Below are 57,671 nucleotides of genomic sequence, written 5' to 3'. Positions count from 1 at the left end.
TCGTCTCAGCAATTTCCTTCGCCTTGTTTATTGCGCCAGGCATTTTCTCTAAAGATGGTGTGAGAACGACTTTTGCTCCGTATGCTTTAAGGAGTTTAATTCTTTCTTCGGTTGCATTATCCGGCATCACAATGATAGCAGGATATCCTTTTGCCGCAGCGTTCATTGCAAGACCGATTCCAGTGTTGCCTGAAGTTGGCTCAATAATGGTTGAACCTTCTTTCAGAAGGCCATTTTCTTCAGCCTTTACAATCATATTGTAAGCTGCGCGATCTTTCACGCTTCGGCTAGGGTTAAAGTATTCTAGCTTGGCATAAATTTTTGCACCTTCGGGATTAGGGACGCGGTTTAATTTAAGTAGTGGGGTGTCGCCAATGAGATCGGCCATATTTTCATAGATCATTTAAGCACATCCTTTTCATATAAGTTAAGGTTAAGTTTCATTACCAATTGGTTAAAGTAAAGAAAGGAGTTACTTTCACTTGTGGTAGTTCGTCTCCCGATTTGAAACATACTCCCATTACTGTTCCCCATTATAGCAAAACATGAGCAAAGTGAATAAAATGACGCTTATGAATAAAAAAGTGAAAGAGAATTCAGATTTTTGATAGAATAGAACTAGGATAGAAGGAGTGAACGTTCTTGGGTACTCATTATTTCATTGCGCTCCCCATCCAACCTCACCTTAGACAAGTGTTAGAGCAAGTTAGCTATAGCATTGATTTAGATTTATTTAAGCATATAGTTTATCCTGAAGACTATCATGTCACTGTAGCATTTCTAGGGGATGCTTCTGAAGAGCAACTCTCTTCTCTGCACGATCAGTTGAGCGATGTAGTAGCCACATTTACACCGTTTGAACTAAAACCTGAACGAATAGCTACCTTTGGGCGAGAGAAGCAGCCACGTGTTCTTTATGCAAGTGTTGAAATGAATAAATGGTTGGACAAACTTCAACAAGCAGTCGTTTATGCTTGTTCAAATTCGGGATTTACTCTTGATCAGAGAGAGTATCGACCACATATTACATTAGCGAAAAAATGGCGGGATTCTAACAAAGAGATAGCACCTGATTGGCCAACACTTATTTGTGATAGTCAGGAAGTATCTTGTTTGAAACTCTACAGGGTAGCCCCCATGGAGAAACCAAGGTATCAAGTCGTAAGCACTTATGCGTTTAATAAGCTATAACGTTCTCATTACGACCATTCAGACCGGCCTTCTGTTTGGCTTTTATCTGGTAGGAGTTTACCTCCAAAATGTTTTTGCTCTTCCGGTTCCTGGAAGTGTCGTTGGGATGCTTCTCCTGCTCATCATGCTTTACTTGAAATGGATGCCGATTAGCTGGATCTCAAAGGGAGCTTCGACCCTTTTAAATCATCTGCCTTTACTTTTTATACCGGTTACTGTTGGCATTATGCAACATCTCGACTTCTTTAGCGGGAAAAGTCTACTATTGATTCCGATTGTTCTACTAAGTACATGGGTAGTAATGGGAATAACGGGATTGCTTGGACAGTTTCTTGCGAATCGAAGGGAGTAGAGAATGTTGGTTGTTTTTCATATGTTATTCTGGTTTTTATTAACGCTTGTTTTGTACGTAGTTTTCCGAAGACTATATCAATTAATACCATATCCATTTATGATCCCAGTGCTCACTTGTACGGTTTTCCTTATTTTTATCTTAACAACTTTCGATATATCTTATGATGCTTATTTCAGTGGCGGTCAGTGGATTGATGCTTTGCTTGGCCCAGCTATAGTTGCCCTAGCTTATCCACTTTATCAGCAACGCAAGTTAATGAGTAAATACAAGGTTGAGATTCTGGCAACTGTCTTGACCGCAAGCATGCTTGGTATTCTAACAGGGTATTGGCTTGCTTTTATGAGTGGATTTAATTCTTTAATTACATCAACAATTATTTCGAAAAATGTCACCACACCGGTTGCGATGGAGGTTGCAACTATGACGGGTGGAGAACCAGCCATCGCTGTTATTTTTGTTATGATTGCGGGAATAGGGGGCGCTGTAACTGGCCCGTGGTTGTTTAATATTCTTGGAATTTCTAATTTCCTTGGTATTGGAATGGCGTTAGGTGGAGCATCACATGCGATTGGTACAGCTAAAGCCCTTGAATACGGTGAGGAAGAAGCTGCTGTAAGTTCCATTGGATTAGGATTATGCGCACTTTGTGTATCTGTCTTCGGACCCATCATATTAAAATGGATTTCTTAATTTTACTTATAAGACAAGATGTCAAAATTGGCTTTATTAAATAAAATAGATACTGATAAAGGTTGTAAGCACCTCAGCAAAGGATGGGATTTATTTGATACGAGATTATTCTGCATTTAAAAAAGTAAGCCAGGCTTTTACAGCATATTGGGATGATTTTCGCACAATTACGGTTATGGCCGATATCTCGTTAGATGTTCACGATGCCTACACCCTTACTGATGGTCATTTAGATCTTCCGGTTGAAGTGAAAGAGAATTCTAAAATGGGAAAGAAAAGACTTGTTACATTATACGTAAGCGACGAGTACGTTCCTGGTAATGACTACTTTCTAATTCATACAAGTGGCGAGTCAAGCCTTGTTTTTACAGGGAAAGTTGTTCGAACAGAGGCTTTTGATGATCGCTATCATTATGATGGTGATTTAGGAGCTTTATTAACAGAAAAGGGAACGATATTCAGAGTATGGGCGCCAACTGCAACTGAAGTAATCGTAAATATTTATAATCAAAGCTTTCAGAAACGAATAGAGCTTCCAATGTTAAAACAAGATCGCGGGGTATTCGAATGCTCATCAACTGAAGGGGAAGGGACTCTTTACACATATAGTGTGTATGTGAATGGTGAATGGAGAGAGACAGTTGATCCCTACGCCAAAGCGGCTACTTCAAATTGTAAATTTGGTATGATTGTTAATACAGCTAATACGAATCCCGAAAACTGGGATCCAATGGCGAAACCCGCGTTAGAAAAGCCTTCGGATACAATTATTTATGAGCTTCATGTGCGAGATTTCAGCTCTCAAGCTAAGAGTGGCTTGCAAAATAAAGGAAAGTATAAAGCCTTTACGGAAGAACCACCTGAAAAGGATGGGATCCCATCTGGATTAAATTACATGAAATGGCTTGGCGTTACACATGTTGAATTGCTGCCAATCCAGGATTTTGGCAGTGTAGATGAAATGAAGCCTGAGCCTTCATATAACTGGGGTTATGATCCGATTCATTATTTTGTTCCAGAAGGAAGCTATTCGTTGAACTCACATGAACCTTATACTAGAATTCGAGAAGTGAAAGAAATGATAGCAAGCTTCCATCGTAAAGGGCTGAGAGTAATAATGGATGTGGTTTTCAATCATGTTTATCAGCTTCATGCATCGAATCTAGAAAAAATAGTACCAGGGTATTTCTTTCGATTCGATCAAGGAGGTAAACCTTCAAATGGAACGGGCGTAGGAAATGATACTGCTTCTGAACGAAAGATGATGAGAAAATTAATCATCGATTCCGTTGTTTACTGGGCAAAGGAGTTCGGTATAGATGGTTTTCGTTTCGATTTAATGGGGATCCATGATAAAGAAACGATGAATGACGTGCGCTATGCTCTTGATTGTATTGACCCAACGATTCTTCTATTTGGTGAAGGATGGCACATGAACACGATTTTACCTGATCACCGTAAAGCGATGATTTCTCATGCAAGTGAAATGCCTCGTATCGGATTCTTTAACGATCATTACCGTGATTCTGTAAAAGGAAAATTATTCGATACACGTTCAAATGGTTTTGCAACTGGAAACTTTTCAGTTAAAGAAGATGTAAAGAAGTGTATAATGGGGAGTGTTGACAATCATTTCATTACAGCTTCTCAGTCAATTAATTATGTCGAGTGCCATGATAACCATACATTATGGGATCGCCTGAACCGAAGTCATCCCGATGTAAGTGAAGAAGTTAAGAAACAAATGCACAGGCTTGCTACGGCGATCACACTCCTCTCACAAGGAATTCCTTTTCTTCATGCTGGACAGGAGTTTTTCAGAACAAAAAACGGTGTAGAAGACAGTTATAAATCACCAGATAAAATTAACCGCTTTGATTGGCAGAGAATGAGAGCAGTTCAGGAGAACGTGAAGTACGTAAAAGGTCTTATCGCCATTCGAAAGCACTTCAAAGCATTTAGAATGGCTGAAGTACATGACCTAAAAAGAATTACATTCCTTGATTCACCTGGTCCGTTAATTGCTTACAGAATTAATCAAGCAGAAACAAATGAAACGATGATTGTGATTCATAACGGAGGATTCCACTCTGATGTGATTGATATTGGTGATGGGGAGAAATGGATTCTTGCAGACGGTGTTCAATCAGGTGTTGAACCTATCAGAAAAACGAGTGAAAAAGTCCTAAACATTGCTCCGTTTAATACGATTGTTTTAATGACGAATGATTAAGACATGAAGATTTCGTCAACCTATGTTATAATTTTTTATTCGTAGGCGGTTTTTAGCTAAGTCCGGAGAACGTACCGCTAAAGACAAAAGCAAAACTTCCAGAATCTACAAACTAACGGGAATCGAAGGTGAATTTGTTGGAGAACATTTTAGGCGAAGGTTGGCAGGTGACACCTGCTGGCGGAGCGACAGGCGAAGCATACTTAGCTCAATATGGAGACGAGAAATTATTCCTTAAGCGGAACTCCTCGCCTTTTCTGGCTGTTTTGTCGGCGGAAGGAATTGTCCCGAAACTTCTCTGGACCAAGCGACTTGAGAATGGAGACGTCATTACAGCCCAGAAGTGGCTGCCGGGGAGGGAACTGAAGTCACATGAGATGAAGCAGCCGCGAGTGGCGCAAATGCTTTATAAAATTCATCGGTCTTCAGAACTTCTCAGGATGCTTAATCGTCTCGGAAAAAAGCCTCTATCACCAGACGTGATTTATCTTGATCTTATGCAGAAGTTCGAGAATCATCATCGGACGGATGTTGAGGTAATAAGAGCTCTTTCTTATCTAGCAGCAAATAAAAACGACCTTGAACATGTGCAAAAGGTCGTTTGCCATTGTGATGTTAATCATAATAATTGGATGTTTAGTGAGGAAGGAAATTTGTATTTGATTGATTGGGACGGAGCAGTCGTTGCCGATCCAGCATTAGATATTGGCATGCTCCTTTACTGGTATGTTCCAAAAGAGGAATGGGGAGATTGGCTTACTCATTATGGTCTTACAAATACAGAAGGTCTTCGCCAACGCATGTATTGGTACGTGTTAGCTCAGACCTTACTGTCGATTTACTGGTATGACCATAAAGGGTTGAACGGAGAAGTTGAATTCTGGAAGAAAGACCTTGAGAACTTAAATCATTATCGACTTATTGATACTGATTAATTGTATCTACCCACTGGCTAAGATGAGGCTGGTGGGTTTCAATATGGTCTAGCAAATCAGCATGCAATGCTCCTGCAGAACTGTATTGCTCAATTTGTCCAAGAACCTGCTTTATTTCTGGAGCAATGAATTCGTTTCGTTGCAATGCTGATGCTAATCTTTGGATTTGCTGGCATTCTGAAGATGTCCCAGTACAATCAATGTGATGGTTTTTCAAAATATCAGTCAGAACGTAGAGTTGATCCTCGTGAGAGAGTGGCATATCTTTTCCTCCTTAACAGTACTACTTAGTAGCGTGCGCAGCTTATAAAGAATTATCCTGTTAAGAAAGTATAAAACACGGAGTAACCCGTGTTTTATATGAAATGATATTAATGTGTATCTCCTTTTGCTGCCCATCCGAATAAAGCAGCTACTGAAAGAACGATAACAATCCATGGTGCCCACATAATTAGAAAGTGTTCCATTAAAATCATGCCTCCTTGTCTTCATCATAACCTCTTTGTCTTTCGATTCAACATGATTTTGCTACAATTTTATTACTATTTAATACCCGTCGGACGCGCTTTCTATTCTGTTGATTTCATGGTAAAATGTCGATTGTGTGAAAACGGAAGGTTATTTTCTAAGACATTGTTTCTATAAGAGTATTGGTTGATTTCTAATCCAATCAACTTTGAAATTGCAAAATCTCTTTCAATAACAACAATTTTTTAGAAAAGAGCCAAACGGAAAGAAGATAATAAGGAAGTGAAAGCATGCGTCAAAGAAACAAACCATGGGCGGAGGATATGTTTGCAGAAAATCCTGAACTCGTTCCAACCAACCCTAGTGAAAGAAAAGGAAAATGGAATGATGTTTTTAATAATAGTAATCCAATTCATTTAGAAGTAGGAATTGGGAAAGGTCAGTTTATTATTGGTATGGCAAAACAGAATCCTGATGTGAATTTTGTCGGTTTAGAACTCTCTTCAAGTGTAATGGTATCAGCATTGGAGAAGTTGCTGGAGGAAGACGTTCCAAATGTGCGTTTATTAAATGAAAATGCCCAGGATTTAACGACTATTTTTGAGGAGAACGAAGTAAGTCGCATTTATTTAAATTTCTCTGATCCATGGCCTAAGAATCGCCATGAGAAAAGACGACTTACGTACAAAACGTTTCTTGATCTATATCGTGTTGTGATGAAGCCGAATAGTGAGGTTCACTTTAAGACGGATAATCAAGGACTATTTGAATATTCCCTTCATAGCTTTTCTGCATATGGCATGACATTAAACGAAGTAAGTCTCGATTTGCATCGAAGCGAGATGGAAAACAATGTGATGACTGAATATGAGGAAAAGTTCTCTGCAAAAGGCAGTCGAATATATCGTTGTGAAGCACAATTTAGATCGTAAGCCGTTGTTTAAACGGCTTTTTTTTAATTATGTTTGAAAGCGGTTTCTTTTAATGAGAAAATAATATGGAATTCAAAAAAAGGGGGATATCGATGGAACAGTTAAAAGTTGGGACATTATCGATCACATGGCTTAGAGGTGGCGTAACTCACATGGATGGAGGCGCCATGTTTGGAGTCGTTCCAAAACCACTTTGGAGCAAGAAGTACCCTGTGAATGAAAAGAATCAAATAGAGCTTAGAACAGATCCTTTGCTACTCCAATGGCAGGGAAAGAATATTCTAGTGGAATCAGGTATTGGATTAGGGAAACTCGATGATAAGCAGAAGAGAAATTATGGTGTACATGAAGAATCAGATGTTCGTTCCTCGCTAGAAGAACTTTCGCTATCAGTAGAGGATATTGATATTATTCTTATGACTCATCTCCACTTTGATCATGCGAGCGGATTAACAGAACCGGTTGAAAATGGATACAAATCGACTTTTCCAAATGCTGTGATATATACTTCTGAAGTAGAATGGAACGAGATGAGAGATCCTAACATTCGTTCAAAGAATACATATTGGAAAGAAAATTGGGAAGCTGTACAAGATCAGGTGCGCACTTTCAGTGGTTCTTATGAAGTCCTTCCAGGGTTAATGATGCACCATACTGGAGGACATAGTGATGGGCATTCCATTATTACAATGGAAGAAGGCGACGAGTATCTAATTCACATGGCTGATTTAATGCCAACTCATGCTCATGCAAATCCACTGTGGGTTCTTGCGTATGATGATTATCCAATGACTTCCATTTATGCAAAGGAGAAATGGATTAAAGATGCTGTTGAGAAAAACTCATGGTTTATCTTTTATCACGATGCGATTTATCGAGGGCTTAAATGGGATGAATCTTATAAAGTGATGGATGAAGTGAAACGAGAAAGTTAATTGTAAGGAAGGCTGCAGAATAGCGGTCTTCCTTTTTTGTTTGGCTGTTTATGTAGACATTGTTGTTATTTAGCGGTTAATTTCCGCTCCAGTATGCTCGCTTTCCGCAGGGCGGGCGGTGAGCCTCCTCGGCGCAATAAAACATTGCGCTGTGGGGTTTCGCCTGTCCCGCTAGTCCCGCAGGAGTCGAGCATCCTTCCGCTCCAATCAGCTAATGTGGTTCTTTATACAAAAATTCTTTCAAAAGCTAAAATCTTTTAGAAAAGATCCTTATTTGGAATGGATCGTTGAATTATATATTCAAGTTTCCCTATATAATCAACAATATTTGAATGATTTTGCCTATTAATGATTGTTTGTGAATGATTTTGATTGAAAATGATTGACTTCTGAAAGTGCTTTCATTATACTGTGATTAGAAAGTAGGTGGTGAACTTGCTAAATGCGGAGCGTCATTTCATCATATTACAAGTTCTGAAGGAAAAGGAAACAGCAACTGTGCATGAGTTAAGTGAGGCTACAGGTGCTTCGGTATCGACAATACGTCGCGATCTTGTCCAACTAGAAGACGAGAATAAACTGAAACGCGTTCATGGAGGTGCATCTCTTTTTCGCTCAAAGTGGACGGAGCCGTCACTCGGTGAGAAATCCACTCAGAATCTGGATGAGAAAGCTAAGATTGCAGCTTATGCCGCTGAGTTAGTAAAAGATGGTGACTGTATTTTTCTTGATGCAGGAACAACGACACAAAAAATTGGCGAGTTCTTGCATGGTAAAGAGGTTATTGTCGTCACGAATGGGTATCAGGTCATTGAGAATCTTATGGCAGAAGGAATTACAACTTATATCGTAGGTGGAAAGTTTAAAGCAAGAACTGGAGCTATGACAGGTCCAAAGGCGCTTGAAAGCATTGAAACTTATCGATTTGATAAATGTTTTATTGGAATTAATGGTATTCATGAAACGCTCGGGTACACAACAGCTGACCCAGATGAGGCAATTATCAAGAGAGCCGCGATAAAGCTCTCACGACAGCCGTACATTGTCGCGGATTACTCCAAAATAGGTGAATCAGCTTTCAGTAAAGTGGCAGACATAGAAGAATGCACAATTATAACGAATGAACATCCTGATATTAACTACGATGCAATTAAACATACAACAGTAGAAGTGGTGAAGATATGATATATACAGTTACCTTAAATCCATCTGTAGATTACATTGTCCAACTTGATAACCTTAAGACAGGCCTAGTTAATACGGTTGATGAAGAAACGAAACTTGCTGGCGGTAAGGGTGTAAACGTAACGCGAGTTCTTAAAAGGCTCGGTCATCAATCCACTGCTTTAGGTTTTGTGGGTGGGTTTACAGGTCAGTTTATCGAAAAGTCCCTTAATGATGAGGAATTATCTACCAAATTTATTCACGTTGAAGGCGACACACGCATCAACATTAAACTCAAAAGTGGTGAAGAAACTGAAATCAATGGATTATCCCCATCTATCTCGGAAGATCATGTGGATAAATTATTTGAGCAACTTTCTCAAACAGTCCCAGGTGATTTGGTCGTGATGGCAGGTAGCGTTCCTGCAAGCATTGATCAGTCGATCTATTCACGCATCCTTTATTCTTTACCAGATGGTGTACAAGCCATTGTAGACACGAAAGGAAAAGCGCTGGAAGAAACAGTGAAAGCAAAACCATTTCTTGTTAAACCAAACCATCATGAGCTTGGCGATTTATTTGGAGTTACAGTGACGACAGTTGATGATGCGGTGAAGTATGGCAAGAAAGTTCAAGCAATGGGCGCAGAGAATGTCATCGTTTCTATGGCGGGAAATGGCGCAGTATTAATTACACAAGAAGATATTCTTTTTGGAAATGTCCCAGTTGGTCACGTTAAAAACTCGGTTGGAGCAGGTGACTCAGTGGTTGCTGGTTTTCTAAGTACTTATATAGAAACAGGAGACCTCAAGGAAGCATTCCAATCAGGTATTGCAGCAGGAAGTGCTAGCGCATTTTCATCAGGATTTTGTACGGAAGAGGAAGTCCAGACATTACGAAAACAAATTTCGGTTAAACCGTATGATAATGGGGGAGGTCAAAAATAATGAGAATCACAGAATTATTAACAAAAAAGACAATGATTCTAGACCTTGAATCAAGTTCCAAAGATCAGGTTATCAATGAACTTTCTGAAAAACTATATTCTGCTGGTAATTTACAGGACCTGAAGGCGTTTAAAGAGGCGATTCACGCGAGAGAAAACGAAAGTACGACTGGTATTGGTGAAGGTATAGCGATTCCTCATGCTAAGACTGCGGCAGTAAAGTCGCCGGCTATTGTATTCGGCCGTTCTGAAGTAGGGATAGACTATCAATCTCTTGATGGTCAACCTGCTCACTTGTTCTTTATGATTGCAGCAACTGAAGGTGCCAACCAAACACACCTAGAAGCCCTTTCGAGGCTATCTTCTTTCTTAATGGATACAGAATTTCGTAAAGGACTTTTGAAAGCGCGAACAGAAGAAGAAGTGCTTCAGGCGTTCGATCAAAAAGAAGAGGAAAAAGAGTCAGAAGAAGTTGAAGAAGCAAATGATGCGACCGGTAAAATTCTTGCTGTTACTGCCTGTCCTACAGGTATAGCTCATACGTATATGGCAGCGGATGCATTAAAAGCAAAAGCGGGTGAATTAGGATACGGTGTAAAAGTGGAAACGAATGGTTCAGGTGGAGTGAAAAACCGTCTTACTGATGAAGAGATTGAGAAAGCTCCAGCAATTATTGTCGCAGCAGATACAAAAGTGGAAATGGAACGTTTTAAAGGTAAGAAGGTAATCGAAGTACCTGTAGCTGAAGCCATTCGAAAACCAGCAGATTTATTAAAGCAGGCAGCTAGCGGCGATGCGCCAATCTATAAACCTTCTGGTTCATATGAAGATCAAATTAGCGAGAAGAAAAACGAAAGAAAAGGCAAGCAGTCTCCTTTCTATAAACACTTAATGAATGGTGTTTCAAACATGCTTCCTCTCGTTGTTGGTGGTGGTATCTTAATCGCACTTTCCTTTATCTTTGGAATTAATGCCGCAGATCCTAATGATCCAAGTTACAACGCTTTTGCTGCAGCACTTAGCACAATTGGCGGTGGAAATGCCTTTGCACTTATGATTCCTGTCCTTGCTGGATTCATTGCAATGAGTATCGCAGATCGTCCTGGTCTTGCTCCTGGTCTTGTCGGTGGTCTAATGGCTTCAACGAATGGCGCTGGATTCCTGGGTGGGTTAATTGCCGGATTCCTTGCAGGTTACGCGGTTCTTCTTCTTAAAAAGCTGTTCTCAGGTCTTCCACAGTCACTTGAAGGCTTAAAACCGGTATTGCTTTATCCGTTGTTTGGTATTTTTATTACTGGAATTATTATGATGTATGTTGTGATCGAACCTGTAGGAGCTCTTAACACCGGTCTAGAAAATTGGTTAAGCGGGATGGGCACAACGAACAAACTATTACTTGGTTTAATTCTAGGCGGAATGATGGCGGTTGATATGGGCGGTCCAATTAATAAAGCAGCATTTACGTTCGGAATTGCAATGATTGATGCTGGTAACCTTACGTACCATGCCGCTATTATGGCAGGGGGAATGACGCCTCCATTAGGACTGGCACTTGCTACAACCTTATTTAAAAAGCGTTTTAACAAAACAGAACGAGAAGCAGGGAAAGTAGCTTATGTGATGGGCGCATCTTTCATAACAGAAGGAGCCATTCCTTTCGCGGCAGCTGATCCAGGACGAGTAATCCCTTCCATTATTGTTGGATCTTCTGTCGCAGGTGCATTAACGATGTTATTCAACATTGCGTTACCAGCACCACATGGTGGAGCGTTTGTTATGTGGTCGGTAAATAATATCTCACTTTCTCATATCCTCCTCTATATTCTTGCAATTGTAATCGGTACGGTCATTACAGCTTTAATGGTAGGAATATTGAAGAAGTCGAAACCAGAAGTACAGGCATAATAGTATGAAAAGGTCCCAACAAGGGGCCTTTTTATTTTATTTCTAGGCTATGTTAGCTCATAATGTTGATGCTTGAAACAATTATTGAATAAAAAACCACATATCAAAGTTGATTGGAGCGGAAGGATGCTCGACTCCTGCGAGACAGGTGAGACCCCACAGGATCGGAAATCAAACGCTATAAAGTAAAAGCAATAAAGTCTGCGAAAAGAGCTTTCTAAAAAGATGGAGAGTGCTATTTTACCATAATGTGTTAAAAGTCCAGTTGTGATGAGAGGGTGTGAGAAGGCGTGAGACACGATATATGTCCATCTCGTAAATACAGATTATACTGAGATACAAATGTTAGCGTTTTCACTTACTATCTTACGAGTATGCTTATTTCTTGTTGTATAAAGGTTGAAGCGTTCAGAAAGCAGTGTTAGTATAAATGACCGTAGATGATTTTTCGGAAATCCAAAGGAGGCAATCATGCTAGAAAATAAAACCGTAACGTTTATCGGAGCGGGTTCAATGGCAGAAGCAATGGCAGCAGGAATGATTGAGTCAGGTACTATTGAACCTGAACGTATTATTATGACAAACAGAAGTAATGAACAACGTCGTCAGGAGCTTATGGAGAACCACGGCGTATTGGCGACTCAAAGTATAGAATTCGCAGTTCGTGAAGCTGACGTTGTTATCCTGGCAATGAAGCCAAAAGATGTTGAACGTGCACTAGAAGGAATTGAAGATTTCATTACAAATGAACAACTTCTACTTTCCGTTCTTGCTGGGGTACCTTCATCATTTATAGAGGAAAAACTGGAAGGCGATCAGCCAGTTATCCGCGTTATGCCGAACACATCAAGTATGATTGGTAAATCAATTTCTGCTCTTGCAGCAGGAGAACATGTATCTGATGAGCAGGTAACAACTGCCCGCGCACTTATCCGTTCAATCGGCGAAACAGTTGTGATCGGTGAAGAACAAATGGACGTATTTACAGGTGTTGCAGGAAGTGGACCAGCTTATATCTATTATGTAATTGAGAGCCTCGAAAAAGCAGCAATTGAGGGAGGAATTGAAACGGAAACTGCTCGCAAAATGGCTGTCCAAACTGTACTCGGTGCAGGAATGATGGCAGAGCAATCAGAAGATTCTCCTTCAGCTCTTAGAAAGAAAGTGACTTCTCCGAATGGTACAACTCAAGCAGGACTTGAAGCATTGTATGAGAACGGTGGCGGAGAAGCATTTGAAGCTGCAGTGGAAAATGCTGCAACTCGTTCAAAAGAAATTAGTAATCAATTTAATAAAAAACCAGTAACACAGTAAGAGCCGGTACAAACCGGTTCTTTTTTTTGATTGTTTTCGTAGACAATAAAGCGGTTGATTTCCGCTCCAGGATGCTCGCTTTCCGCGGGGCGGGCGTTGAGCCTCCTCGTCGCTAACGCTCCTGTGGGGTCTCACCTGTCCCGCTAGTCCCGCAGGAGTCGAGCATCCTTCCGCTCCAATCAGCTAAGTGTTGTTCTCTATAGAAAAATCTTTTAAAAGCAACAATCTTTTAGAGAGCCTTTCTTATTTTGTTGAAACTGTTTAGGGTTAGACTGTTAGAAATCATAAGATGTCGGGTACCATTAGTAATAAACTGGATGATCTGTCCCGAGTTTCCTCGTATTGGATGTTCTTTTCTTCAAAATGTTAGTAGAATAATAGAAGGAATATGATATGATAAGAATTGGATAATTTGTTTGTTAGAGGAGGAAAAAATGATGAAAAAGGGAATTTTTGCTCTTATTGCTGCATTTTTAGTCGCATTTCCTTTTGCGGGTACAGCAGCAAATGCTGAAGCACAGGTTAGTGATGAAATTAAAAAAGGTGTTACGAGTTACCTGGAAGAGGAACATTACGATTATGATAAAGGTTCTCTCAAAGTTCAAGATGCTGAGACTCTTAAAGTAGATAGTTCAGCAGATAAAGAGTTCAGTCAGGTGTCTATGATGGTAGTTGACTTTAGTACTGTTCGTGACAACATTTTCTTTGAAAATCATACACAGGTCCTTTTCTATGACACAGAATCTAATGCTGTCATTCCAGATGCGCAAGTTTTAGATTTGGAGAAAGCGAAAGAGTTTAAGGACAGCCATGAAACAGGTCAGCATCTTCATATGGGTGTCATTCTGTTCTTAAGTGCAATCATGTTCGTAGTGCCATTCCTAATCGCTTACATGTGGTCAAAAAACAAATATTCTACACTAAGCTTTAAATTGAAAAACAATGTATATGAAACAAACTCTACATTCTAAATTTAAACTGAAACAAAATCCCCCTTCGATTTAATTCGAAGGGGGATTTTTTATTGAGATTGCAAGTCAACGAGTGTCCCTGTTTCTGCATCTACCATGAAATCAAGCTGTAGTAGCTGGCCCTCTTTCTCGCAAGTCAATCCACCTGAGTAGACGGTGAATGGGAGATTGAATTTCTCAACTGAATCTGTTTTCATATGAATCCATGAGCCTTTAATCGTATACACAGGCTTAACAGCACCCTTTACGGCTTTAAGGGCTTTCTCGGGTGATAGATACGTTTGTCTTGAAGCGATTGAAGCTGTTGAAATTGCTGCAGCACTTGCGCCTATAAGCGCGCCTACTAAAACATCTCTCGTTCTCATTCTCCTGAAGTCTCCCTTCTAAAACTACCCTATTTCATTTCCCTCTTCAGTATATCGGAAGTTCTCGTTCCAACCAAATGTTTATGCTGAAAATTCATGACACTAGCAACACGTATTCAGATTCGATACAATAGAAGTAGAAAATAGGAACGATGAAAGGGGATACATATGAAAGAAGAGACGCTGTCACTATTTAAAACGTTAACAGAACTACAAGGAGCACCAGGGTTCGAACACGATGTTAGAAAGTTTGTGAAGGGTGAAATCAGTAAATATAGTGATGAAATCATTCAGGATAACCTCGGAAGTGTTTTCGGAGTGAAAAGGAATTCAGGTCCGCGTATTATGGTTGCGGGTCATATGGATGAAGTAGGATTCATGGTTACATCTATTACTGAAAATGGAATGCTACGCTTTCAGCCACTTGGTGGTTGGTGGAGTCAAGTGCTTCTTGCACAGCGCGTAGAGGTTATGACGAAGAACGGCCCGATTCCAGGTGTCATTGGCTCAATTCCTCCACACCTGCTTGATGATGCAACACGTAATAAACCAATGGCAATTAAGAACATGCTTATTGATATTGGTGCAGATAACAAAGAAGATGCTGAACGAATTGGTGTTAAACCAGGACAACAGATTGTTCCAACTTGCCCATTCACTCCAATGGCGAACAATAAGAAGATCATGGCCAAGGCTTGGGATAACCGTTACGGAGTTGGACTTGCGATTGAGCTTCTCAAGGAACTTCAAAATGAAGAACTTCCAAATGAATTGTATTCTGGAGCAACAGTTCAAGAGGAAGTGGGATTAAGAGGGGCGCAAACAGCAGCAAACATGATCAATCCAGATCTTTTCTATGCCCTTGATGCAAGTCCAGCAAACGACATGACAGGTGATAAAAATGAATTTGGACAGCTTGGAAAAGGAGCGCTACTTAGAATTTATGATCGCTCCATGGTAACGCATCAAGGATTAAGAGATTTTGTACTTGATACTGCCGAAAGCAATGAAATCCCTTATCAATATTTCATTTCTCAAGGTGGAACGGATGCAGGTCGAGTTCATTTATCGAATAATGGTGTACCTTCGGCTGTTGTTGGGATATGTTCAAGATACATTCATACTTCATCTTCCATTATTCACGTTGATGATTATGCTGCAGCAAAAGAGTTGCTCATTAAGCTCGTTAAATCAACTGATCAAACGGCAGTCGATAGTATTCGATCAAACGTGTAAGTTAAAGGAGCCTTAGCGGCTCCTTTTGTTTGCAGAAATGTTTACTTGAACAAAAATGCATATCTATTCTAAGGGAGGTTAGCTTTTGGTACAAGTTGCAGTAGGATCCACAAATCCAGTCAAAGTAAATGCTGTAATCGCGTGTTTCGGTGAAGACGCAGAAGGAATATCTGTTGCATCTGGGGTTCGGGACCAGCCATGGGGGGATGAAGAAACAATAGTAGGTGCAAAACAACGGGCGAAAGCAGCAATGAAACAAGCACAAGCAAAGATCGGAATAGGACTTGAAGGCGGAGTACAGTTGATTGATGAGCGACTTTATGTATGCAATTGGGGTGCACTTGTTGATGAAGATGGAGTGAAGATTGTCGCTGGTGGTGCAAGATTTCCACTTCCAGAGGAAATTAAAGAAAAAATGGTTCAGGGTGAAGAATTAGGGCCAGTCATCTCAGCGTTTGCAAAAAGATCAGAAGTAAACAAAAAAGAAGGCGCAATCGGAATTTTCACCAACAGCGCCATTACGAGAACAGACATGTATAAACAAATTGTAGAATTATTACTTGGTCAATATCATTTCTATACTCGTTAGTTTGTTTCGAAAATATAAGACAATGCTTTAAGAGCTTGCTCCTCAGTCTCTACTACTACTTGTGCCTTGTTGGCAATCTCTTTCAAGGGATGATGCAATGATTCCGGGCGAATGAGAATCAGTGGCTTTTGAAGAGCGATAGCGGTTCCTGCATCCATTGCGCTGTTCCACTGCTTATAGTTCTCCCCAAACAATGCAATCACAACATCAGATTTATTCAAAAGTACTTGAGTTCTAAGATTGTTTATTTCAGAAGCCGCTTCATCTTTAAAGATCGCATTCGGTTGTTCACCTTTAATCTCTTCACCAATGTTATCTGACCGATCGTGATTTTCCATTGGACCAACGAAATGAATAGGAAGCTCCATTTTTTGTGCTTTGTTTTTTAATTCACTACGCCAGTTATCGTGAATTTGTCCTGCGAGATAAACTGTTAATTCCATCAGTAACGCCTCCTTAAATATGGTAACGAAATGATTGTATCATGGGGTTTCTGAATATTCCCAGTAAAGTGAACGCAGTATTGTGCTATTGGTGAAGTGTATACTACTAGTAGATAAGTTGGAAGGAGAGTAAGATGAAAGAATTTTTGCAGAAGAAGGGAATTACACTGTCACCTCGTGTGTACTTTATTACTGCCCTTAGCTATATGGCGCTTGGGTTATTCTCTTCGCTCATTATTGGACTTATTCTTAAAACAATAGGGGGACAAATTCCTCCGCTATCATTCTTAATCCCAATCGGTACACTTGCGATGGAGTTAATGGGACCTGCAATTGGTGTAGCTGTGGCTTATGGTCTTGGTGCTCCTCCACTTGTTCTTTTTGCCTCATTACTCGCGGGTGCAGCAGGTGCTGAACTCGGTGGACCAGCTGGGAGTTACGTAGCTGCCATCGTAGCAGCTGAAGCAGGGAAGCTTGTTTCAAAATCAACAAAACTTGATATAATTATTACTCCGCTTGTTACAATTTTCGCGGGTTTTGGGACCGCAAAACTCATTGGACCTGGTATCAATACATTTATGACAAATTTTGGTTCACTTATTATGTGGGCAACAGAGCAACGTCCTATATTAATGGGCATTATTGTTGCAGTTCTAATGGGACTTGCCCTTACAGCACCTATCTCAAGTGCAGCAATTGCTATTATGCTTGGATTAGAAGGACTAGCAGCAGGTGCAGCAACCATTGGTTGCGCTGCTCAAATGGTTGGTTTTGCAGTAAGCAGCTATCGGGAAAATGGGTTTGGTGGAGTAATCGCTCAGGGTGTTGGGACGTCTATGCTACAAGTAGCGAACATTGTTCGTAATCCATGGATATTGGTTCCTCCAACTGTAGCAGGAGCGATTATTGCTCCATTTGGTAGCGGCTGGATCATGATGGTCAACAATTCTGCAGGAGCTGGAATGGGCACAAGTGGGTTTGTAGGACAGATTATGACTTTAAATGTTATGGGAGCTAGTGGAAGTGTGTGGCTTGCAATCGTACTGTTGCATTTTATTGGACCAGCAGTGATAAGTCTGCTAATATCCGAATTAATGAGAAAAAAAGGGCTTATTCGCCCTGGAGATATGAGAATTAACACAGAATAATAATAATAAGGAGGATCATCATGAAGAAATTCGAAAAACATGAAGAGTATTTAGAGGCAATTAAAGAAGGGAAGTCTGTACTATTGTTTTCTGCAGACTGGTGTCCTGATTGTAGAATTATTGAGCCATTTCTTCCAGAGCTAGAAAAGAAATACTCTGAGTTAGATTTCTACTACGTGGATCGAGACGATCATATTGATCTTTGTCAACAAATGGATGTTTTTGGTATACCAAGTTTTGTTGCTTACCAAGATGGCGAAGAAACTGGTCGCTTTGTAAGTAAGCTCAGAAAATCACAAGAAGAAATTGAAGAATTCCTTACTACTGTAAAGTAATCATGAACAAAGCTATGCTCAGCGTAGCTTTGTTTTTGTATTATTGTTTTTCATGGTATGATAAAGTGACAGCTCAGTACGTATATGGTGGTGAAAAAAGATGGAACCGAAAGATTTGAAAAAGTTGCTCGAGAATCGACTTCAACAAGAAGATCGTGAGCTTACATACGACAAAAAAGAAGACAAGTTAAGGGTAGAAGATAAGACAACTGGAAAAGGAATGAGTCTTGGACTGAAGGGTCTCTCTGCAAAGTACGAAGAGCGGAAAGAAAAGTTACTTGATGAAGTGGTGCATCATGTAGAAGAAACCCTTAAAGCAATGAAAGAAACCCAAGAACTTAATGGGAAAGAAAATAGTATATTCCCTGTTATCCGTTCGGGTTCTTTTGCTTCTGAAACAGAGACGGGTGTGCCGTTTGTGTTTGTAGAACATACTGCAGAAACAAGAATTTATTTCGCACTTGACCTCGGTAATTCCTATCGTTTAATCGATCAGGATTGGCTTGAGAAAGAAGGTTGGACAAAAGAAGCGTTACATGAAGTTTCAATGTTTAATCTACGCGGGCTTTCGACAGAGATGAAAACAGATACTGTTGCAGGGAATACCTTTTATTTCTTAAATACGAATGATGGGTATGATGCGAGTCGAATTCTAAATGATTCGTTACTCGAACGAATGGCGAAAGAAGTAAAGGGAGAACTTGCTGTAGCTGTACCACATCAAGACGTGTTAATTTTTGCAGATATTGAGAATGAACGCGGTTATGAAGCGCTAGCCCAGCTTACAATGCATTTCTTTTCGAGCGGCCTTGTTCCAGTAACTGGTCTACCATTCATTTATGAAGATGGGAAGCTTGAACCAATATTTATTATGGCGAAAAACAAACCAAAAAAATAATCACTGGTAAAAGGAGTACAATGAATATGAACATGTTTTACAACAAAGAAGGCGTTGGAGACACACTAATTATCACGCTTAGTAGCACTGAACGAGATGATAAAGCTGTTGAACGAAATGGTAATGTAGCACGTATTTATAGTAAAGAAACAAATAAAACAATCGGTTATAACTTGTTTGAGTTTTCTACTGTCTATCAAGTTGAAGCAGCAGGCGTAGTGGAAGGAAATGAAGAGCTCGTTTCATCAGTTAATACATTAATTAAAGAGAATGGGTTCACTGATGAACTTAAGTTCGATGCGTCTCCAAAATTTGTTGTTGGCTTTGTTGAAGAAATGGAAAAGCATCCTAATGCTGATAAATTAAACATTTGTCAGGTGAATGTTGGAGAAGAAAAGCTACAGATCGTTTGTGGAGCACCTAATGTGGATGAAGGGCAAAAAGTTGTCGTTGCTAAAGTTGGTGCAGTGATGCCTTCTGGAATGATCATTAAAGATGCTAGCTTGCGTGGTGTGGAGTCTACCGGTATGATTTGTTCAGCTAGAGAGCTGGATTTGCAAGATGCACCTCAGGAAAAAGGAATTCTTGTCCTACCTGATGATTATGAAATCGGATCTGAATTCAAAGCCTACTAGAATTTTTCTAGTAGGTTTTTTCTTTCTGGAAAGAAGGTAATAGGGATATAGAACCTGTTTTAGCATTTTTAGACGAAGAAGTAGCATTTTTAACGAAAGATTTTAGAAACAGCCTTACAATGATAGGGGAGTTTCCGATAAAATAGAAGAACAGTGCGAGATAAAAGGGCTTAATTAGAAAAGGTGATAGTAAGTGGAAAATAATTGGGTAAAAAGAGTGTGGAATAAATTATTTGATGTTGATGAAGAAGAAGAAGAAACGATTGATAAGAGAAATGAACAAGCTCCAGTACGAAAGCGAACACAGGATCACAGTCCGATCGATCGCAAGCACTCAATTGGACGTATGGAAAGTGCAAATCGAAAGAGTGAAGCTAGAGTTGTTCACCAATATCCTCGGGAAGGTAATTTCCGTTTTCCTCTGATTCCAGATCAATCGAATAATAGATTACGCAAAGACTTGCAAGCAGAACAACCAGAACGGAAGGAAAGTGAAAAATCAGCACCTTCGTGGTCAGAGCAGCATAAACAGGTCCAGCCTAAGAAGCAGGGACCATCTAGAAGTACTGTAAGAAATTCTAAGTCAGCTGAAGTTGAAGACGTCAAAAGCAAGAAGTTTACTGGTGTAAACTTTAAACCATCAGATATACCATCACCAATCTATGGGTTTAGTAAGCGACCAGTCGCTGAAAAGATGGAAGAAGCTGCTAAAAGTCCATCGAGCACCCACTACACCTCTCTTGATGAAAACAAAACGATGGAGAAGCTAATTCGAGATACAGAAACGTATTCTGCTAAAGAAGAGACTGGCCAATCTATCATTAATGAAACTAGTACGTTTGAGTCGAAAGAAAATCAAGTAGATGAGTCTCCAGCTGAGAAAGACAATGTACTAAGTGAGCAGGCTACACAAGTTGATTCGACATCAGAGATTGAGGAATTGCGTCGTGCAGCACCAACAGATCATCCAGTTGAAAATTCAGTAGAAGAACCAATAACTTCTCAAGATGACGAACAAGAGCCCGTTGGAGAAGACTACGAACCAACTGTGGATAATGATCTGGTTGATCAACCTGAAGATGATAAGACGTTTGAAGAACAGGTAGATTCTCTAGAAAATGCAATCATTGAAGAACAGGATGTATTTCAGAATGGCAATAGTGATGAAAGTCATGATATAAGTGAAATTATTCATGCAGGATCAAGTGTTTCAGAATCAGATGAAATAAACTCACAGACTAGTGATGTTGAACCAACAACTACACCAGAGCAAGAAGATCAAAGTAGAGTCAATGCTAAGGAAGAAGTGCAAGAACAACAAACTCAGCCAAAACGAGAAGAAGGCCGGCCGAAACCACAGGTTCCTTACAATGTGATGATGCTTGCGAATGATAGAAGGCATCTTTCCAAGAAACCAGTAGCTGGAGCTGAATACAAGCTTCCTCCAATTTCGCTTCTAGATATTCCTCCAAGAAATGAAGGTACTGATGATCAGTGGCTGCAGGAACAGCGAGAACTTCTAGAATCAACTCTAGAAAACTTTAATGTTCAAGCTCGTGTGGTGGGAGCTACGATGGGGCCAACGGTTACACGATTTGAGGTTCAACCAAGTCCTGGAGTAAAAGTAAATAAAATAACCAATCTAAGTGATGATATTAAACTTAGTTTAGCTGCTAGAGATATTCGAATGGAAGCACCTATTCCTGGAAAGAACGCCATAGGAATTGAAGTCCCTAACCCCACAAGTAAACCAGTATTCATTCGAGAGATTGTGAGAAGTGGCGCATTTCAAACGGAAGGTTCACTCTTAAATGCTGCCCTTGGTTTTGATATTGCAGGAGAAGCAAAAATAACAGACATACAAAAAATGCCTCATGGTCTAATTGCAGGTGCAACGGGATCTGGTAAAAGTGTTTGCATTAACTCGATTCTAGTAAGCTTGCTTCTTAAAGCGAATCCAAACGATGTGAAAATGTTGTTAATTGATCCGAAAATGGTTGAGTTAGCACCATATAATGGTCTTCCGCACCTTGTGACACCTGTCATCAACGATGTTAAAGAAGCAACAACTGCATTAAAATGGGCAGTTGATGAAATGGAAGAGCGCTATGAAAAATTTGCTGCTGCTGGGGTTCGTGACATTAAGCGATATAATGAGAGAGCAATCAATCATGGGGAACCACAGCATAAACTCCCATACATTGTCATTGTTATTGATGAGCTTGCTGATTTAATGATGGTCTCTCCTCAAGATGTAGAAGATGCTATTTGTCGAATTGCTCAAAAAGCAAGAGCATGTGGGATTCATCTTCTTGTAGCGACCCAACGTCCTTCAGTAGATGTGATTACTGGACTTATTAAAGCAAACATTCCAACTCGCATTGCGTTCTCTGTATCTTCACAAATTGATTCTAGAACCATCCTTGATGCTAGCGGAGCTGAGAAGCTGCTTGGGAAAGGCGATATGCTGTGCCTTGAGAATGGTTCATCTAAACCGGTGCGTTTACAGGGCAATTTTGTATCAGATGAGGAAATTGAACGTGTCACTTCTTTTGTAAGAAAACAGCGGAAGCCAAATTATTTAATTAAAAAAGAAGATCTAATGAAAAAACAACAATACAATGATCAAGAAGATGATTTGTTTGAAGAAGCCTGTATGTGGGCAATTGATCAAGGGCAGGCCTCGTCTTCCGCATTGCAAAGACGGTTCAGAATTGGGTTTAACCGTGCTGCAAGATTAATTGAAATGATGGAAGAGCGCGGATTGGTATCTGAGGCGATGGGTAGTAAACCTCGAAGTATTTTAATGAATAAAACCGATTTTGAAGAAGCCTTCTTTAAAGATATGCACGTATAGTGCATATCTTTTCTACTTGTTTTATACAAGCTAGTTCTATATGATATATAGTGTTAAACTTGTGTTGAATTTATAGTCAGGTAAGTGAATGGTTGAACATAGAGAGCTCACATTCGAATGACGAAACTACTTGAAGGAGCCCCATTATGAAAGAAATTGAACTTAAGATGCAAGGCAAAATAAAAAGGCTAACAAACCGAACCTTTAAATTTGATGAGCGTGTGGGAGAAGGATGGTTTTCCGCGGTATACTTTCTGAAAACATGTGAAATTGTGGAAGAGTTCAAACCAAACAACGTGGTTACCATGCAATTTTTTCAAAAACACGACGCAGTTCTTTGTGGTTCAGACGAAGCAATTGCACTAATTAAGACTTTTGCCAAAGATCCCGATTCTCTTGAAATCGACTCTCTCAAAGATGGAGATAAAATTTCACCATTTGAAACTGTTCTCAAGATTAAAGGCCCATATCAGAACTTTGGTTTTCTCGAAGGTATTATTGATGGTATTCTAGGCAGAAGAACATCAGTCGCTACGAATGTTTATCATGTAGTTAAAGCTGCCCGCTCTTCAGGCATACAAAAACCAGTCATCTTCATGGGCGACCGTGACGACCATTACACCCAACAAGCTGGAGATGGGTATGCATCCCATATTGGAGGATCTACTGCGCAGGCTACACATGCGATGAACGAATGGTGGGGAAAAAGAGGAATGGGTACAATGCCTCACGCCCTTATACAATTGTTTAAAGGGGATGTAGTTGAGGCATCTAAAGCCTACCATGCTAAATATCCTGAAGATGAATTAATTGCGCTCGTTGATTACAATAACGATGTTGTGACAGATGCTCTACGTGTTGCAAGAGAATTCGGAGATACTTTGAAGGGCGTTCGCGTGGATACGTCTCGTACAATGGTTGATCAGTATTTCTGGCGTAACCCTGATGTTCTAGGTACATTTGATCCGAGGGGTGTAAATGCTGAGTTAATTTTTGCTCTGAGAGAAGCACTTGATGAAGAAGGATACGGCCACGTCAAAATTGTAGTAAGCGGTGGCTTTACAGAAGAAAGAATTAGAACATTTGAATCTCAGAACGTTCCAGTTGATATTTATGGAGTAGGCAGTAGCCTACTTAAGGTAGATATTGGTTTTACAGGTGATAATGTGATTCTGGATGACGAACCAGAAGCTAAAGCTGGTAGGAAATACCGTCATAATCCACGCCTAGAGCGTGTTGAATAACCAAAAAAGACAGGAACAATCTCCTGTCTTTTTTGCGCCCGTATCGATTCTTTAATGAAATGAATTATATTGTAGGCCTGTCTCTTTTTCTGCTATAATGTAGTATTGAAAAGAAAAGCAGAGCATACTTGTAATGACATCATATACTAAAGAAGGTTAAGCGGAGAAGAAATGAAAGTGTGGAGGTTCTGAAATGACTATATATCACTTTGTTGGCATTAAGGGATCCGGTATGAGTGCCCTAGCACAAATCCTGAATGATATGGGTTATAACGTACAGGGATCAGACGTAGATAAACGTTTCTTTACTCAGGAGGCCCTTGAACAAAAAGGTATCACTATTCTCCCCTTTGGAGAAGAAAATATAAAAGAAGATATGATTATTATCGCCGGCAATGCATTTGATGATCAGCATGAAGAGTTAGTACGTGCAAAAGAAATGAACCTTCCTGTCTATCGTTATCATAAATTTCTTGGTGACTTTATTCAAAAGTTCACTAGTATTGCTGTAACTGGTTCTCATGGTAAAACGTCGACAACTGGTTTGCTATCGCATGTTGTAGGTGCAGCTGAGCCAACTTCTTATCTTATCGGAGATGGCACTGGAAGAGGCGTAAAAGACAGTCAGTATTTTGTTTTTGAGGCTTGTGAATATCGTCGTCACTTCTTATCATATCAGCCAGACTATGCAATTATGACAAATATCGATTTTGACCATCCAGACTATTTTTCAGATGTCGATGATGTATTTTCTGCATTCCAGGAAATGGCGATGTTGGTTAAAAAAGGTATTATTGCTTATGGCGATGATACGTATTTACAACAAATCCAGACGAAAGTTCCGGTAGTATTTTACGGATTTGATGACCAAAATGATTTCCAAGCAACCAACATCAAAATTGATGAGAATGGCACAACGTTCGATGTACATGTTCGAGATGATTACTATCGCACGTTCCAGATTCCTATGTATGGCAAACACAACGTTCTAAATGCTCTTTCAGTCGTTGCTCTTTGTCATTACGAGAATCTTTCTGGGGATGCTGTGGCAGCTCAGTTAATGAACTTTGAAGGTGTTAAGCGCAGGTTTACTGAAAAAGTAGTTGATGGTCAGGTCTTAATCGACGATTATGCTCATCACCCTACTGAAATTAAAGCAACCATTGAATCAGCTCAACAAAAGTATCCAGATCGTGAAGTTGTTGCGATTTTCCAACCGCATACGTTTACCCGTACGAAGACATTTCTAAATGAGTTTGCGGACAGCTTAAAAGAAGCAGATGTTGTTTATTTGTGTGACATCTTTGGATCTGCGCGTGAAGATTCTGGTCAGTTGAAGATAGACCAATTGATGGAAAAAATCCCTAATTCGCATTTAATCACAGAAGAATCGATTCAACAATTAACTGAACACAACCATGGCGTGCTTCTTTTCATGGGTGCTGGTGATATCCAGAAATACCAAGAAGCATATGAAGCTGAGAAAGCTTCCATCTAAAGAAAAGGCTCTAGAGCCTTTTCTTTTTTTGTTTTTTAAAAGGTTTTGTATAAGTACGCTTAGCTGAAGGTGCTCGACTCCTGCGGGACAAGCAGGACGGATTACACAGGCGCGCATAAAGCCCGCCGAGGAGGCTCAAAGCTCATCCTCCGGAAATCAACCATTACTGTTATAGGAACAATATTTACGAAAATAGCCTTTGAATAAGATTCTGTTCATTGGTTTTGATAAACAGATGATAAGTGTTATAAAATAAAATAAAAAAGGAATAATGAAACGTGTAACGAATTGTACGTAGTAAGGTGGACTCATTTTGCTTTTTAATGTGAAATGATAAGCAAGTGTTTAATTGAAAGTAAACAAGGGAACAGATTAAAAAAAGGGAGGTGCCAACACACATGGAGATTATACTTTATTTGAGTGTAGCTATTATCGCAATTGCATTTGCAGTACTTGTTTATTTTGTGGCCCAAACGTTAAAATCTTTAAAGGACACCCTCAGTAACACAGCGAAAACACTTGATAGCCTTGAAAAACAAATGAATGGTTTAACGACCGAAACAACTGCATTGTTACATAAGACAAACTTGCTTGCAGAGGACATTCAGGGTAAATCTGAAGCGCTGGATTCTGTTTTCGTACAAGTAAAAGAAGTCGGTACATCACTTGGTAAGATGAATCATTCATTCCAAAATATTACCGGTAAAGTAACAGAAGAGGCAGAGCGCCAATCTGAACAAGTAACGAAAGTCGTTCAATGGGGTAATGCTGCTATGCAAATCTGGCAAAAATGGCAAGTGAAGAAGAAAGCAACTGATCAATACATTGATTCAAAATCATAGGAGGTATTTATATGTCAGACAACAACAATAACAACAACATCAATACTAAGGATTTTATCATTGGCTCATTAATCGGTGGAATTGTAGGGGCTGCGGCTGCTTTATTATCTGCACCTAAGTCTGGTAAAGAGCTTAGAAGCGACCTTAACCAACAAGCTGGTGTAGTTAAAGAAAAGACATCTCAATTCCGCGATTCAGCAGTAGAGCGTAGCTCAGATTTCGCTAACCGTGCCAAAGAGAAATCCAATACGATTTACAAGCAGGTTTCTGATCAATCAAATAACCTTGTATCCAAAATCAAAGACAGAAATTTAGAAACGGAAGAAAATGATGCTATTCGTGGACAGGCTGACGAGGATGTTGAAAGCTTCCAGCAGGACCTTAATGATCATTTCTCTGAAGAAGAACCAGCGTCAATGGAGAACCCAACTAAGCCTTAATAAGAAGAACACAGATCGAAAAAGAAGAAGCATAATGCTTCTTCTTTTTCATTTCCATTGCTTTCTTTTATAATAGACATAGAAATCAGAAAGGGGATTTACACATGGCTATAACGAAACTATCTACTTTTGAAGAATTTAAACGTGTGAAAGAAAACAATAATTCATTTCTACTTTTTAAAAATAGTACAACGTGTCCAATTAGTGCTCAAGCATTCGAAGAATTCGAGAAGTTTTCTCAGGATATAAGCCAAGAAGTTTACTATTTAAATGTCCAAGAATCAAGAGAACTATCAGGAGAAATTGCTGATGCATCTGGCGTTAAACACCAGTCACCTCAGGCGCTTGTCTTTAATGGGGATCATGTTGTGTGGAATGATTCACACTGGCGAATCACATATTCTTCATTATCAGAGGCTACTAAACAATATTTGAAATAAAACGGCTCATTACAAGCCGTTTTTATTTCACTGACATGGTTTAATGCTTAAAAGCGTTTAAGAATTAAAAGAAAAGTAGTGACATTTTATTTTTGATCGTATATAATGACCCTAATCACCTAAACAGATAAGGAGTGGAGATAGTATGGCGAATATCCAGATTGATGAGTTGAGAGAGAAATTAGACGAGATTAACCTACAGCTGCTTGATTTAATTAATGAACGAGCAGAGTTGGCTAAAGAGATAGGTAGAGTAAAGAAAGCACAGGGGATTAATCGTTTCGATCCTGTCCGTGAACGTAAGATGCTCGACTTGCTTTCAGAGAAAAATCGTGGACCGTTTGACACTTCCACTCTTCAACATATTTTCAAAGAGATTTTTAAGGCAAGCCTTGAACTTCAAGAAGATGATCACCGTAAAGCACTGTTAGTATCAAGAAAGCGTCAACCAGATAACACTGTAATCGACATTAAAGGCGAGAAAATCGGAGACGGTGGGCAAGTTCTTATTTCTGGACCATGTGCAGTTGAAAGCTACGAGCAGGTTGCTGAAGTTGCAAAAGCTGTTAAGAAGCAAGGCTTCAAAATGCTTCGTGGAGGAGCATTCAAGCCGCGTACATCACCTTATGATTTCCAGGGGCTTGGTGAAGAAGGCCTGAAAATCCTCAAGCAAGTTGCTGATGAATACGATCTTGCAGTTGTTAGTGAAATTGTAAATCCAGCGGATATTGAAATGGCTGTTAAGTACGTTGACGTTATCCAGATTGGTGCTAGAAACATGCAGAACTTTGAACTTCTTAAAGCAGCAGGTTCTGTAGACAAACCGGTTCTTCTTAAGAGAGGATTGTCTGCTACTATTCAAGAGTTTATTAACGCAGCAGAATACATTGTGTCCAATGGTAATACTCAGGTTATGCTTTGTGAAAGAGGAATTAGAACGTATGAGAAAGCAACGCGTAATACGCTAGATATTACGGCTGTTCCAATCCTTAAGCAGGAAACTCATTTACCAGTATTAGTTGACGTAACACATTCGACTGGACGTAAAGATCTTCTTCTCCCAGCAGCTAAGGCAGGACTTGCGATTGGTGCTGATGGTATCATGGTTGAAGTTCATCCAGACCCAGCGGTTGCCTTATCGGATGCAGCTCAGCAGCTAGATATTCCACAATACGAGAAATTTGTAGACGATCTAAAAACGAGCGGGTTATTTAATCCTGCAAAAGCTACACCTTCTACTTTATAAGTAGAAGGTTTTTTTTGCTTAAAATGCTGCATTAATGATTGAATGATAGAATGAAAAGTCCATCTACTCATTAAAGATTGAATAAAACAATGTATACGTGTCATCATATAACATATAGTTAGTTTTTGATTAGGTTTACTATATTGTCAATAAAAATTGGTTCTTAATTAAAGCAAAAAGTGAGTAAATATGCTATCTTTAATAAAGTATGTATTTGTGAAATAGTTTACATACCACTTGAAGAGGATGACAGACATATTCAAAGACCTGTTTATTAGCGGTAGTAGATATAAGGTTAACGTTTGCAGTCAAACAAATAGTATCGTATCATTAAGTAAATTAAAGTCCGAAAGAGCATGAAGGAGGATCATTGTGAATACAACGATTTATGATGTAGCAAAAGAAGCAGGAGTATCAATGGCAACTGTATCAAGAGTTGTGAATGGTAATCCAAATGTAAAACCTGCCACTAGAAAAAAAGTTCTTGAGGCAATTGAGAGACTAGGATATCGTCCAAACGCAGTAGCAAGAGGACTAGCTAGTAAGAAAACGACAACAGTTGGGGTTATTATTCCCGATATTTCGAGTATTTTCTTCGCAGAGTTAGCTCGTGGAATTGAAGACATTGCGACCATGTATAAATATAATATTATTCTAAGTAACTCAGATCAAAATAAAGAAAAAGAAATTCATCTTCTTAATACAATGCTAGGTAAACAAGTAGATGGTATTGTATTCATGGGTGGTAAAATTACTGAAGAGCATGTAGAAGAATTTAAGCGCTCTCCTGTTCCGATCGTATTAGCTGCAACACTTGAAAAAGGACAGGAAATCCCTTCTGTTAATATTGATTATCAAAAAGCGGCATACGAACTTGTGACCGAGTTTATTAACAAAGGTCATAAAAAAATTGGTCTTGTTAGTGGACCACTAGAAGATCCAATTAATGGCGAAGAGAAATTCCTTGGCTATCGAAAAGCACTTGAGGATGCAGGTATGCAAGTTAACGAAGATTGTGTTGCTATTGGAGACTACACCTATGATTCAGGTATAGAAGCAATGGAGGGCTTCCTTGAGCAAAATGAGAAACCTACAGCTATCTTTGCTGGTACGGATGAAATGGCACTAGGCGTCATTCATGCAGCTCAGGACAACGGATATAATGTACCTGAAGATTTCGAAGTAGTTGGATTTGATAACACTAGACTTGCCACAATGGTCCGTCCAACGCTTTCTACGGTTGTCCAACCAATGTATGATATTGGTGCCGTTGCCATGCGTCTACTAACGAAGCTAATGAACAAAGAAACGGTTGAAGATCAAACTGTTGTTCTTCCTCACCGTTTACAACATCGCAATTCAACAATGCATAACGAAGAATAATAGCAAAAACGAGCCGAGTGGCTCGTTTTTTTGATTTAATTAACAATTTGATAAAGCGCACGTTCAACTGTGAGTTTATTTTTCTCTGTAATTTCTTGTTTCCTTGGAATTGGCTTATATAAATTTTTTTCATCATGCCAATTTGCCGGCAATTCAAGTGGAGAATGTGGTTGCCATCGTTCTAACCACGCTTTTGGAAGGCTTCCAGACACAGAAAGCCCTTTCATTTCAAGCCAAATTCTTGACCATGCACGAGGGACAACTCTCCATATATCATACCCTCCACCTCCGACGGCAATCCATTTCCCATTACAGTATTCATGAGCAAGTTCATGGGCAAGTTTGGGAATGAACTCGTATGTATCCATTGAAACGGATAGATGAGTTAACGGGTCGTAATAATGAGCATCGGCACCATTTTGGGTTAGAATAACATCCGGCTTAAAATACTCAATGACTTTGCGAAAAGAAGCTTCGTACACTTCTTTAAATGATTCATCTTCTGTAAAAGCATCAATTGGAACATTAAAAGAAAAGCCATAACCTTTACCCTGGCCTTTCTCATTAAGATTACCTGTCCCAGGAAATAAATATCGCCCTGTTTCGTGTATTGATAGGGTACAAACATTAGGATCATCGTAGAATGCCCACTGTACCCCATCACCATGGTGTGCATCTGTATCAACGTAAAGAACCTTCGCATTGTACTTTTGCTTCATATATTCTATTGCAATTGAACTATCGTTGTATATGCAAAAACCAGAGGCTTTCCCACGAAATCCATGGTGGAGCCCACCCCCGATATTTAAGGCATGTGTCGACTTTCCAGTCATAACAGCATCAACAGCAGTTAGCGTTCCGCCTACAATGAGGGCGCTTGCTTCATGCATGTTTGAAAAAATAGGGGTGTCTTCTGTACCTAGACCATAGTTTGCAGCAGTTGTTGATGGAAGTTCTCCAATACTTGCCTTTTTGACAGCTTCGATATAAGCGGGGTCATGAATGAGAGAAATTTCACGATCAGTCGCAATGCGAGGGGCGATAATTTCTTCACTATTAAAAGCATTTATTTCAGTTAGTAGATCTTGTGTTAGCTTTACTCGAATATGATTAAACGGATGATCATCACTGAACTTATAGTTTAAATAGTCTGTGGAGTAAACAAAAAGGGAGTCACACTTCATTTTTTCACACCCGGCAAATTTGGCCAGAGTACTTCATAACCCTCATTTTTAATATCATTTACGACTGTAGTTGGATTCATTGTTTGAATGCGAAAGACGATATTCTTATATTGTTCATCATGACTACATGGATAGACTAATACGCTAATAATGTTAACATTGCGCTTCCTAATAATCTGAGTGATATCAGCCAGTTTACCAGATACATTAGCTACCTGAACCTCGATGTGAGAGCTTGGCTGATGTGCTCCTGTTAAGAGTATCAACGTATGTAACATGTCGGTTTCAGTAACGATTCCGATAACCTTTCGAGAATCAACTATTGGAATTGAACTTATTCGTTGCTCATAAAAAATGGTAGAAATCTCTTCAACAAAATCTAGTGGATGTGCAGTAATCACGTCTCTTTTCATAATAGAAGAGAGGGGAGACTCGAGAACTTCTTTATTCGGATCAGAGTCCAATATCGAAGGACTTGCATCCTTGATATCTCGATCAGAAACAATTCCTGTTAGCTCTCCTTTTTGATTAACTATTGGAAGATGACGGATATTCTTTTCTCGCATCATCTTAATCGCATCTGCTATAGTCTGATTTTCTTCTAGTGAAAAAACGTTTCGATTCATAATTTCTTCTATGAGCAACTTGTTTCACTCCTTTTCGAACTTAGTACATGAAGCGATTATGGAATCGAAGTCGATCAAATGCTTGAATCGATTCCTGATCAATTCTTGTTCCGATCTTTGCCATTAAACAATTAGCTGGGTGAGAACTGATTTCTGGATCGTCTGTTGCATACCACTCAAGCCCTCCAGCATTCATCATTTTCTCCATAACCTTTCTATAATCCCAAACGGATAGACCGGTTCCTTTAAGATCCCAATGCCAATAATATTCGGTTGTTATGACAATGTAATCATTCATTGCATCATCCATAAATGATGTTCTGAGCAGACTTTTGCCAACTTTAGCGTTCCGATATTTAGGGATGACTTCAATCGCACCGAGTTCTAGTAGGTCATCCATATTTCCTTCTGACCACCGCTCGAGTGGATCAGGATATAAAAACGTCACATAGCCAACAATAGTCTCTCGCTCTCTTGCTACAATCACTCGTCCTTCTGGAAGTCCAGCTATTTCGACGAGAGCTTTATGTTGCTGTACCGGCGGACGAAAGGCTACCAGATCACTATGTAAATGATAGGAGGCAAGTCGGTCGGGTGAAATAGGCCCTTCAATAATTAACTTTCCGTGAGGTGTGTTCCATTCAATTGCGTTATAAGTTTTCTTATGTTCCATCTAGTCACCACCTTTTAATAATGACCTCAGCTCTTATTATACATGAAACGCAGAAAATGTAAGGGGTTTCAATGCGAATTCGTTAAGTTTTGTCATTTGTTAAAAAATTAGGAATTTATGTTATACTATCAGGGAAAGAGATGAAGGAGAGGGAGGAAATTATTTATGGAATTGAAACCGCTTTCTGCTACATTAGGGAATCACAATTTACAGGATTATAAAGCTACATACGAGAACTTTGATTGGAAAGACGTGGAAAAGGCATTTACTTGGAATGAAACAGGGAATGTCAATATGGCCTATGAGGCAATTGATAAACACGCTGAGTCCGATCGCAAAAACAAAGTAGCGCTGTATTTTTCTGACCCAAAAAGAGATGAGAAGTATACGTATAATGACATGAAAACAATGAGTAACAAAGCTGGCAATGTGTTAAAGAAAGTGAATGTAGAAAAGGGAGACAGGGTATTTATCTTCATGCCACGTTCTCCTGAACTGTATTTTATCCTACTAGGTACTCTTAAACTAGGTGCGATTGCTGGTCCATTATTTGAAGCATTCATGGAAGGTGCTGTTCGAGATCGGCTTGAAGATAGTGAGGCGAAAGTACTCGTTACGACGCCTGAACTTCTTGAGCGTGTCCCTGTTGAAGAGCTACCTAATCTTGAAAGCGTAGTACTTGTAGGAGATGACATTAAAGAAGAAGGACCTTATTTAGATTTTAATAAGCATTTCAAGTCTGCGGATAAAAAGCTCAAAATTGAATGGGTGGATCGCGAAGACGGAATGATTCTTCATTACACTTCTGGATCGACTGGAAAACCTAAAGGCGTTCTCCATGTTCATAACGCTATGATTCAGCACTATCAAACTGCAAAGTGGGTGCTCGACCTTAAAGAGGACGATGTTTACTGGTGTACAGCAGACCCAGGTTGGGTAACTGGAACTTCCTACGGTATATTTGCACCTTGGCTCGCTGGAACATCTAACGTGATTCGTGGAGGACGATTTAGTCCGGATGACTGGTATGGAACAATTGAGAAGTATGAAGTATCGGTATGGTATAGTGCTCCAACTGCATTCCGCATGCTTATGGGAGCGGGAGATGAAATCGTAAAGCGTTATGATCTTTCATCATTACGCCACGTTCTAAGTGTAGGGGAGCCGTTAAACCCAGAAGTTATTAAATGGGGAAATAAAGTACTAGAGCTTCGCATTCATGATAACTGGTGGATGACAGAAACAGGAGCTCAGCTCATTAGTAACTATCCTACGATGGAAATTAAACCAGGTTCTATGGGTAAACCTATTCCAGGTGTTCATGCTGCAATTGTAGACGATCAGGGAAATGAACTGCCACCTAATCGAATGGGGAATCTTGCAATTAAAAAGGGTTGGCCTTCGATGATGCGGGCGATCTGGAATCGTCCAGAGAAATATGAAAGTTATTTCCTAAAAGGCGATTGGTACGTGTCAGGTGATTCAGCTTACAAAGATGAAGATGGATACTACTGGTTCCAGGGTCGTGTAGATGACGTGATCATGACGTCAGGTGAGAGAGTAGGACCGTTTGAAGTTGAGAGTAAGCTCGTTGAGCATGCAGCGGTTGCTGAAGCAGGTGTTATTGGTAAGCCTGATCCAGTGCGCGGTGAAATTATTAAAGCCTTTATTGCGCTACGCGATGGGCATGAGCCGTCAGATGAACTTATGGAAGAGATTCGTAATTTCGTTAAAAAGGGCCTTGCAGCACATGCTGCACCTCGCGAAATCGAATTTAGAGATAAGCTACCGAAAACAAGAAGCGGTAAGATTATGCGTCGCGTCTTAAAAGCGTGGGAATTAGACCTTCCTACAGGTGATTTATCAACAATGGAAGATTAATAAAAACAGCCTGCAGCAGTTGCTGCAGGCTGTTTTTCATTGATTGCTGTTATTCGTAGTTTCTGTGCTTTCAGAATTGTTCTGGTTGTTCGTATTGTTATTCGGTGTGGTATTCCCGTTCTGGCTATCCGCACTATTATTCCCATTAGAGCTATTATTACTGGTATTGCCAGAGTTGTTGTTTCCACTACTATTAGAATTGCTACTGTTATCAGCATTGTCGTTATTCGTAGAGTTAGAATCCTCGGAATCATTTGATTCATTGGAGTCGTTGTTTGAAGAATCGTTGCTGTCTCCATTGTCAGAGGCACCATCTTCTTCAGGTTTAGGCTTCTCTTCAGGTTCTTTTGGCTCTTTTGAGTCTTTCTCTTCAGGTTTCTTAGACCAATCACCAGTTGTTACTTTTGCTGATGGACCAGATTCGTTACCTGCTACGTCAACTGCTGTAACGTAGAAAGCGTAGGCGCCAGAAGGAATGCTAAATGAGCTTCCATCTGAAGACTTGATGCTACCGAGCTTTGTGAAGGAATTGCTACCGTTGGCTGCACGGTAGATCCGATAACCTACAATATCGCTTTCGCCTGAAGCACCCCAGTTTAATGTGGAGCCACTAATAGAAACGCCTCCAACAGCTCCAGGATTTTTGCCATTTTCTTTAGCTGTCGTACCTTCTGAAACGATATTTAGGTCACTAAATTCCGATGGTAAGAGCTGTGCAAGGTCCACTCCTGAGAAGTAATCTTCTTTAATCATAACACCACTTGATACAAACTCCTGTGGAGTAGTTGAAAGTGCTTGATAGGTATTACCATTCATCACGACATAACGTCCTTCAGTGAGGCTGTCATCCACTTCAGTAGGAACATACTTCGCATTGAATAGATCCGTTTGGACAAGGCCAGCTTTTTGACATAGATCAGAAGCAAGCTTTCCAGAAATACCACAGAATGATCTGCGTACAATTCCAGTAGGCATCTTAAACGAATCTTTGGGATCCATTATTTCTGGATTTGCATCATAGGCAGCATTCGCAAATAGTGCCCATAAGTTCTTATTGCGCTTTGAATATAGGTTTGAGTTCATACTCATTTCAAGGTCAAAACCAGTCCATACGCCGAGAGAGACGTTTGGATTAACCGCTACGAACCAAGCATCTTTATAGCTTTGTCCTGTACCAGTTTTACCTGCCCAATCAGAAGCGAATTTCAATTTACTAGGAATGTCCTGTGCAGTACCTTGACCAATGACATCGCGCATCATATCGATTGTGAGGTAAGCTGTTTGTGGACTAAAGACGTCCACAGGTTCAGTTTCTTGCTTGAAAATTGTATTTCCATTACGATCTACTATTTTATCGATCATGTAAGCGTCAACGAATTTCCCGCCGTTTGCAAATGTTCCAAATGCGTTCGTATTTTCTTCAACACTAACCCCTCGCTCAAGAGATCCAATAGATGTAGATGCGTTTGAACGATCAGCTTGTGTTAATGTGCTAAAGCCCATTTTAATTAAATAATTTGTTGCTTCATAATGATCAAGTTTTGAATAGATCCTTGCTGCAGGAACGTTATAAGACCTTTCGAGGGCTTTACGCGCCGAAACTAGTCCATGATAGTTAAGGCCATAGTTTTTAGGAAGCCACATATCATTAGATGGAAGGTCTGGAATAATATAACCAGGTTGAACCTTTCCTAGTTCCATAGCAGGTGCATAGTCAAGTAATGGCTTCATTGTAGATCCATTAGACCGATAAGCATCTGTCGCATGATTCAACTGCTCTACGTCAAAATCTCTACCGCCAATAAACGATAAGATTTTACCTGATTCATTTTCAATAAGAATACTCCCAACTTGCATCGGGAATTCTTTATTAACAAGTTCACCTGTTTCAGGGTCTTGAACAGAAGCAGATTTTGGACTTTCAAAGTAATTCGGGTTATCTAGTACTTGATCGCGTGCTTTATTCATTGCATCATACATTTTTTTATTGATTGTTGTATGAATCTTGTAACCATTTTTGCGAAGTTCCTTTTCAGCATTGTCCATAAATTCGACAAAAATATCGGAATTCTTCTGTACTTCTTTCCATTTCAGCCCCATATCTTTTGCGATTTCTGTTTCTGATTTCGCAGAAATGTTGGCATTGTAAGAGATTTGATTATAGTAATCGACACTCTTCGCAAGTTCTTTCCCATCATAACCTTCTTCATTTGCAATTTGCTGAGCAAGAACTTTCTTCGCTCTATCTTCAATTTCAAATGTTAAGTAAGGATATTTTTCAACTGGGGATGGTGATGACTTTACAAGATTTTTTTTAACGTCGTACTCAATTGCTTTATTGTATTCTTCCTCAGTGATTGTTTCTTCTTGATACATACGATAAAGAACAAATTCCATTCGTTCGATTCCTGCAGAAAGATCTTCTTTAACTCCCCCTGAGTTTGTGAACGGAGTGTATGTATAAGGATTTTTGGGAATACCAGCAATAAAAGCAGCTTGAGGTAAGCTTAATTCACTTGCATCAACTCCAAAGATTCCCTGTGATGCAGCTTGAACACCTGCTATGTTGTTCCCAGAAGCATTTCGACCATAAGGTACAATATTAAGGTATGCTTCTAGAATTTCTTCTTTATTAAAGAAGTTCTCCAGACGGAGGGCAAGCAGCATTTCCTTTGCTTTCCGTTCAAATGATACTTCTCTCGTTAGAATTTGGTTTTTAACTAGTTGTTGGGTGAGTGTACTACCACCGCTACGATCTTCTGAATTGGTGACTTCTTGAAGAACTGCTCGTCCGATTGCTTTCGGAACGATGCCATCATGATCATAAAAATATTCATCCTCTGTAGAAATAACAGCTTTTTGTAGCAGAGGCGAAATATCTTTTAACTCAACTTCTTTACGTTCAATATCTGATCTGAAGTTCCCAAGAAAAACTTCTCCAGCAAAATATACTTCACTTGTTTCTTCGTAATTATAGACATCTCGTTTCATTTCATCATAAGAACGAATTGGTTCATCTTTCACAAGAGATGCGAAATATCCCGCACCAACACCGCCGGCAAAAAAAGTGCCCATAAGACCAAGTACAAGAAAGATTAGAAAAAGATTCCAGACAACTTTGTAGGCAATCCTTGATCCGGTTAAAATGTTGTATTCTTGTAATCTATCAATGAACGCGTTCCACTTCTGCTTGACAGTAGAAAAAAGCTCTCGCATTCCTATACCCCCTCAAATTAATCCTGTTTATTATAGCATATGTCGTCGAGATTTGTATAAACTGGTAAGGAACTATAGTAGGTTAAAATTGACACAATTTCACCTTTGTGATAATAATTTAAATAGTGATTTTAAGAACAATATGCGTTGATTGGACGAAGTAGCGTTTTTCTCCCTTTTTCAGAGAGCTGGTGGTAGGTGTGAATCAGCATAAAGGAAAATGTGAATTACTTCCATGAGCATCTAGTGGGAAAGACATTAATGTCTGTGTAGCATTAGACGGTTCAGACCGTTATTCTGACTGAGTGGGAGAAAGGTTGCTTTCTTCAACAAGGGTGGTACCGCGATTAAACTCGTCCCTTTACCAGGGGCGGGTTTTTTATATGCATTTTTGTGGTCAAGGTTCGCCTTATGCCAATATTTAATGAATATTACTAACAAAAGGAGTCGAAAAGATGCACATATTGGACGAATTAGAAGCAAGAGGCCTTTTGAATCAAGTAACAGACAGAGAAGGACTCGAAAAAGAACTATCAGAGAACAGGATCGCTCTTTATTCTGGTTTTGATCCGACAGCAGATAGTCTGCATATTGGTCATCTTCTGCCAGTTCTAGCGCTACGTAGATTTCAGCTTGCTGGACACACACCGATTGCACTTGTAGGAGGAGCTACTGGTTTAATTGGAGACCCTAGTGGACGCTCAAATGAACGTACACTGAATTCAGAAGATATCGTAAAAGAATGGACGAATAAGTTGCAGGGACAGCTTGCTCGCTTTTTAGATTTTGGTAATGAAGCCAACTCAGCGAAAGCTGTGAACAACTTCGACTGGATAGGTGAGTTGAATGTCATTCCATTCCTCCGTGATGTTGGCAAGAACTTTGGTTTAAATTATATGCTTGCAAAAGACTCAGTTACTTCACGTCTTGAAGCGGGAATCTCGTTTACTGAATTCACTTATATGATTTTGCAATCTTATGATTTCCTTCAACTTTATCGTCAAGAAAATTGCCGCCTTCAAATTGGTGGTAGTGATCAATGGGGCAATATTACTGCTGGTCTTGAATTAATCCGTAAAGAAGAAGGTAGCGAGGAATCCACAAAAGCATTTGGCGCTACGTTCCCTCTTGTAACGAAGAGTGACGGTTCTAAATTTGGTAAGTCTGAGGGCGGTGCAATCTGGCTTGATGCAGATAAAACGTCTCCGTATGAGTTCTATCAATTCTGGATTAATACTGACGATCGTGATGTTGTGAAATTCCTTAACTACTTTACTTTCTTAACTATTGAAGAAATTAATGAAATTCAGTCCAAGCATGTAGAATCACCAGAAAAAAGAGAAGCACATCGTACGCTGGCAGAAGAAGTTACTAAGCTTGTTCACGGTGAAGAGAAGCTTCAACAAGCGATTAACATCTCTGAAGCACTATTTAGCGGAGATATTAAACAATTGACGGCTGAAGAAATTAGACTAGGCTTTAAAGATGTTCCTTCTTACAATGTAGAAGATAGTGAAAAAGGATTAATCGACCTTCTTGTAGAGGCAGGCATTTCACCTTCTAAGCGTCAGGCAAGAGAAGATATTAAAAACGGAGCAGTTTACATTAATGGTGAACGCTGTCAGGAATTGGACAAAGTCATTTCGGAAGCTGATCAAATCGAAAATCAATACGTCATTATTAGAAGAGGTAAGAAGAAATACTTCCTTCTTACGTATTAAATAAGTAGTAAAGAGGCACTCCTACATACAGGAGTGCCTCTTTTTATCGTTAATTTATTGACTAGTATTAGGGAAAATAAAAACCCCGGAATAAATTCCGGGGTTTTTTGAAACAGCTTAACGAGAGTAGTACTCAACGATAAGAGCTTCAGTGATTTCAGCAGGAAGTTCAGAACGCTCAGGAAGACGAGAGAACGTACCTTCAAGCTTATCTGCATCGAAAGTAAGGTATTCTGGAACGAAATTGTTTACTTCGATTGCTTCTTTGATGATGTCAAGGTTGTTAGACTTCTCACGAACACTGATCACTTGACCAGTTGCTACACGGTAAGAAGGAATATCAACGCGTTTGCCATCGACAGTGATGTGGCCGTGGTTAACTAGCTGACGAGCCTGACGGCGAGTACGAGCTAGACCTAGACGGTATACAAGGTTATCAAGACGAGCTTCAAGAAGAATCATGAAGTTTTCACCGTGAACACCTTTCATTTTACCAGCATCATCGAAAAGACGACGGAATTGACGCTCAGTCATGCCGTACATGTGACGAAGCTTTTGCTTCTCTTGAAGCTGAAGTCCATATTCAGAAAGCTTTCTACGCTGGTTAGGTCCGTGTTGACCTGGAGCGTAAGGACGCTTTTCCAATTCTTTACCTGTTCCACTTAGAGAAATGCCAAGACGACGAGAAATTTTCCAACTTGGTCCTGTATAACGAGCCATAATTAGCTCCTCCTTTATACCATTTTTATTGGTATAAAATAAAAACAGTGTCGTGATTCCGGTTTGCGCACATTGTGTTTTCACACGCCTTCACCTCGACAGCCGGAGGGTACGCGGCGTACCTATTTAAAGGAACACAATGAAATCGCAGCCCGTCACGCTGCTGCCCATTCTTATTTTACACAAATGCAATTGTAACTCTTTCACTGTACTCTGTCAACTTCAGCAAATATTTTAACATTAATAGAGTAGAGAAACCTACGATTTTTATTTTTAATTATATATGATTACCCCTTCACCTTAACTTAGAAAGCGCTTACAATAATAGAGGACATAGGAATTCGATCATAAGGGGGAATTACTTTGACAGACAAGCATCGCTTTGAGACAAAAACAATACACGATGGATATGATGATAAATCACATCATAATAGTTTAGCGGCACCTATTTACCAGACCTCGACGTTTACTTTTGAAACGGCAGAGGCGGGTGAAAGAAGATTCGCAGGAGAGGAGCCAGGCTACATTTATTCTAGACTTGGTAATCCTACTGTTCGTATGCTAGAAGAGCGCATTGCATCACTAGAAAATGCCGAAGCAGGATTAGCATTTGGTTCCGGAATGGCTGCTGTTTCTGCAGTTCTATTGAATCTAGTTAAATCAGGCGACCATATCCTTTGCTCTGAAGGCGTATATGGGTGTACATTCGGATTGCTTAAAATGTTACAAGAAAAGTTCTCTATTGATCATGATTTACTTCCATTAGATTCGATGGAACAAATTAGAAGTGCGATTCGCCCTAATACAACTGTCATTTATATTGAAACACCTATTAACCCAACGCTTAAATTAATTGATCTCGAGATGATATCATCAGTTGCAAAGGAACATGGTATTCAAGTTGTCGTAGATAATACATTTTCAACTCCATATTTACAGAGACCTCTTGAATTTGGATGCGATATTGTTTTGCATAGTGCAACGAAATACATCGGAGGACATGGAGATGTGGTAGCTGGACTTGTAGTTGGAAGTAAGGAAGCGATGACATCAATTGCAAAAAGCACACAAAAGGATATTGGAGGAATTCTGTCTCCTTTTGATGCATGGTTGCTACTACGTGGTTTGAAAACATTACCAATACGAATGGACCGACACTGTTCTAACGCAAGGAGTATTGTCGAGAAGCTCAGTAGCCATCCCCGTGTAACGAAGGTCATGTACCCAGGCACGGAAACATCTCCAACGTACTCAATTGCAATGAAACAAATGAAATATCCTGGAGGATTAATTAGTTTTGAATTAAATGGTGGAAAGCAGGAAGCGCAGGAGTTTATGAATAAGCTTCAAATGATAAAAATTGCTGTAAGCCTTGGTGATGCAGAGACATTAATTCAACACCCTGCAACGATGACGCATGCTGTTGTTCCAGAGGATGAAAGAAGACGAATGGGAATCAGTGATTCATTAATCCGATTATCAATTGGACTAGAAGCATGGGAGGATATCTGGGAAGATGTCCTTCAAGCACTCGAAGCATAGAAAGAAAAACAGTCTTGGGCTCCATTTGGAGCCCAAGACTGTTTTTTGAGGTTCTTTCTAAAAGACTGCTGTCTTCGAAAGAGGTTTTGTAAAGAATCTAACCATCAAAGATGTTTAGAGTAGAAATCAGCCACTACTCTTAAAAAAACAGTGTCTACAAAACAGTTTCTTTAAGAAGCTCTTTCCTCAAAGATTGTTGCTTTTGAAAGAAGAGTTTTGTATAAAGAATCAAACTTGGCTGATTGGAACGGAATGTGCTCACCGCCCGCACCAAGAAAAGCGAGCACCTGGAGTGGCCCCCTCACTCTTATAGCAACATTTCTTACGTAAACAGGCTTTTAAGAAGAGCGATAATCTAAGTATTATACGTACTCTTCTAAAGCAGAAGTAAACTTTTCTAGATACTCTTGATCGATTTCGTCAAATCGCCCTACTTTAGGGCTATCAATATCAAGCACGCCAAGTAGCTTGCCAGATTTATATATAGGTACGACGATTTCAGATTGAGATGCAGCGTCACAAGCAATGTGACCAGGGAATTCATGGACATTTTCGATTCTCATCGTTTTGCCTTCTTTAGATGCTGTGCCACAAACACCTTTTCCATTTTGAATACGTACGCAAGCTGGAAGCCCCTGAAATGGTCCAAGCACTAGTTGGTCAGTTTCTTCTTCATATAGATAAAATCCAACCCAGTTCACATCAGACAAAAATTGATTTAATAAAGCAGACGCATTTGCCAAATTAGCTAGCTGGTTTTGCTCGCCATCTAACAGCGCTCTTAGTTGTTTAATAACCATTTGATAATCTTTTTCTCTTTTTCCTGAATAGGATTCGACTTCAAACACGTCAATACACCTCTTCCTTAACTCGAAATTATGCTAATCATATCAAATTTTGACATTTAACACACATATTTTGTCGTACGATTTGTAAAGGGATGGGTTATAATTTCTCGAATATGTATATGATCGATCAATTTGGAGGTGGTTCCTAGTGAAACAGGAGCGAGATACAGTATCGAAGCGAAGTGTTATACAGGCCGCCATTCAACTTTTTAATACGAAAGGATTTAACGGTACTTCTGTGCGTGACATAGCAGGAAAAGCTGAAGTGAATGTGGCACTTATTTCTTATTATTTTAATGGTAAAAAAGGGTTGGCAGAGTTTCTTATGACATCCTTCCTTGAAGGATATGTGAAGGAAATAGAGGCAGCATATCAGCAGCTGGACATGAAGTCAGCGAAGACATGTCTGATCGATGCCATTCAACGTCTAATGGAATACCAGCACCAGAACAGGCAGTTGGCTCGTTTTGTACATCGAGAGATTACATTTGATTCTGTGCTAGTTCGGGAAATAATGACAACTTACCTTTCAAAGGAGAAGTTCTATTTCACTAAAATATTTGAAGTTGGTTTCGCGAGAAAGGAATTTCGACCTCAATCAATTGATTATATTATTATGCAAATGAAAGGCATGCTATCTATGCCATTTTTGCACCCTCAATATATACTTGAAGTTCATCATATACAACCGAATGAGCATTACTTTATAGAACGATACACGAAGCATTTAAAGGAATGGATTGAACTTTATATATGCGAAACTGAAAGGTGGGGCGCAAGGCCGCTCGTTATGAACGGCTAACCCTGTCTGGAGTTGTAAGTGCTTCTGTAATAATCATTTCAGATCCCTGACCAATCCCTTTTGCACTATGGGCATCCGATCCGTAGACAAGAGGGATTTCTCGATTTATTGCTTCCTTGATCACCCAATTTGGAGGGTATGGCTCTCTACAAAGAGGCTTCACCGTGCCAGCCCCATTATAGTCGAGGGAATAACCACGGTGTTTCACTTCGTCAAGAAGTGAGGAAATTTGAGCTTGAAAACGACCTTCGAAAGGAAACTCTTTCTGAAATTTGTTTGCAAGTGTGATGTGACCAATCCGTGTTGGTTTATATAACCCTAGGTTAGCTTGTACTGATTTCAATACAGTCTCATAATATTTTTGATGGACACTTTCGATTGATCCAAGAGAATCAACTAATTGCTTAAATGAATTAGGACTATAGTCGAGGCAAGTATAGTGATTACCGTGTTTAATGAAGTGAACAGAAAGAATGGCGTCATCTAACTGAGGTCCGACCATTTGGAGAAATTGCTTTGTCTCATCTTCAAAGCCTTCAATGTAATCGATTTCAAGACCGCATTTAATCGCTATTTTTCCATCGTATGTTCTTTTCAACTGCTGCACAGCTTTGAGGTATTCGTTTAAGTTCTTTTCTGTCATACCACTATCTTTATTGGGAACAGGATCGTTAAAATTTCGAGGTAAAGGAGCGTGCTCTGTAAATGTCATTCCTTTGTAACCAAACTTAATTGCTTCTTCGACATAGTCTTCTAATTGATCTGTCGTTCCATGTGGGCAAAATGGAGAGTGAACGTGACCATCATATGAAATACTCATCCTAAAGCACCTTCTTTCTGATAATGAAAAAGTTTATAATAATATCAAGGATTTTACATGCCGAATATTGAATTTACTTAGTCAAACAGGTAATTACATGGTATCATAAAAACATTACTAAATTTCGTACATATTCGTCTACAAACGATCTATATCTGACGATTTAGACTGCTAAATTAGCATGATTACATAAATTGATGATGTGGAAGAAGGGGTGCTTCCGTTGGAGTATATTGTCATTGCGATTATTATATTGGTAGCCGTCATATTATACGGCACTTTTGCGAGAAGAAAAATATACAATGAAATCGATCGTCTTGAAGAATGGAAGATTGATATATTAAACAGACCTGTGACCGATGAGATCTCGAAAGTAAAAGGCCTTATTATGTCAGGTCAAACGGAAGAAAAATTCGAAAAATGGCGTGAAGAGTGGGACGAAATTGTTGCAGTGAAGCTTCCTAACCTTGAAGATCAGCTAATGGACACAGAGGAAGCAGCTGAGAAATATCAATTTCGAAAAGCAAAAAACACGTTAGTTGAAACTCGCGAACGTCTTGAGCAGATTGAAAAACGAATTGAGCTTATGTTACAAGACATTAACGAACTTGTATCTAGTGAAGAACAAAACCGAACTGAAATCGTTTCAGTACAGGAAGTGTTCAGAGAAGCAAAGCAGAAGTTGCTTTCACAAAATCGTTCTCTTGGTAAAGCTTTCCCTACTCTAGAGGCAGAGCTTGAAGAACTGAGACAGAAACTTCAACAGTATGAAACGTTAACTGATGACGGGAATTATCTCGAAGCAAGAGATGTGTTGAAAGAGATTCAAGATCGTTTAACTGCAGTACAAGAGAAGATCGTCATTACACCAGAACTAATTACACTAGTTCATACACAGATTCCTGCTCAACTTAAAGAACTTGAAGATGGGACTTCGGCAATGGAGTCCGAAGGGTATGTTCTTGATCATCTAGAAATTCAAGAACATATTGAGAATGTAGAATCTGATCTCGTGAAATGGGATTCTGCCATCGAGAAAACGGATGTAGAAGAAGTGAAGACGGAAGTCGATGCGGTACGAAGGAGTATTGAGGGTCTTTATGATCAACTTGAATCCGAAGTAGACGCAAGACAACTTGTTACTGAGAAAGTCGAAGAACTTGAGCATGAATTGTTTAAAACGAACAATCATTTTCAAGATTTGCAGGAAGAAACAAATGTGGTCCAACTCAGCTATCGATTAGAAGAGCAAGAACTTAAGATGATTAAAGAAGTCGAGAAGAAGATATCAGATATGCATGTTAGGTTTAGTGCTGTTCGTGAAGCTGTAGAAGGAAATAAACAGGCATATTCAACGTTAGCTGAAACAGTTCTTACACTCAAAGAGGATCTAGCAACTATTGATCACGATATGCAAATTCAGAAAGAGAATTTGCATATGTTAAGGAAAGATGAATTAAAAGCACTCGAAACAATTAAAGAATTGAAAAGAAGATTGATTGAATCAAGGAGGATGATGAAGCTTAGCAACCTTCCTGGTATACCGGAATCCTACTTAGATGGGTTTGAACTTGCTGAGGACATCATTATTGAATTAAATGATCGTCTATCGGATGTGCCGCTAGATATCTATCAAGTAAATGAAGTATTAGCTGATGCAGAGCGCGCAGTTGAGCACAGTACGGAAGTAACAAAGAAGTTAGTAGAAGACGCAATCTTAACTGAACGTCTCATACAGTTCGGTAATCGTTACCGTGGTAAGTACAGAAGTATGAATGAACTGCTTCAGAAAGCAGAAGATCACTTTAGAAGATATGAATATGAGGAAGCTCTTTCAACAGCTGAAGCGGCCATTGAAAAAGTGGATCCAGAAGTTCTCCAATCATTGAAAGATGATGTAAGGGAACCTGTCAGAACATAACTCTCCTCACATGAGGAGAGTTTTTTTGTGGAAATAAAGCACATAAAAAAACGCAGGCAGAGCCTGCGTTAACTTAATTTTTCTGTTTGAATTGAAGAATTAAAAGCCCTATAACTCCACCAGCAACTGCTGGTAAAAGCCATCCTACGCCCTCGCTGTATAATGGTAAAGCGTGTAAGAACCCAAATTCTATATTCAATCCTGCTCCTTCAATCGCATTGGGAATGCTGATGAAGGTTGTGAGTAGAATAGCGCCTCTGTATACATAGTTGTGAACTGGGGTCGCATAGTTAATAAAGGTTAAGAAGATCAGTACGATTGCTATTGGATAGATCGCAATTAATACAGGCACAGTAAATGTAATCAGCTGTGTAAGCCCTAGGTTTGCGACAAATGCACTAAATAGCGTCACAATGAGAATAACTGTTTTATAGGAGAGTTTTGGGTAAACCTTCGAGAAGTATTCACCACAAGCTGTTACTAAACCTACTGAAGTAGTCAAGCAAGCAAAGGTAATGGCAGCACCGAGTAAGACGGTTCCAAATGATCCAAATAAATAGCTAGCGACACTTGATAGAATTTCCCCTCCATTATCGGCTTCTCCAACAAGGTCAAGGCTTGTAGCACCAATATATGCAAGTGATAAGTAAATAGCTGTTAGTCCTATAGCAGCAAGAACGCCGGCCTTTAGAACTACTAGAGAAACAGTTTTTCGATCAGTTACACCTCGATCATTGACTGCTTTGATTACCACGATTCCAAATACAAGCGCAGCAATGGCATCCATCGTTAAATACCCATCCAGAAATCCTTTAAAGAATACGCCGCTCTCATAGTTAGGAGAAGGTGGCGAAAGTGATCCAGGGGGATTAATGAACGCACCGATAATTAAACTTCCGAGTACGAGAATTAGCAGAGGAGTGAGAATCTTGCCCACTCGATCAACTAATCTTGTAGGATTCAATGCTACCCAGAACGTGATTCCGAAAAAGACGATCGTATATAGAAGTAAAGGTAGACCAGTAGGATTTGTAGATTCACTTAGAAAAGGAACGACACCAATTTCAAATGCTACTGTTCCTGTACGCGGAATCCCAAAGAAAGGTCCTATTGCAAGATAGAGCACAGCGGTGAAGGTTAGTCCAAACACAGGGTGTACTCTAGAAGCAATATCATTCAAGCTACCTCCGGTTAAACCGATGGCTGTTACACCAAGTAGTGGAAGTCCGACGCCTGTAAAAAGAAAACCAGCAATCGCAATCCAGATGTTTTCTCCAGCAGCTTGACCGAGCGCTGGAGGAAAGATCATATTTCCTGCACCTAGAAAAAGCGCGAAGAGCATTAATCCTATTGTAAACGTATCTTGATTTGATAATTTTGCTTTCATAACTGCCTCCTGATTAAGCTGTTTAACATGTCCTAATTTTCGGACTTCATATTAACACAATTAACCGACAAATCATAACGATTCTAAAATAATTAACTATTCAAATAATTCAACATCAATGATAGCGGGAACAATTAGCTATTGGGAATCTTAACCAAGGATGCATAGAATATAAAATATATACTTAGCTCAAAAATACTAGTTGAATTAATTTGGTCTTTCTATAACGCTGTGGTAAGATTATTAGTTGGAAATATAAGATGACTGAAGGTGTCATAAAATGATTTATTTGGATAATAGTGCCACTACAAAGCCATATAAAGAAGTACTAGATGCTTATCGAACCGTAGCAGAAGATTTCTTTGCGAATCCTTCCTCTCTTCATCGAAAAGGTGGAGAAGCTGAAAGGTTGCTTAGACAGGCCCGAAAAAGTATTTCTGAATTATTAAATGTTTCTTTAAGTGAAGTTGTTTTTACCTCTGGTGGAACAGAGAGTAACAATTTAGCGATTAAAGGTGTAGCGCTCCAATATATGAATCGAGGAAAACATCTTATTACGACACAAATTGAGCATGCTTCTAGTATGCGATCCTTTCAACAGCTTGAAAACATGGGGTTCGAAGTCACGTATCTCCCTGTAGATACAAACGGACAAATATCTATAAACGATCTTGAAAATGCCCTTACTTCTGAGACGACACTTGTTTCAATTATGCATGTTAATAATGAGATAGGTGCTATCCAGCCAATTAAAGATATTGGTCACAAGATTAAAGAGAGATCTAAAGCACTTTTCCATATTGATGATGTTCAAGGAATTGGGAAGGTACCGCTGGATTTTAATGATGTCAAAGCGGATCTTATTTCTTATTCCGCCCATAAATTTCATGGATTAAAAGGCAATGGACTTCTCTTAAAGAAGAGAAGTGTAGCGCTGTTTCCTTTGCTATCTGGTGGTGGTCAGGAGAATGAAATACGCTCAGGGACAGAGAATGTACCAGGTATAGTGGCGATGGCTAAAGCTCTTAGGTTGTATTTTGATTCAGCTACTACAAAGAAGGATAAGCTTGAAGGATGGAGAAAAAAACTAGTCGGTGAACTCCCTAAGATTGTAGGTATTGAACTTAATTCGTCTGGAATTGCAGCTCCGCACATTATTAACTTTTCGGTCCGTGGCATAAAGCCAGAAGTCTTGATTCACACTTTAGAAGAAAAAGATATCTATGTTTCAACACGATCCGCTTGTTCTTCAAAAGCAGCAGAGACTAGTCATGTGTTAACGGCTGCTGGTTTTCCAGTGGAAAGAGCCAAAACGGCAATAAGGGTTAGCTTGTCTTATGATACCACTGATGAGCAGATAGAAATTTTTCTTAGTGAACTTCAGAAAGCCATTTCTAAACTAAAACATGTAATGAGGTAATAGCTATGTATGATCACATTATTATTCGATACGGGGAGATTTCCCTTAAAGGTAAAAACAGAAAAGGATTTATTACTTCTTTGAAAAAAAGAGTAAAACAAGTTCTGTCGGATTACAATTCGATTGAAGTACACCAGTCTTTTGATCGTATGGTCGTTAAATTGAATGGAGCAAATCACGAACCGATTATTAATAAGCTTAAAACAGTGTTTGGTATTCATTCGCTTAGCGTAGCTATTAAGACGGAGCATGATCTAGATCTTATTAAAGAAAAAGCGCTGCAGCTTGTTCAGGATCAACAGCGCGGGGAAAGTATGACGTTTAAAGTAACGGTAAGACGACCTTTTAAACAATTCCCCCATCGTTCACAGGATATGAATCGTGATATCGGAGGGTTCGTTCTTCGAAATACGGAGAATCTTACAGTGGATGTTCATAACCCTGATATGGAGCTGAAAGTAGAGGTTAAGCAAGATGGTGCTTATTTGAGTTGTAATAATTCAGAAGGCGCTGGCGGTCTACCAACCGTTCAAGACAACAAAGTTATGTTAATGCTATCAGGCGGGATCGATAGTCCAGTTGCTGGTTACTTAACAATGAGGCGAGGCGTAAAAGTAGAAGCAGTTCATTTTCATAGTCCTCCTTTTACTAGCGAACGCTCTCGTCAAAAGGTTGAAGATCTTGTAAAAGTTCTAACACGTTATGGTGGGGACATACGTCTTCATGTCGTACCTTTTACAAATACGCAAAAAACCATTCAAAAAGAAATGCCTGATAACTATAGCATGACAATTATGAGAAGAATGATGATGCGTATTACAGAGAAATTAGCAGAGCAAAATAATGCACTGGCAATTGCAACTGGTGAAAGCCTTGGACAAGTTGCAAGCCAGACAATTCAAAGTATGAATACGATTAATGAAGTAACAAACTTCCCGGTGCTTCGTCCGCTTATCTCAATGGATAAACTTGAAATAATGAAGATTTCAAGAGCAATTGATTTATATGATATTTCAATTCGTCCTTACGAAGATTGCTGTACAGTATTTTTACCTGAAGCACCTAAAACAAAGCCTAAACGAGAGCATGCGAACAAGTTTGAACAGTACTTGCCTGTGGATGAATTAGTTCAAGAAGCAGTTGCTGGCGTTGAAACAATCATAATCAAGGAAAAAGACGACGAATTTAGCGATTTACTATAGAACTTCCAACATTTGACCATATTCCCATAAGTTAAAAGGGATAACACCCCTCTGTCTATCAAATTCTATAGGCAAGGAGGTGAACATCCCATGGCAAATAACAGCTCAAACAACCTAGTGGTACCTGGTGTACAACAGGCTCTTGATCAAATGAAGTATGAAATTGCTTCTGAATTTGGTGTAACTCTTGGTCCAGATTCTACTGCACGTTCAAACGGTTCAGTTGGTGGCGAGATTACAAAGCGTCTTGTACAACAGTCTGAACAACAATTTGGAGGATACTCTAAATAATTGAATATTATTGGCTTGCGGAAGGTGCATATAGCATCTTCCGCTTTTTTGGTTAGTAATGTTCAAAACTTTCTTATTTTTATGTATAATGAAACTATTACCTACTAGAGGAGGAAATAGCATGCAGGCTCTAATTGCACCTGATCATTACAACTTAACTAGCGAGATTGAGCGCTTTATCACTGAAGAAAATAAGGTCGCTCTTAAATGGCGAAGCGAAAATGGGGATTTCCATGAAATTACATACAATAACTTAATGGATAAAGCTAACCAAATTGCTGGAGCTTTGACTTCTGAAGGGTTAATAAGTCAGGATCGTGTTCTAATCATGATGCCGCGACTTATCGATACATACGCTGTTTATATTGCTTGTCTAAAAGCTGGTCTAGTTGTTATTCCATCATCAGAGATGTTAAGAAAGAAAGATCTTGTTTATCGAATTAATCACGCAGAAGCTAAGGCAGTTATCTGTGACTCTAAGCTAACAGACTCATTCGAAGGTGTAGAAGCTGAGGCGCCTTCACTTAAAATGAAATTTATCGCTGGGGATGCGAAAGACGGATGGATTCCATTACTTGATAAAGCTCAAAATGAAAGCGTTTTATTCAAAGGTGTGAAAACGTCTAGAGACGATATGGCTTTTCTTTCCTATACATCAGGAACTACTGGAAACCCTAAGGGAGTAGTTCACAGTCACGGCTGGGCATATGCTCATCTCAAAACATCTTCAGCTTCATGGTTAGATATTCAAGAAGGAGACAACGTTTGGGCAACAGCGGGACCAGGGTGGCAGAAGTGGATTTGGAGTCCTTTTGTAGCAACATTATGTAGTGGTGCAACAGGTTTTGTATACAGTGGGAAATTTGATCCGGAAACGTACCTTGGTTTTCTCGCTGAGTATGATATTAATGTGCTTTGTTGTACACCTACAGAATATCGCTTGATGGCGAAAGTAGATGAGCTAGAGCGGTTCACTCTCCCGTCATTAAGGAGTGCTGTTTCAGCGGGGGAACCTTTAAACCGTGAAGTCATTGACACGTTTAGACGGTATTTCAATATTGACGTGAGGGATGGATACGGACAAACTGAGAACACTCTTCTTGTTGGGATTATAAAGGGTATGGAAGTGAAGCCGGGATCGATGGGTAAGCCAACACCTGGAAATCGGGTTGAAATTATTAATGATCAAGGTCAGCCGGTCGAAATTGGTGAAGTAGGCGATATAGCTGTGCATAAGGATGTGCCTGCGTTGTTTAAACATTATTATAAAGATGAAGAACGTACTCAAATGGCTTATCGGGGTGACTACTACTTGACTGGTGATAAAGCTTCTAAGGATGCTGACGGTTACTTCTGGTTCGAAGGTAGGGGCGATGATATTATTATTAGCTCTGGTTATACAATTGGTCCATTTGAAGTGGAGGATGCACTTGTAAAACATCCATCTGTTCAGGAGTGTGCAGTTGTAGCAAGTCCTGATGAAGTACGTGGCAATATTGTAAAAGCATACGTTGTGCTTAAAGATCATACTCAGGCAGGAGACGCACTTGTACGTGCTCTCCAGGACCATGTTAAAGATCTAACCGCACCATACAAATATCCGCGTAAAATAGAGTTCATTAAAGAACTCCCAAAAACGACTTCAGGTAAAATTAGAAGAATAGAACTTCGTCAAAAAGAAACACAGAGTGTTTCTTAAATAGCAAGAAAGACGAGGACCGGTTAAGGTCCTCGTCTTTTATTTGGCTTTATTTTTAATTAATGCCTCAATTTTGTTTGCTTGATCTCCTGCATTGTCCTGTTCCATTGAATGAATATATGTCTCGCGATTCTGATACGTCTCACGAACAGATTTCATAAAGGATTCTTCAGTAAGATCTTCTTCTAATAGTACATTAGCATAACCAGATTTCTCAAAAGATTGTGCGTTCAAGATCTGATCCCCTCTGCTTGCTGCTCTCGATAGTGGAATAAGTAGCATTGGTTTTTTTAAAGCAAGGAATTCAAAGATTGAGTTTGAACCTGCTCTTGAGATAATCAAGTCTGCCATTGCTAACAAGTCAGGTAGTTCGTCTGTTACATATTCAAACTGCTTATATCCATTCATTTGAGAAGAGGAGTCTACCTGCCCCTTACCAGTTAGGTGGAGAATATCAAACGTTTTTAGAAGCTCATCAAGCTGGTTTCGAACTGCTTCATTAATTCGTTTTGCTCCTAGACTTCCTCCCATAATAAGCATGACTGGTTTGCTACCGCTAAACCCTGCAAAGGATAAGCCTTTTGCACGGTTTCCACTCTTTAACTCGTCTCGAACGACTGCGCCGATGTACTCAGCTTTATTTTCAGGAAGGTGTTTCACCGTTTCTGGGAATGTAGTACACACCTTTGAAGCAAAAGGAATCGCAACTTTGTTTGCAAGTCCTGGAGTTAAATCTGATTCGTGAATAATAACAGGTACGTTATTCATTTTTCCTGCGATCACAACAGGAACAGAAACAAACCCACCTTTTGAGAAGATCACAGATGGTTTTTCCCTTTTAATTATAGAGAACGCCTCTCCAACGCCTTTAATTACCTTAAAAGGATCCTTGAAATTATTCCAATCGAAATACCTGCGTAATTTTCCTGTCGAAACATGATGATACGTTACACCTTTAAGTGGTTCAATCAACTGACGTTCAATTCCTTTTTCTGAACCAATATAATGAATGTCCCAGTCATCCTTAAGAAAACGTGGAATAAGAGCTAGATTAACCGTTACATGACCGGCAGAACCGCCACCAGTAAATAAAATTTTCTTTTTCAACGAGATTTCCTCACCTTCAACAATTGTCTTGCTCATTTTATTCATTCTCCCTATTGTATCATGATTAAAAAAGCAACAAAGAGTACAATTTAAAATCCAGAAGATTCACAGCATACGAGCGGAGTGATACAATAAGTGAACAATTGACATTACATAAAAGGGGAGAACATCATTGGGAACGCTTTGGTTTGGTGGGAAAATATATACGCTTGATCAAGAGAATGAGACGGTAGAAGCAGTGTACACAGAGAACGGCCGCGTTAAGAAAACAGGTACTGAATCTGAACTAAGATCTCTTTTTGGTAGTCAAATAAATGAGCGTCGTGACCTGAAAGGGCACGTTATGATTCCGGGTTTTGTTGATAGTCACCTTCATATGATCGGTCATGGAGAGAAGCTTCTGCGTTTGGACTTGTCACAGTCTGAATCAGCCGAACAAATGAAAGGTCTGCTTCTTGAGAAAGTAAGAGATGCGTCTTCAGATGAGTGGATTATTGGTGAGGGATGGAATGAGAATAACTTCTCTGATCGAAAGATTTTTCATCGTGATGAACTTGATGAAATTGCGCCAAGCCATCCGATGATGCTAACGCGTGTTTGTAGACATGCGATTCTCGCAAATTCCATAGCACTTGAGTTAGCTGGTATCACCAATGAGACACCAGATCCAGAAGGTGGCGTCATTATGCGTGATAGTAATGGCAAAGCGACAGGATATCTACTTGATCGCGCTCAAGAGCTAGTGAAAAATGCAATGCCAGAAGTGAGTATGGGTTTCCTTGAACGGGCCCTTTCGTCTTCAGTTGACGATCTTGTATCAAAAGGCATCACAGGTGGTCATAGTGAAGACCTGAATTACTATGGGGGCTTTACGAGAACATATGAAACCTTCACGAATGTAATCAACGGTAAACGGAAATTTAGAGCGAATTTACTAGTTCATCATGAAGTTATTGACGAGATGAGAAGGCAAGGATTAGGGTTCGGGGATGGAACTGAATACGTCGAACTTGGTGCAATGAAAATTTTCGCTGATGGTGCGCTTGGAGGACGGACAGCTTTACTAAGTCATCCATACAATGATTCTCCTGATACATCCGGAGTTGCGATACATAGTATTAAAGGTTTAACAGCGCTCGTTAGAGAAGCTAGAACCCATAATATGCCTGTTGCGATCCATGTAATTGGAGATTTAGCACTGGAATATGCGATTGAAGCGATTGAACAATTCCCTGCCCCTAATGGATTGAGAGACCGTTTGATTCATACGCAGGTTGTTCGAAAAGACTTAATCGATCGCCTAAACCAACTTTCTGTGATTCTTGATATTCAGCCAAGATTTGTTGCATCTGATTTCCCGTGGGTGAAGGAGCGTCTAGGAGAAGAGCGAATGACATTGTCATTCGCTTGGAAAACACTATTAGATAGTGGAATTCCAATTGCAGGTGGATCTGACGCACCAATAGAGCCAGTTGATCCGTTACTTGGCATTCATGCAGCAGTTACAAGGAAACGTCCAAATGATATCCATGAAGGATATTATCCAGAACAAAAGCTATCTATGTTTGAAGCTGTTTCCCTATTTACTAAGGGGAGTGCCTACGCGATTGGGAGAGAGAATGAACGTGGGAAAATTAAGGAGAACTTTGATGCTGATTTTACTGTTCTAAACCGTGATATATTCGCATGCGATCCTGACCTACTTTTACAAACAAAAGCAGTCATGACGGTGATTGATGAATCAGTTGAGTATAGTAATTTTGATTAGCTTAATGACTGATACAATTATCAAATTGAAAGGAGCACCGCTACATATGCAGCGGTGCTTCTTTTTGGTTGGTTCTTTTCTAATAGGTGGTTGTTTTTGAAAAAGGATTTGTATAAAAAGCCAAATTTAGCTGATTTGAGCGGAAGGAGGCTCACCGCCCGCCCCGCGGAAAGCGAGCATCCTGGAGCGGTAATCAACCACTACTTTTCAATATGAATGATCGAGATTTTTACAGGAAACTTCTCTGTACTTTATGCCAGAAAGAATTATCCTTCAGCTTCACCGTTTTGATTCGTCTTTCAGGGATGTGGATGTTAATTTCTTTTGCATGCTGTATACTTAACGCTTCATTATCTATTCCAATAACTGGATAATCGTTACCGTCCTTGATAACCTGAAGTGTAAGAGATCTTTCATCGCTTAGTACGAATGGTGATCCTAGTGTTCGATAGTGGTTATTATTTAGCGAAGCAAGCTCACTAACCTGCATACAAGCAAGTTTAGGATCAATAACTGCTCCGTTCACTGATTTGTTATACGCTGTGCTCCCAGTAGGGGTTGAAACAATTAGTCCATCTCCACGGAATGTTTCAAAATGAAAATCTTCTACATAAACTTCCATCGCAAGCGTTTTGATAATAGAAGATCGAATGGTACATTCGTTTAAACAGTAAAAAGAGGATTCGTTGTTTACCTTTACTTCAATAGTAGGATATCGACGAACTTCAATGCCCTCGGACAGTACATCTCCTACCATGTCCTGCAAGTTATCGATGTGAAAGTCGCAATAGAAGCCTAACTCTCCTGTTGAAATTCCTACATAGAGGCAGTCTTCTCGAAATCCAGTTTGTCTTACTGCTTGTAGGAAAGCGCCATCCCCACCTATGCTTGCAATAATGCTTGCATCTTTAGCATCTTCAACGAGATGGAAATCGTTTTTTTCGGCAAGTGCTTTTAGTGGTTCTACTTTCTCCTGCAGTTCTTTTGTTTGTTTATAGAAAAAGAATAAATTACGGCGATTTGGCATCTGAATTCCTCCCTATCCAACTGTTATTCTTCTTTACTTTATCATTCTCTCTTTTTAGAAAAAAGAAAAAATTAAATTTTGTAATCGATTACTGCTTAGTTTAGCGCTTCTTCTTGAAATGATACAACATGTCATTTAGAAGTGCGGTTCCTTATTTTGTGTGGTATTCTCGACAATATGAAACCAATATTATGGCTTCAACGTACATACTATAGCATCAGGATATAGAGGAGGCTTACTATGAATGGAAAACGGTGGATAGCGCTTGGCATAACTGTCGTACTGATTATCGTATCACTTGGGTTTAATTTGGTATCCAGTCTTGCTTTCGGGGGATGGAAAGAAGAAATAAATTCTTCGGATCAGTTCGCTGAGACGGTCATTGAAGAAGGTAGTGGTTTGAATAAGATCGCAGTGTTAAATGTGGAAGGCGTTATTCAGGATAACGGCGCGAATACTAGCTTTTTGCCACAGGCAGGCTACAATCACGATGTGTTTCTTAAGCGGCTTGAGCATGCAGGGGACGACAACAGTGTTAAAGGAATTATTCTTCGATTGAACACGCCGGGTGGAGGAGTGGTTGAAAGTGAAGAGATCTATGATGAAATCTTAGAGTTAAAAGAAAAAACGGATAAGCCTATATATGTATCAATGGGTAGTATGACAGCATCTGCTGGGTATTACATATCTGCTCCTGTTGATAAGATTTATGCCAGTCCTTCAACAATAACAGGTTCAATTGGCGTTATCATGCAGTCAATGAACTACTCTGAACTTGCAGAGAAAGTTGGTGTGAAGTGGGAAACTATAAAGAGTGGCCCTCATAAAGATATTATGTCTCCTAATCGTGAGATGACTGAGGAAGAACGTGATATTCTACAGTCGATGATTGATAATTCTTATGACGAATTTGTCCGAGTAGTTAGTGAAGGTAGAGACATGGATGAGAGCAAAGTTCGAGAGCTTGCTGACGGAAGAATCTACGATGGAAGACAGGCAAAGGATGTTGATCTTGTTGATGATCTTGGCAACCTAGAAGACACCTTCGAAGCGATGAAGAAAGACTTAGGGGATAGCAATCTTCAAGTTATTCAGTACAAACAGAACCTAGGTTTTAATTCATTATTCGAAATGACAGCTGCCAAATTAATGGGGCCAGATAAAGACCTACTAGGTATTCAGCAGCTCCTGTCTACGCCGCAATCACCGAAACTAATGTATTTATACTCTGAATAAGGAGGCAGGCAGAATGGACGAAACAATGAATACAACTGCCCCTCCTGCATCCGTTTCTAATGAATTGTCGAACGTTCGATTTGCTGGATTTTGGATGCGTTTTTGGGCATATATAGTCGATATTATTGTTGTAGCAAGTCTTAATGGTATTTTAATTACTCCTGCTATAAGAGGGTTTGATATCCCTGCAGGTGAACCGGCATTTTTACCACTTCAAGCCATTTTAACAGGAACTGTCTATTATGCTTATTTTATCTTAATGACGAAGTTTCTGTCTCAAACGCTTGGGAAGATACTTTTCGGGTTAAGAGTTGAGTCTGATAAAGTTGCTAAGTTAACATGGGGAACTGTTATTTTCCGAGAAGGTATTGGCCGTTTTATTAGCAAAACCATCCTTTTTGTCGGATTTATAGTAGTGGCATTCACAAAGAAGAAACAAGGGATACATGATCTATTTGCAGATACGATAGTTGTTCATGAAAAATAACGTTTAGTGTATAAACCTGTCCACACTGGGCAGGTTTATTCTATGTGGCATTTTTCTGCTTATTAATCATTCGTATTTAAAAAGGTGCTTTATAAATCAGCCTAAGAATAAAAAGGAGGGGCATGTTTATTGATTATAGCAATTGTTGCTGTATTTGGTTTGCTTCTAATTGCTTCCGTGCCTCTCATTATCTTTTCAACTGTTAAAGTCACAGTAACAATTGAACATTCGAGAGCTGTAGAGGAGCTACAGATCGATGTTAAGGCGCTGTTTGGTCTATTGTTTTACTCTACAGCTATTCCGCTTAAAGAGCTGCTAGAAAGCGGAGAAGAAGCAATTAAAGATAAAGCTGAAGAAACAACTTTTAAAGGGGACATACAAGAACTTTTGAAATTATTTAAAAAAACGCATGGAGCGAAAGATGCTATTCAATTTATTCTAGAGAAAACAAGTGT

The 57,671-nt window shown here is 39.6% G+C and carries 54 protein-coding genes and 1 other annotated feature (2 of these 55 cut by a window edge); of the genes, 39 read left to right on the top strand and 15 right to left on the bottom strand.

Features of this window, described 5'->3' with window-relative positions; all coding sequences use genetic code 11:
• Nucleotides 1-403 carry the start of a cysteine synthase A gene (gene cysK / locus FBF83_RS18250; RefSeq protein WP_136948586.1) on the bottom strand. The gene continues 527 nt to the left of window position 1, outside the view, so 403 of the gene's 930 nt are visible here — the first part of the coding sequence; it begins with the start codon at nucleotides 401-403; its stop codon lies beyond the left edge, outside the window.
• A 239-nt stretch (nucleotides 404-642) separates the two neighbouring features.
• Between cysK and thpR the strand changes: the two genes are divergently transcribed.
• The 5 genes from thpR (at nucleotide 643) to FBF83_RS18225 (ending at nucleotide 5,404) form a co-directional block, all read left to right on the top strand.
• A complete protein-coding gene (gene thpR / locus FBF83_RS18245) occupies nucleotides 643-1,191 on the top strand; it encodes an RNA 2',3'-cyclic phosphodiesterase (protein ID WP_136948585.1) in 549 nt (182 codons plus the stop codon).
• Nucleotides 1,172-1,543 carry a CidA/LrgA family protein gene (locus FBF83_RS18240; protein ID WP_136948584.1) on the top strand — a complete coding sequence of 124 codons (372 nt, stop codon included), beginning with the start codon at nucleotides 1,172-1,174 and terminating at the stop codon, nucleotides 1,541-1,543. The genes thpR and FBF83_RS18240 overlap by 20 nt, the downstream gene beginning before the upstream one ends.
• 3 nt (nucleotides 1,544-1,546) lie before the next feature.
• Nucleotides 1,547-2,236 carry an LrgB family protein gene (locus tag FBF83_RS18235; protein WP_136948583.1) on the top strand — a complete coding sequence of 230 codons (690 nt, stop codon included), beginning with the start codon at nucleotides 1,547-1,549 and terminating at the stop codon, nucleotides 2,234-2,236.
• A gap of 94 nt (nucleotides 2,237-2,330) precedes the next feature.
• Entirely contained in the window at nucleotides 2,331-4,469 is a 2,139-nt protein-coding gene (gene pulA / locus FBF83_RS18230) for a type I pullulanase (protein WP_136948582.1), read from the top strand.
• A gap of 137 nt (nucleotides 4,470-4,606) precedes the next feature.
• Nucleotides 4,607-5,404 carry a phosphotransferase family protein gene (locus FBF83_RS18225; RefSeq protein WP_136948581.1) on the top strand — a complete coding sequence of 266 codons (798 nt, stop codon included), beginning with the start codon at nucleotides 4,607-4,609 and terminating at the stop codon, nucleotides 5,402-5,404.
• Here FBF83_RS18225 and FBF83_RS18220 read toward each other — a convergent pair.
• Nucleotides 5,388-5,666 (bottom strand): YtzH-like family protein, encoded by a 279-nt coding sequence (locus tag FBF83_RS18220; protein WP_136948580.1) that lies wholly within the window; start codon nucleotides 5,664-5,666, stop codon nucleotides 5,388-5,390. The two genes, FBF83_RS18225 and FBF83_RS18220, sit on opposite strands and share 17 nt — an antisense overlap.
• Before the next feature lie 109 nt (nucleotides 5,667-5,775).
• A complete protein-coding gene (gene cydS, locus FBF83_RS21460; RefSeq protein ID WP_394174332.1) occupies nucleotides 5,776-5,871 on the bottom strand; it encodes a cytochrome bd oxidase small subunit CydS in 96 nt (31 codons plus the stop codon).
• A 291-nt stretch (nucleotides 5,872-6,162) separates the two neighbouring features.
• Here cydS and trmB point away from each other — a divergent pair, with 291 nt between their 5' ends.
• From trmB to FBF83_RS18180, 7 genes are all read left to right on the top strand, one after another.
• The gene (trmB, locus tag FBF83_RS18215) at nucleotides 6,163-6,804 is read left to right on the top strand and encodes a tRNA (guanosine(46)-N7)-methyltransferase TrmB (RefSeq protein ID WP_048312265.1); all 642 of its coding nucleotides are present in this window, start codon (nucleotides 6,163-6,165) and stop codon (nucleotides 6,802-6,804) included.
• A gap of 92 nt (nucleotides 6,805-6,896) precedes the next feature.
• A complete protein-coding gene (locus tag FBF83_RS18210; protein WP_136948579.1) occupies nucleotides 6,897-7,739 on the top strand; it encodes a YtnP family quorum-quenching lactonase in 843 nt (280 codons plus the stop codon).
• A 435-nt stretch (nucleotides 7,740-8,174) separates the two neighbouring features.
• Complete coding sequence (locus tag FBF83_RS18205; RefSeq protein WP_136948578.1) at nucleotides 8,175-8,924, top strand: DeoR/GlpR family DNA-binding transcription regulator; 750 nt, start codon at nucleotides 8,175-8,177, stop codon at nucleotides 8,922-8,924.
• The gene (gene pfkB, locus FBF83_RS18200; protein WP_136948577.1) at nucleotides 8,921-9,850 is read left to right on the top strand and encodes a 1-phosphofructokinase; all 930 of its coding nucleotides are present in this window, start codon (nucleotides 8,921-8,923) and stop codon (nucleotides 9,848-9,850) included. The genes FBF83_RS18205 and pfkB overlap by 4 nt, the downstream gene beginning before the upstream one ends.
• Nucleotides 9,850-11,754 (top strand): PTS fructose transporter subunit IIABC, encoded by a 1,905-nt coding sequence (locus tag FBF83_RS18195; protein WP_136948576.1) that lies wholly within the window; start codon nucleotides 9,850-9,852, stop codon nucleotides 11,752-11,754. The genes pfkB and FBF83_RS18195 overlap by 1 nt, the downstream gene beginning before the upstream one ends.
• A gap of 471 nt (nucleotides 11,755-12,225) precedes the next feature.
• Nucleotides 12,226-13,068 (top strand): pyrroline-5-carboxylate reductase, encoded by an 843-nt coding sequence (proC, locus tag FBF83_RS18190; protein WP_136948575.1) that lies wholly within the window; start codon nucleotides 12,226-12,228, stop codon nucleotides 13,066-13,068.
• Between the two features lie 437 nt (nucleotides 13,069-13,505).
• Nucleotides 13,506-14,039: a hypothetical protein gene (locus FBF83_RS18180; protein ID WP_136948574.1), complete on the top strand. Its 534-nt coding sequence runs from the start codon at nucleotides 13,506-13,508 to the stop codon at nucleotides 14,037-14,039.
• 50 nt (nucleotides 14,040-14,089) lie between these two features.
• Here FBF83_RS18180 and FBF83_RS18175 read toward each other — a convergent pair whose 3' ends face one another.
• On the bottom strand, nucleotides 14,090-14,404 hold the full coding sequence (locus FBF83_RS18175) for a hypothetical protein (protein WP_136948573.1): 315 nt from the start codon (nucleotides 14,402-14,404) through the stop codon (nucleotides 14,090-14,092).
• 168 nt (nucleotides 14,405-14,572) lie between these two features.
• Here FBF83_RS18175 and FBF83_RS18170 point away from each other — a divergent pair, with 168 nt between their 5' ends.
• Both FBF83_RS18170 and FBF83_RS18165 read left to right on the top strand, forming a co-directional pair.
• Complete coding sequence (locus FBF83_RS18170; protein ID WP_048312276.1) at nucleotides 14,573-15,640, top strand: M42 family metallopeptidase; 1,068 nt, start codon at nucleotides 14,573-14,575, stop codon at nucleotides 15,638-15,640.
• 85 nt (nucleotides 15,641-15,725) lie between these two features.
• Entirely contained in the window at nucleotides 15,726-16,229 is a 504-nt protein-coding gene (locus tag FBF83_RS18165) for a DUF84 family protein (protein WP_136948572.1), read from the top strand.
• Here the strand turns inward: FBF83_RS18165 and FBF83_RS18160 are convergent.
• On the bottom strand, nucleotides 16,226-16,672 hold the full coding sequence (locus FBF83_RS18160; protein WP_136948571.1) for a YtoQ family protein: 447 nt from the start codon (nucleotides 16,670-16,672) through the stop codon (nucleotides 16,226-16,228). The genes FBF83_RS18165 and FBF83_RS18160 overlap by 4 nt on opposite strands.
• Nucleotides 16,673-16,806: 134 nt before the next feature.
• Between FBF83_RS18160 and FBF83_RS18155 the strand changes: the two genes are divergently transcribed.
• The 12 genes from FBF83_RS18155 to ccpA all read left to right on the top strand — a co-directional run bounded on the left by FBF83_RS18155 (nucleotide 16,807) and on the right by ccpA (nucleotide 29,638).
• Nucleotides 16,807-17,820 (top strand): PTS transporter subunit IIC, encoded by a 1,014-nt coding sequence (locus tag FBF83_RS18155; RefSeq protein ID WP_136948570.1) that lies wholly within the window; start codon nucleotides 16,807-16,809, stop codon nucleotides 17,818-17,820.
• Nucleotides 17,821-17,840: 20 nt separating this feature from the next.
• Complete coding sequence (locus FBF83_RS18150; protein ID WP_136948569.1) at nucleotides 17,841-18,155, top strand: thioredoxin family protein; 315 nt, start codon at nucleotides 17,841-17,843, stop codon at nucleotides 18,153-18,155.
• A 100-nt stretch (nucleotides 18,156-18,255) separates the two neighbouring features.
• On the top strand, nucleotides 18,256-19,053 hold the full coding sequence (locus tag FBF83_RS18145; protein ID WP_136948568.1) for a DUF1444 domain-containing protein: 798 nt from the start codon (nucleotides 18,256-18,258) through the stop codon (nucleotides 19,051-19,053).
• 26 nt (nucleotides 19,054-19,079) lie between these two features.
• Entirely contained in the window at nucleotides 19,080-19,688 is a 609-nt protein-coding gene (gene ytpR / locus FBF83_RS18140) for a YtpR family tRNA-binding protein (protein ID WP_136948567.1), read from the top strand.
• Between the two features lie 193 nt (nucleotides 19,689-19,881).
• Nucleotides 19,882-22,545, top strand: a complete 2,664-nt coding sequence (locus FBF83_RS18135) for a DNA translocase FtsK (protein WP_240688147.1) — start codon at nucleotides 19,882-19,884, stop codon at nucleotides 22,543-22,545.
• A gap of 146 nt (nucleotides 22,546-22,691) precedes the next feature.
• A complete protein-coding gene (locus FBF83_RS18130) occupies nucleotides 22,692-23,789 on the top strand; it encodes a nicotinate phosphoribosyltransferase (protein ID WP_136948566.1) in 1,098 nt (365 codons plus the stop codon).
• A gap of 193 nt (nucleotides 23,790-23,982) precedes the next feature.
• Nucleotides 23,983-25,287, top strand: coding sequence for a UDP-N-acetylmuramate--L-alanine ligase (murC, locus tag FBF83_RS18125; RefSeq protein ID WP_136948565.1), 1,305 nt, complete (start codon nucleotides 23,983-23,985; stop codon nucleotides 25,285-25,287).
• Nucleotides 25,288-25,685: 398 nt separating this feature from the next.
• Nucleotides 25,686-26,129: a DUF948 domain-containing protein gene (locus tag FBF83_RS18120; protein ID WP_136948564.1), complete on the top strand. Its 444-nt coding sequence runs from the start codon at nucleotides 25,686-25,688 to the stop codon at nucleotides 26,127-26,129.
• An 11-nt stretch (nucleotides 26,130-26,140) separates the two neighbouring features.
• Nucleotides 26,141-26,569, top strand: a complete 429-nt coding sequence (locus FBF83_RS18115; protein ID WP_136948563.1) for a YtxH domain-containing protein — start codon at nucleotides 26,141-26,143, stop codon at nucleotides 26,567-26,569.
• 104 nt (nucleotides 26,570-26,673) lie between these two features.
• Nucleotides 26,674-27,009, top strand: coding sequence for a bacillithiol system redox-active protein YtxJ (gene ytxJ, locus FBF83_RS18110; protein WP_136948562.1), 336 nt, complete (start codon nucleotides 26,674-26,676; stop codon nucleotides 27,007-27,009).
• 145 nt (nucleotides 27,010-27,154) lie between these two features.
• Nucleotides 27,155-28,255, top strand: coding sequence for a bifunctional 3-deoxy-7-phosphoheptulonate synthase/chorismate mutase (locus tag FBF83_RS18105; RefSeq protein WP_136948561.1), 1,101 nt, complete (start codon nucleotides 27,155-27,157; stop codon nucleotides 28,253-28,255).
• Between the two features lie 372 nt (nucleotides 28,256-28,627).
• Nucleotides 28,628-29,638, top strand: coding sequence for a catabolite control protein A (gene ccpA / locus FBF83_RS18100; RefSeq protein WP_136948560.1), 1,011 nt, complete (start codon nucleotides 28,628-28,630; stop codon nucleotides 29,636-29,638).
• 35 nt (nucleotides 29,639-29,673) lie between these two features.
• Here the strand turns inward: ccpA and FBF83_RS18095 are convergent, their stop codons facing one another.
• From FBF83_RS18095 to FBF83_RS18085, 3 genes are read right to left on the bottom strand one after another with little or no spacing between them, the layout of a single operon-like run.
• Nucleotides 29,674-30,822: an acetoin utilization protein AcuC gene (locus FBF83_RS18095; RefSeq protein WP_136948559.1), complete on the bottom strand. Its 1,149-nt coding sequence runs from the start codon at nucleotides 30,820-30,822 to the stop codon at nucleotides 29,674-29,676.
• On the bottom strand, nucleotides 30,819-31,466 hold the full coding sequence (locus FBF83_RS18090; protein WP_136948558.1) for an acetoin utilization AcuB family protein: 648 nt from the start codon (nucleotides 31,464-31,466) through the stop codon (nucleotides 30,819-30,821). Before FBF83_RS18090 ends, FBF83_RS18095 begins: the two co-directional genes overlap by 4 nt.
• A gap of 22 nt (nucleotides 31,467-31,488) precedes the next feature.
• Entirely contained in the window at nucleotides 31,489-32,121 is a 633-nt protein-coding gene (locus FBF83_RS18085) for a GNAT family N-acetyltransferase (RefSeq protein WP_136948557.1), read from the bottom strand.
• A gap of 165 nt (nucleotides 32,122-32,286) precedes the next feature.
• On the opposite strand from FBF83_RS18085, the gene acsA reads away from it, so the two are divergent.
• Nucleotides 32,287-34,002 (top strand): acetate--CoA ligase, encoded by a 1,716-nt coding sequence (gene acsA, locus FBF83_RS18080; protein ID WP_136948556.1) that lies wholly within the window; start codon nucleotides 32,287-32,289, stop codon nucleotides 34,000-34,002.
• A gap of 36 nt (nucleotides 34,003-34,038) precedes the next feature.
• Here the strand turns inward: acsA and FBF83_RS18075 are convergent, their stop codons facing one another.
• Nucleotides 34,039-37,218: a transglycosylase domain-containing protein gene (locus tag FBF83_RS18075; RefSeq protein ID WP_136948555.1), complete on the bottom strand. Its 3,180-nt coding sequence runs from the start codon at nucleotides 37,216-37,218 to the stop codon at nucleotides 34,039-34,041.
• Between the two features lie 138 nt (nucleotides 37,219-37,356).
• Nucleotides 37,357-37,582, top strand: a binding site (T-box leader).
• Between the two features lie 91 nt (nucleotides 37,583-37,673).
• On the opposite strand from FBF83_RS18075, the gene tyrS reads away from it, so the two are divergent.
• Nucleotides 37,674-38,939 (top strand): tyrosine--tRNA ligase, encoded by a 1,266-nt coding sequence (gene tyrS, locus FBF83_RS18070; RefSeq protein ID WP_136948554.1) that lies wholly within the window; start codon nucleotides 37,674-37,676, stop codon nucleotides 38,937-38,939.
• Between the two features lie 117 nt (nucleotides 38,940-39,056).
• On the opposite strand, the gene rpsD is transcribed toward tyrS, so the two are convergent.
• Nucleotides 39,057-39,659: a 30S ribosomal protein S4 gene (gene rpsD / locus FBF83_RS18065; RefSeq protein ID WP_136948553.1), complete on the bottom strand. Its 603-nt coding sequence runs from the start codon at nucleotides 39,657-39,659 to the stop codon at nucleotides 39,057-39,059.
• Nucleotides 39,660-40,016: 357 nt separating this feature from the next.
• Here rpsD and megL point away from each other — a divergent pair, with 357 nt between their 5' ends.
• Nucleotides 40,017-41,201, top strand: a complete 1,185-nt coding sequence (gene megL, locus FBF83_RS18060; RefSeq protein WP_169525630.1) for a methionine gamma-lyase — start codon at nucleotides 40,017-40,019, stop codon at nucleotides 41,199-41,201.
• 362 nt (nucleotides 41,202-41,563) lie between these two features.
• On the opposite strand, the gene FBF83_RS18055 is transcribed toward megL, so the two are convergent.
• Nucleotides 41,564-42,049 (bottom strand): GAF domain-containing protein, encoded by a 486-nt coding sequence (locus tag FBF83_RS18055; RefSeq protein ID WP_136948551.1) that lies wholly within the window; start codon nucleotides 42,047-42,049, stop codon nucleotides 41,564-41,566.
• 148 nt (nucleotides 42,050-42,197) lie between these two features.
• Between FBF83_RS18055 and refZ the strand changes: the two genes are divergently transcribed.
• Complete coding sequence (gene refZ, locus FBF83_RS18050; protein WP_136948550.1) at nucleotides 42,198-42,851, top strand: forespore capture DNA-binding protein RefZ; 654 nt, start codon at nucleotides 42,198-42,200, stop codon at nucleotides 42,849-42,851.
• Here refZ and hisJ read toward each other — a convergent pair.
• Nucleotides 42,838-43,671 (bottom strand): histidinol-phosphatase HisJ, encoded by an 834-nt coding sequence (gene hisJ / locus FBF83_RS18045; protein WP_136948549.1) that lies wholly within the window; start codon nucleotides 43,669-43,671, stop codon nucleotides 42,838-42,840. The two genes, refZ and hisJ, sit on opposite strands and share 14 nt — an antisense overlap.
• A 223-nt stretch (nucleotides 43,672-43,894) precedes the next feature.
• Between hisJ and ezrA the strand changes: the two genes are divergently transcribed.
• Nucleotides 43,895-45,592, top strand: a complete 1,698-nt coding sequence (ezrA, locus tag FBF83_RS18040) for a septation ring formation regulator EzrA (RefSeq protein WP_169525623.1) — start codon at nucleotides 43,895-43,897, stop codon at nucleotides 45,590-45,592.
• 73 nt (nucleotides 45,593-45,665) lie between these two features.
• Here the strand turns inward: ezrA and brnQ are convergent, their stop codons facing one another.
• Complete coding sequence (gene brnQ, locus FBF83_RS18035; protein ID WP_136948547.1) at nucleotides 45,666-46,979, bottom strand: branched-chain amino acid transport system II carrier protein; 1,314 nt, start codon at nucleotides 46,977-46,979, stop codon at nucleotides 45,666-45,668.
• Nucleotides 46,980-47,259: 280 nt separating this feature from the next.
• Between brnQ and FBF83_RS18030 the strand changes: the two genes are divergently transcribed.
• The 4 genes from FBF83_RS18030 to mbcS all read left to right on the top strand — a co-directional run bounded on the left by FBF83_RS18030 (nucleotide 47,260) and on the right by mbcS (nucleotide 51,591).
• The gene (locus FBF83_RS18030; protein WP_136948546.1) at nucleotides 47,260-48,399 is read left to right on the top strand and encodes a cysteine desulfurase family protein; all 1,140 of its coding nucleotides are present in this window, start codon (nucleotides 47,260-47,262) and stop codon (nucleotides 48,397-48,399) included.
• Entirely contained in the window at nucleotides 48,399-49,601 is a 1,203-nt protein-coding gene (thiI, locus tag FBF83_RS18025) for a tRNA uracil 4-sulfurtransferase ThiI (RefSeq protein ID WP_136948545.1), read from the top strand. Before FBF83_RS18030 ends, thiI begins: the two co-directional genes overlap by 1 nt.
• A gap of 90 nt (nucleotides 49,602-49,691) precedes the next feature.
• Nucleotides 49,692-49,892 carry an alpha/beta-type small acid-soluble spore protein gene (locus tag FBF83_RS18020; protein WP_136948544.1) on the top strand — a complete coding sequence of 67 codons (201 nt, stop codon included), beginning with the start codon at nucleotides 49,692-49,694 and terminating at the stop codon, nucleotides 49,890-49,892.
• 121 nt (nucleotides 49,893-50,013) lie between these two features.
• Nucleotides 50,014-51,591 (top strand): acyl-CoA synthetase MbcS, encoded by a 1,578-nt coding sequence (gene mbcS / locus FBF83_RS18015; RefSeq protein WP_136948543.1) that lies wholly within the window; start codon nucleotides 50,014-50,016, stop codon nucleotides 51,589-51,591.
• A gap of 39 nt (nucleotides 51,592-51,630) precedes the next feature.
• Here mbcS and FBF83_RS18010 read toward each other — a convergent pair whose 3' ends face one another.
• Nucleotides 51,631-52,698 (bottom strand): undecaprenyldiphospho-muramoylpentapeptide beta-N-acetylglucosaminyltransferase, encoded by a 1,068-nt coding sequence (locus FBF83_RS18010; protein WP_276528447.1) that lies wholly within the window; start codon nucleotides 52,696-52,698, stop codon nucleotides 51,631-51,633.
• A 172-nt stretch (nucleotides 52,699-52,870) separates the two neighbouring features.
• On the opposite strand from FBF83_RS18010, the gene FBF83_RS18005 reads away from it, so the two are divergent.
• On the top strand, nucleotides 52,871-54,466 hold the full coding sequence (locus FBF83_RS18005) for an amidohydrolase (protein ID WP_136948541.1): 1,596 nt from the start codon (nucleotides 52,871-52,873) through the stop codon (nucleotides 54,464-54,466).
• A gap of 229 nt (nucleotides 54,467-54,695) precedes the next feature.
• Here FBF83_RS18005 and FBF83_RS18000 read toward each other — a convergent pair whose 3' ends face one another.
• The gene (locus tag FBF83_RS18000) at nucleotides 54,696-55,493 is read right to left on the bottom strand and encodes an NAD kinase (protein ID WP_136948540.1); all 798 of its coding nucleotides are present in this window, start codon (nucleotides 55,491-55,493) and stop codon (nucleotides 54,696-54,698) included.
• Between the two features lie 240 nt (nucleotides 55,494-55,733).
• On the opposite strand from FBF83_RS18000, the gene sppA reads away from it, so the two are divergent.
• From sppA to FBF83_RS17985, 3 genes are all read left to right on the top strand, one after another.
• Nucleotides 55,734-56,729 carry a signal peptide peptidase SppA gene (gene sppA / locus FBF83_RS17995; RefSeq protein ID WP_136948539.1) on the top strand — a complete coding sequence of 332 codons (996 nt, stop codon included), beginning with the start codon at nucleotides 55,734-55,736 and terminating at the stop codon, nucleotides 56,727-56,729.
• Nucleotides 56,730-56,742: 13 nt separating this feature from the next.
• Entirely contained in the window at nucleotides 56,743-57,216 is a 474-nt protein-coding gene (locus FBF83_RS17990) for an RDD family protein (protein WP_136948538.1), read from the top strand.
• Between the two features lie 129 nt (nucleotides 57,217-57,345).
• Nucleotides 57,346-57,671: the 5' portion of a DUF2953 domain-containing protein gene (locus FBF83_RS17985; protein WP_136948537.1), read on the top strand. 274 nt of this gene lie beyond the right edge of the window; 326 of the gene's 600 nt are visible here — the first part of the coding sequence; the start codon lies at nucleotides 57,346-57,348; its stop codon lies beyond the right edge, outside the window.

Origin of the sequence: Guptibacillus hwajinpoensis, assembly GCF_005144865.1 — a bacterium.
Taxonomy (GTDB): domain Bacteria; phylum Bacillota; class Bacilli; order Bacillales; family Guptibacillaceae; genus Guptibacillus; species Guptibacillus hwajinpoensis_A.
This window is presented reverse-complemented; position numbering and strand designations above follow the sequence as displayed.

What these genes read in the sequence shown, in the direction of transcription:
- FBF83_RS18235 (WP_136948583.1), top strand. Translation starts at nt 1,547, where the DNA reads ATGTTGGTTGTTTTTCATATGTTATTCTGGTTTTTATTAACGCTTGTT.
- FBF83_RS18130 (WP_136948566.1), top strand. Translation starts at nt 22,692, where the DNA reads ATGAAAGAAATTGAACTTAAGATGCAAGGCAAAATAAAAAGGCTAACA.
- trmB (WP_048312265.1), top strand. Translation starts at nt 6,163, where the DNA reads ATGCGTCAAAGAAACAAACCATGGGCGGAGGATATGTTTGCAGAAAAT.
- hisJ (WP_136948549.1), bottom strand. Translation starts at nt 43,671, where the DNA reads ATGAGTATTTCATATGATGGTCACGTTCACTCTCCATTTTGCCCACAT.
- FBF83_RS18175 (WP_136948573.1), bottom strand. Translation starts at nt 14,404, where the DNA reads ATGAGAACGAGAGATGTTTTAGTAGGCGCGCTTATAGGCGCAAGTGCT.
- FBF83_RS18115 (WP_136948563.1), top strand. Translation starts at nt 26,141, where the DNA reads ATGTCAGACAACAACAATAACAACAACATCAATACTAAGGATTTTATC.
- rpsD (WP_136948553.1), bottom strand. Translation starts at nt 39,659, where the DNA reads ATGGCTCGTTATACAGGACCAAGTTGGAAAATTTCTCGTCGTCTTGGC.
- FBF83_RS18160 (WP_136948571.1), bottom strand. Translation starts at nt 16,672, where the DNA reads ATGGAATTAACAGTTTATCTCGCAGGACAAATTCACGATAACTGGCGT.
- ytpR (WP_136948567.1), top strand. Translation starts at nt 19,080, where the DNA reads ATGAACATGTTTTACAACAAAGAAGGCGTTGGAGACACACTAATTATC.
- mbcS (WP_136948543.1), top strand. Translation starts at nt 50,014, where the DNA reads ATGCAGGCTCTAATTGCACCTGATCATTACAACTTAACTAGCGAGATT.
- FBF83_RS17990 (WP_136948538.1), top strand. Translation starts at nt 56,743, where the DNA reads ATGGACGAAACAATGAATACAACTGCCCCTCCTGCATCCGTTTCTAAT.
- FBF83_RS18195 (WP_136948576.1), top strand. Translation starts at nt 9,850, where the DNA reads ATGAGAATCACAGAATTATTAACAAAAAAGACAATGATTCTAGACCTT.
- FBF83_RS18105 (WP_136948561.1), top strand. Translation starts at nt 27,155, where the DNA reads ATGGCGAATATCCAGATTGATGAGTTGAGAGAGAAATTAGACGAGATT.
- FBF83_RS18240 (WP_136948584.1), top strand. Translation starts at nt 1,172, where the DNA reads ATGCGTTTAATAAGCTATAACGTTCTCATTACGACCATTCAGACCGGC.
- FBF83_RS18085 (WP_136948557.1), bottom strand. Translation starts at nt 32,121, where the DNA reads ATGGAACATAAGAAAACTTATAACGCAATTGAATGGAACACACCTCAC.
- tyrS (WP_136948554.1), top strand. Translation starts at nt 37,674, where the DNA reads ATGCACATATTGGACGAATTAGAAGCAAGAGGCCTTTTGAATCAAGTA.
- FBF83_RS18170 (WP_048312276.1), top strand. Translation starts at nt 14,573, where the DNA reads ATGAAAGAAGAGACGCTGTCACTATTTAAAACGTTAACAGAACTACAA.
- FBF83_RS18145 (WP_136948568.1), top strand. Translation starts at nt 18,256, where the DNA reads ATGGAACCGAAAGATTTGAAAAAGTTGCTCGAGAATCGACTTCAACAA.
- acsA (WP_136948556.1), top strand. Translation starts at nt 32,287, where the DNA reads ATGGAATTGAAACCGCTTTCTGCTACATTAGGGAATCACAATTTACAG.
- FBF83_RS18075 (WP_136948555.1), bottom strand. Translation starts at nt 37,218, where the DNA reads ATGCGAGAGCTTTTTTCTACTGTCAAGCAGAAGTGGAACGCGTTCATT.
- murC (WP_136948565.1), top strand. Translation starts at nt 23,983, where the DNA reads ATGACTATATATCACTTTGTTGGCATTAAGGGATCCGGTATGAGTGCC.
- pfkB (WP_136948577.1), top strand. Translation starts at nt 8,921, where the DNA reads ATGATATATACAGTTACCTTAAATCCATCTGTAGATTACATTGTCCAA.
- brnQ (WP_136948547.1), bottom strand. Translation starts at nt 46,979, where the DNA reads ATGAAAGCAAAATTATCAAATCAAGATACGTTTACAATAGGATTAATG.
- FBF83_RS18150 (WP_136948569.1), top strand. Translation starts at nt 17,841, where the DNA reads ATGAAGAAATTCGAAAAACATGAAGAGTATTTAGAGGCAATTAAAGAA.
- cydS (WP_394174332.1), bottom strand. Translation starts at nt 5,871, where the DNA reads ATGGAACACTTTCTAATTATGTGGGCACCATGGATTGTTATCGTTCTT.
- ytxJ (WP_136948562.1), top strand. Translation starts at nt 26,674, where the DNA reads ATGGCTATAACGAAACTATCTACTTTTGAAGAATTTAAACGTGTGAAA.
- proC (WP_136948575.1), top strand. Translation starts at nt 12,226, where the DNA reads ATGCTAGAAAATAAAACCGTAACGTTTATCGGAGCGGGTTCAATGGCA.
- FBF83_RS18120 (WP_136948564.1), top strand. Translation starts at nt 25,686, where the DNA reads ATGGAGATTATACTTTATTTGAGTGTAGCTATTATCGCAATTGCATTT.
- FBF83_RS18210 (WP_136948579.1), top strand. Translation starts at nt 6,897, where the DNA reads ATGGAACAGTTAAAAGTTGGGACATTATCGATCACATGGCTTAGAGGT.
- FBF83_RS18095 (WP_136948559.1), bottom strand. Translation starts at nt 30,822, where the DNA reads ATGAAGTGTGACTCCCTTTTTGTTTACTCCACAGACTATTTAAACTAT.
- FBF83_RS18000 (WP_136948540.1), bottom strand. Translation starts at nt 55,493, where the DNA reads ATGCCAAATCGCCGTAATTTATTCTTTTTCTATAAACAAACAAAAGAA.
- FBF83_RS18155 (WP_136948570.1), top strand. Translation starts at nt 16,807, where the DNA reads ATGAAAGAATTTTTGCAGAAGAAGGGAATTACACTGTCACCTCGTGTG.
- FBF83_RS18020 (WP_136948544.1), top strand. Translation starts at nt 49,692, where the DNA reads ATGGCAAATAACAGCTCAAACAACCTAGTGGTACCTGGTGTACAACAG.
- FBF83_RS18030 (WP_136948546.1), top strand. Translation starts at nt 47,260, where the DNA reads ATGATTTATTTGGATAATAGTGCCACTACAAAGCCATATAAAGAAGTA.
- FBF83_RS18220 (WP_136948580.1), bottom strand. Translation starts at nt 5,666, where the DNA reads ATGCCACTCTCTCACGAGGATCAACTCTACGTTCTGACTGATATTTTG.
- sppA (WP_136948539.1), top strand. Translation starts at nt 55,734, where the DNA reads ATGAATGGAAAACGGTGGATAGCGCTTGGCATAACTGTCGTACTGATT.
- FBF83_RS18180 (WP_136948574.1), top strand. Translation starts at nt 13,506, where the DNA reads ATGAAAAAGGGAATTTTTGCTCTTATTGCTGCATTTTTAGTCGCATTT.